Origin of the sequence: Microbacterium mangrovi (assembly GCF_000802305.1) — a bacterium.
GTDB lineage: Bacteria > Actinomycetota > Actinomycetes > Actinomycetales > Microbacteriaceae > Microbacterium > Microbacterium mangrovi.
In genome coordinates this window covers 284868-340844 of the sequence record NZ_JTDK01000001.1, presented here as the reverse complement: position 1 = coordinate 340844, position 55977 = coordinate 284868, and the positions used below count along the sequence as shown (strand labels likewise).

General features: G+C 69.4%; 55 protein-coding genes (2 of these 55 running past the window's edge). 20 read left to right on the top strand and 35 right to left on the bottom strand.

Annotated features, from left to right (window positions below):
• Positions 1-202, top strand: partial view of an ATP-dependent DNA ligase gene (locus LK09_RS01515; RefSeq protein ID WP_039395014.1) — the final stretch only. It extends 821 nt beyond the left edge of the window; only the last 202 of its 1023 coding nucleotides appear in the window; its start codon lies beyond the left edge, outside the window; the stop codon is at positions 200-202.
• 11 nt (positions 203-213) lie between these two features.
• Here the strand turns inward: LK09_RS01515 and LK09_RS01510 are convergent, their stop codons facing one another.
• From LK09_RS01510 to LK09_RS01460, 11 genes are all read right to left on the bottom strand, one after another.
• Complete coding sequence (locus LK09_RS01510) at positions 214-657, bottom strand: type II toxin-antitoxin system VapC family toxin (RefSeq protein WP_039394661.1); 444 nt, start codon at positions 655-657, stop codon at positions 214-216.
• A complete protein-coding gene (locus tag LK09_RS01505) occupies positions 645-914 on the bottom strand; it encodes a hypothetical protein (RefSeq protein ID WP_052226277.1) in 270 nt (89 codons plus the stop codon). Before LK09_RS01505 ends, LK09_RS01510 begins: the two co-directional genes overlap by 13 nt.
• A 59-nt stretch (positions 915-973) precedes the next feature.
• On the bottom strand, positions 974-2017 hold the full coding sequence (ligD, locus tag LK09_RS01500; protein WP_039394656.1) for a non-homologous end-joining DNA ligase: 1044 nt from the start codon (positions 2015-2017) through the stop codon (positions 974-976).
• Positions 2018-2026: 9 nt separating this feature from the next.
• On the bottom strand, positions 2027-2650 hold the full coding sequence (locus LK09_RS01495; RefSeq protein WP_039394653.1) for a dihydrofolate reductase family protein: 624 nt from the start codon (positions 2648-2650) through the stop codon (positions 2027-2029).
• Positions 2651-2663: 13 nt separating this feature from the next.
• Entirely contained in the window at positions 2664-3728 is a 1065-nt protein-coding gene (locus tag LK09_RS01490; protein ID WP_039394650.1) for an SseB family protein, read from the bottom strand.
• Between the two features lie 45 nt (positions 3729-3773).
• Complete coding sequence (locus tag LK09_RS21700; protein ID WP_052226276.1) at positions 3774-5090, bottom strand: peptidase associated/transthyretin-like domain-containing protein; 1317 nt, start codon at positions 5088-5090, stop codon at positions 3774-3776.
• 137 nt (positions 5091-5227) lie between these two features.
• The gene (locus tag LK09_RS21695) at positions 5228-6313 is read right to left on the bottom strand and encodes a hypothetical protein (protein ID WP_052226275.1); all 1086 of its coding nucleotides are present in this window, start codon (positions 6311-6313) and stop codon (positions 5228-5230) included.
• 74 nt (positions 6314-6387) lie between these two features.
• Positions 6388-8487 carry a carboxypeptidase regulatory-like domain-containing protein gene (locus tag LK09_RS20460; RefSeq protein ID WP_052226274.1) on the bottom strand — a complete coding sequence of 700 codons (2100 nt, stop codon included), beginning with the start codon at positions 8485-8487 and terminating at the stop codon, positions 6388-6390.
• A gap of 119 nt (positions 8488-8606) precedes the next feature.
• Positions 8607-11063 carry an ATP-dependent helicase gene (locus tag LK09_RS01470; RefSeq protein WP_039394648.1) on the bottom strand — a complete coding sequence of 819 codons (2457 nt, stop codon included), beginning with the start codon at positions 11061-11063 and terminating at the stop codon, positions 8607-8609.
• 51 nt (positions 11064-11114) lie between these two features.
• Positions 11115-11663 carry a glutaminase gene (locus LK09_RS01465; protein ID WP_231562921.1) on the bottom strand — a complete coding sequence of 183 codons (549 nt, stop codon included), beginning with the start codon at positions 11661-11663 and terminating at the stop codon, positions 11115-11117.
• Entirely contained in the window at positions 11660-12844 is a 1185-nt protein-coding gene (locus LK09_RS01460) for a cation:proton antiporter (protein WP_039394646.1), read from the bottom strand. Before LK09_RS01460 ends, LK09_RS01465 begins: the two co-directional genes overlap by 4 nt.
• A 104-nt stretch (positions 12845-12948) precedes the next feature.
• Here LK09_RS01460 and LK09_RS01455 point away from each other — a divergent pair, with 104 nt between their 5' ends.
• Genes LK09_RS01455 through LK09_RS01445 form a run of 3 tightly spaced genes read left to right on the top strand, consistent with a single transcriptional unit; the run spans position 12949 to position 14959 of the window.
• Entirely contained in the window at positions 12949-13308 is a 360-nt protein-coding gene (locus tag LK09_RS01455) for a GntR family transcriptional regulator (protein WP_039394644.1), read from the top strand.
• Positions 13305-14210, top strand: a complete 906-nt coding sequence (locus LK09_RS01450; RefSeq protein ID WP_039394643.1) for an ABC transporter ATP-binding protein — start codon at positions 13305-13307, stop codon at positions 14208-14210. Before LK09_RS01455 ends, LK09_RS01450 begins: the two co-directional genes overlap by 4 nt.
• Positions 14207-14959: a hypothetical protein gene (locus LK09_RS01445; protein ID WP_052226273.1), complete on the top strand. Its 753-nt coding sequence runs from the start codon at positions 14207-14209 to the stop codon at positions 14957-14959. Before LK09_RS01450 ends, LK09_RS01445 begins: the two co-directional genes overlap by 4 nt.
• 24 nt (positions 14960-14983) lie before the next feature.
• Here the strand turns inward: LK09_RS01445 and LK09_RS01440 are convergent, their stop codons facing one another.
• Positions 14984-15694, bottom strand: coding sequence for a GTP pyrophosphokinase (locus LK09_RS01440; protein WP_052226272.1), 711 nt, complete (start codon positions 15692-15694; stop codon positions 14984-14986).
• 170 nt (positions 15695-15864) lie between these two features.
• Here LK09_RS01440 and LK09_RS01435 point away from each other — a divergent pair, with 170 nt between their 5' ends.
• Complete coding sequence (locus tag LK09_RS01435; protein WP_039394642.1) at positions 15865-17265, top strand: aspartate aminotransferase family protein; 1401 nt, start codon at positions 15865-15867, stop codon at positions 17263-17265.
• Between the two features lie 65 nt (positions 17266-17330).
• On the opposite strand, the gene manA is transcribed toward LK09_RS01435, so the two are convergent.
• From manA to LK09_RS01405, 6 genes are read right to left on the bottom strand one after another with little or no spacing between them, the layout of a single operon-like run.
• Positions 17331-18467 carry a mannose-6-phosphate isomerase, class I gene (gene manA / locus LK09_RS01430; RefSeq protein ID WP_039394641.1) on the bottom strand — a complete coding sequence of 379 codons (1137 nt, stop codon included), beginning with the start codon at positions 18465-18467 and terminating at the stop codon, positions 17331-17333.
• Positions 18464-19435, bottom strand: coding sequence for an N-acetylglucosamine kinase (locus LK09_RS01425; protein ID WP_052226271.1), 972 nt, complete (start codon positions 19433-19435; stop codon positions 18464-18466). Before LK09_RS01425 ends, manA begins: the two co-directional genes overlap by 4 nt.
• Positions 19432-21912, bottom strand: a complete 2481-nt coding sequence (locus LK09_RS01420; RefSeq protein ID WP_039394640.1) for a glycosyl hydrolase 2 galactose-binding domain-containing protein — start codon at positions 21910-21912, stop codon at positions 19432-19434. Before LK09_RS01420 ends, LK09_RS01425 begins: the two co-directional genes overlap by 4 nt.
• Positions 21909-22727 carry a carbohydrate ABC transporter permease gene (locus LK09_RS01415; RefSeq protein ID WP_039394637.1) on the bottom strand — a complete coding sequence of 273 codons (819 nt, stop codon included), beginning with the start codon at positions 22725-22727 and terminating at the stop codon, positions 21909-21911. The genes LK09_RS01420 and LK09_RS01415 overlap by 4 nt, the downstream gene beginning before the upstream one ends.
• Complete coding sequence (locus LK09_RS01410; RefSeq protein ID WP_039394633.1) at positions 22724-23632, bottom strand: carbohydrate ABC transporter permease; 909 nt, start codon at positions 23630-23632, stop codon at positions 22724-22726. Before LK09_RS01410 ends, LK09_RS01415 begins: the two co-directional genes overlap by 4 nt.
• Complete coding sequence (locus LK09_RS01405) at positions 23629-24945, bottom strand: ABC transporter substrate-binding protein (protein ID WP_039394630.1); 1317 nt, start codon at positions 24943-24945, stop codon at positions 23629-23631. Before LK09_RS01405 ends, LK09_RS01410 begins: the two co-directional genes overlap by 4 nt.
• A 138-nt stretch (positions 24946-25083) precedes the next feature.
• Here LK09_RS01405 and LK09_RS01400 point away from each other — a divergent pair, with 138 nt between their 5' ends.
• Positions 25084-26139 carry a LacI family DNA-binding transcriptional regulator gene (locus tag LK09_RS01400; RefSeq protein WP_039394627.1) on the top strand — a complete coding sequence of 352 codons (1056 nt, stop codon included), beginning with the start codon at positions 25084-25086 and terminating at the stop codon, positions 26137-26139.
• Between the two features lie 686 nt (positions 26140-26825).
• Here LK09_RS01400 and LK09_RS21035 read toward each other — a convergent pair.
• The 10 genes from LK09_RS21035 to LK09_RS01345 all read right to left on the bottom strand — a co-directional run bounded on the left by LK09_RS21035 (position 26826) and on the right by LK09_RS01345 (position 37767).
• Complete coding sequence (locus LK09_RS21035; protein WP_082007975.1) at positions 26826-28643, bottom strand: M4 family metallopeptidase; 1818 nt, start codon at positions 28641-28643, stop codon at positions 26826-26828.
• A 132-nt stretch (positions 28644-28775) separates the two neighbouring features.
• A complete protein-coding gene (locus LK09_RS01385; protein ID WP_231562920.1) occupies positions 28776-29579 on the bottom strand; it encodes a Cof-type HAD-IIB family hydrolase in 804 nt (267 codons plus the stop codon).
• Between the two features lie 81 nt (positions 29580-29660).
• The gene (locus LK09_RS01380; RefSeq protein ID WP_039394617.1) at positions 29661-30353 is read right to left on the bottom strand and encodes a TetR/AcrR family transcriptional regulator; all 693 of its coding nucleotides are present in this window, start codon (positions 30351-30353) and stop codon (positions 29661-29663) included.
• Positions 30350-31990: an ABC transporter substrate-binding protein gene (locus tag LK09_RS01375; protein ID WP_039394614.1), complete on the bottom strand. Its 1641-nt coding sequence runs from the start codon at positions 31988-31990 to the stop codon at positions 30350-30352. Before LK09_RS01375 ends, LK09_RS01380 begins: the two co-directional genes overlap by 4 nt.
• Before the next feature lie 23 nt (positions 31991-32013).
• A complete protein-coding gene (locus LK09_RS01370) occupies positions 32014-32835 on the bottom strand; it encodes an ABC transporter ATP-binding protein (protein WP_082007974.1) in 822 nt (273 codons plus the stop codon).
• The gene (locus tag LK09_RS01365) at positions 32832-33863 is read right to left on the bottom strand and encodes an ABC transporter ATP-binding protein (protein ID WP_052226270.1); all 1032 of its coding nucleotides are present in this window, start codon (positions 33861-33863) and stop codon (positions 32832-32834) included. Before LK09_RS01365 ends, LK09_RS01370 begins: the two co-directional genes overlap by 4 nt.
• Complete coding sequence (locus LK09_RS01360; RefSeq protein WP_231562919.1) at positions 33860-34729, bottom strand: ABC transporter permease; 870 nt, start codon at positions 34727-34729, stop codon at positions 33860-33862. The genes LK09_RS01365 and LK09_RS01360 overlap by 4 nt, the downstream gene beginning before the upstream one ends.
• The gene (locus LK09_RS01355) at positions 34726-35730 is read right to left on the bottom strand and encodes an ABC transporter permease (protein WP_197060945.1); all 1005 of its coding nucleotides are present in this window, start codon (positions 35728-35730) and stop codon (positions 34726-34728) included. The genes LK09_RS01360 and LK09_RS01355 overlap by 4 nt, the downstream gene beginning before the upstream one ends.
• A gap of 47 nt (positions 35731-35777) precedes the next feature.
• Entirely contained in the window at positions 35778-37391 is a 1614-nt protein-coding gene (locus LK09_RS01350) for an amidohydrolase (RefSeq protein WP_039394611.1), read from the bottom strand.
• 94 nt (positions 37392-37485) lie between these two features.
• Entirely contained in the window at positions 37486-37767 is a 282-nt protein-coding gene (locus tag LK09_RS01345; RefSeq protein WP_156138600.1) for a hypothetical protein, read from the bottom strand.
• Between the two features lie 94 nt (positions 37768-37861).
• On the opposite strand from LK09_RS01345, the gene LK09_RS21690 reads away from it, so the two are divergent.
• Complete coding sequence (locus tag LK09_RS21690) at positions 37862-38032, top strand: hypothetical protein (RefSeq protein WP_197060944.1); 171 nt, start codon at positions 37862-37864, stop codon at positions 38030-38032.
• A gap of 21 nt (positions 38033-38053) precedes the next feature.
• On the opposite strand, the gene LK09_RS01340 is transcribed toward LK09_RS21690, so the two are convergent.
• Positions 38054-38410: a hypothetical protein gene (locus tag LK09_RS01340; RefSeq protein WP_039394605.1), complete on the bottom strand. Its 357-nt coding sequence runs from the start codon at positions 38408-38410 to the stop codon at positions 38054-38056.
• A 27-nt stretch (positions 38411-38437) separates the two neighbouring features.
• Positions 38438-38737, bottom strand: coding sequence for a hypothetical protein (locus tag LK09_RS01335; RefSeq protein WP_156138599.1), 300 nt, complete (start codon positions 38735-38737; stop codon positions 38438-38440).
• Between the two features lie 293 nt (positions 38738-39030).
• On the opposite strand from LK09_RS01335, the gene ppk2 reads away from it, so the two are divergent.
• On the top strand, positions 39031-39885 hold the full coding sequence (ppk2, locus tag LK09_RS01330) for a polyphosphate kinase 2 (protein WP_052226269.1): 855 nt from the start codon (positions 39031-39033) through the stop codon (positions 39883-39885).
• A 96-nt stretch (positions 39886-39981) separates the two neighbouring features.
• Here ppk2 and LK09_RS01325 read toward each other — a convergent pair whose 3' ends face one another.
• Together LK09_RS01325 and LK09_RS01320 are read right to left on the bottom strand one after the other, a co-directional pair.
• Entirely contained in the window at positions 39982-40425 is a 444-nt protein-coding gene (locus LK09_RS01325) for a rhodanese-like domain-containing protein (protein ID WP_039394599.1), read from the bottom strand.
• A 176-nt stretch (positions 40426-40601) separates the two neighbouring features.
• Entirely contained in the window at positions 40602-41291 is a 690-nt protein-coding gene (locus LK09_RS01320) for a FadR/GntR family transcriptional regulator (protein WP_039394596.1), read from the bottom strand.
• Between the two features lie 107 nt (positions 41292-41398).
• On the opposite strand from LK09_RS01320, the gene LK09_RS01315 reads away from it, so the two are divergent.
• The 10 genes from LK09_RS01315 (at position 41399) to LK09_RS01270 (ending at position 50594) form a co-directional block, all read left to right on the top strand.
• Complete coding sequence (locus LK09_RS01315; RefSeq protein ID WP_231562918.1) at positions 41399-42427, top strand: amidohydrolase family protein; 1029 nt, start codon at positions 41399-41401, stop codon at positions 42425-42427.
• 45 nt (positions 42428-42472) lie between these two features.
• Positions 42473-44110, top strand: coding sequence for an ABC transporter substrate-binding protein (locus LK09_RS01310; RefSeq protein ID WP_039394590.1), 1638 nt, complete (start codon positions 42473-42475; stop codon positions 44108-44110).
• A 6-nt stretch (positions 44111-44116) separates the two neighbouring features.
• Positions 44117-45067, top strand: a complete 951-nt coding sequence (locus tag LK09_RS01305) for an ABC transporter permease (RefSeq protein ID WP_039394585.1) — start codon at positions 44117-44119, stop codon at positions 45065-45067.
• Positions 45064-45948 (top strand): ABC transporter permease, encoded by an 885-nt coding sequence (locus LK09_RS01300; protein ID WP_197060943.1) that lies wholly within the window; start codon positions 45064-45066, stop codon positions 45946-45948. The genes LK09_RS01305 and LK09_RS01300 overlap by 4 nt, the downstream gene beginning before the upstream one ends.
• Complete coding sequence (locus tag LK09_RS01295) at positions 45948-46802, top strand: ABC transporter ATP-binding protein (RefSeq protein ID WP_082007972.1); 855 nt, start codon at positions 45948-45950, stop codon at positions 46800-46802. The genes LK09_RS01300 and LK09_RS01295 overlap by 1 nt, the downstream gene beginning before the upstream one ends.
• On the top strand, positions 46799-47644 hold the full coding sequence (locus tag LK09_RS01290) for an ATP-binding cassette domain-containing protein (protein ID WP_039394578.1): 846 nt from the start codon (positions 46799-46801) through the stop codon (positions 47642-47644). The genes LK09_RS01295 and LK09_RS01290 overlap by 4 nt, the downstream gene beginning before the upstream one ends.
• Complete coding sequence (locus LK09_RS01285; RefSeq protein WP_039394575.1) at positions 47641-49104, top strand: chlorohydrolase family protein; 1464 nt, start codon at positions 47641-47643, stop codon at positions 49102-49104. The genes LK09_RS01290 and LK09_RS01285 overlap by 4 nt, the downstream gene beginning before the upstream one ends.
• Before the next feature lie 13 nt (positions 49105-49117).
• Positions 49118-49426 (top strand): DUF2470 domain-containing protein, encoded by a 309-nt coding sequence (locus LK09_RS01280; RefSeq protein ID WP_039394572.1) that lies wholly within the window; start codon positions 49118-49120, stop codon positions 49424-49426.
• A 32-nt stretch (positions 49427-49458) separates the two neighbouring features.
• Positions 49459-50106: a biliverdin-producing heme oxygenase gene (locus LK09_RS01275; protein WP_039394570.1), complete on the top strand. Its 648-nt coding sequence runs from the start codon at positions 49459-49461 to the stop codon at positions 50104-50106.
• An 89-nt stretch (positions 50107-50195) separates the two neighbouring features.
• Positions 50196-50594, top strand: a complete 399-nt coding sequence (locus LK09_RS01270) for a PPOX class F420-dependent oxidoreductase (RefSeq protein WP_039394565.1) — start codon at positions 50196-50198, stop codon at positions 50592-50594.
• Between the two features lie 69 nt (positions 50595-50663).
• Here the strand turns inward: LK09_RS01270 and LK09_RS01265 are convergent, their stop codons facing one another.
• Genes LK09_RS01265 through LK09_RS01255 form a run of 3 tightly spaced genes read right to left on the bottom strand, consistent with a single transcriptional unit; the run spans position 50664 to position 54253 of the window.
• On the bottom strand, positions 50664-51404 hold the full coding sequence (locus tag LK09_RS01265; RefSeq protein WP_039394561.1) for a GntR family transcriptional regulator: 741 nt from the start codon (positions 51402-51404) through the stop codon (positions 50664-50666).
• A 21-nt stretch (positions 51405-51425) separates the two neighbouring features.
• The gene (locus tag LK09_RS01260) at positions 51426-52952 is read right to left on the bottom strand and encodes a sulfatase family protein (RefSeq protein WP_039394558.1); all 1527 of its coding nucleotides are present in this window, start codon (positions 52950-52952) and stop codon (positions 51426-51428) included.
• The gene (locus tag LK09_RS01255; protein WP_197060942.1) at positions 52949-54253 is read right to left on the bottom strand and encodes an MFS transporter; all 1305 of its coding nucleotides are present in this window, start codon (positions 54251-54253) and stop codon (positions 52949-52951) included. The genes LK09_RS01260 and LK09_RS01255 overlap by 4 nt, the downstream gene beginning before the upstream one ends.
• Positions 54254-54456: 203 nt before the next feature.
• On the opposite strand from LK09_RS01255, the gene LK09_RS01250 reads away from it, so the two are divergent.
• Positions 54457-55317 carry a histidine phosphatase family protein gene (locus LK09_RS01250; protein WP_039394551.1) on the top strand — a complete coding sequence of 287 codons (861 nt, stop codon included), beginning with the start codon at positions 54457-54459 and terminating at the stop codon, positions 55315-55317.
• Between the two features lie 184 nt (positions 55318-55501).
• Positions 55502-55977, top strand: partial view of an MFS transporter gene (locus tag LK09_RS01245; protein ID WP_039394548.1) — the beginning only. 865 nt of this gene lie beyond the right edge of the window; only the first 476 of its 1341 coding nucleotides appear in the window; the start codon lies at positions 55502-55504; its stop codon lies off the right edge, out of view.

The following is a 55977-nucleotide window of genomic DNA, read 5'->3' as shown; positions in this document are numbered from 1 at the left end:
GTTCCAGTCGGGCCGTGACAACGCGTTCGTGCCGCTGCGGCCGGAGCGGGTGCTCGAGGTGAAGTTCGACCAGATGGAGGGCTGGCGCTTCCGGCACACCGTGCAGCTGCTGCGCTGGCGGCCGGACCGCGAGCCGCGCTCGTGCACGTACGCGCAGCTCGAGGTCGTGAACGCGTACGACCTGGCGGACGTGCTGGAGTAGCGGCTCGGCGTTCAGCCGGGCGCGAGGACGCGGAACGGCGCATAGAGCGGCAGACCCGCACCCACGGCCGACCGGGCAAGCGAGCGGTCGGTCGTGGCGACCGCCGCCGACGCGCGTATCGCCGCATGGAGCACGACCGCGTCCGGCATCCGCAGCCGCGAGGATGCCCGCAGCCCGGCGAGCGGCAGCACGTCGTCGTCGGTGAGGGGGAGCACGTCGACCCCCAGGCTCCGGACACCGGCCCGCGCCTCCTCGGCCCTCCCCGCCATCGCCGGGTGCACCATCGCCTCGGCGAGGGTCAGGGCCGTGATCCGCGCCTGTCCCGGTCCGAGCGTCCGCACCACGCGCACGGCCCAGTCGTGATGCGCGTCGTCGGGGTCGAGGAATGCGATCAGGACACCCGCGTCGACGACCGCCGACCGGGGCACGACTCCCCCCACGCTCAGTCCGGCCATTCCTCGGTCAGGCTTCGTGCGGCATCATTCGGGTACACCCCGCGCATGCTCCCTGCCGCGTCGTCGACCGACGCGAGGAACGCGATCCGGCGCCGGGTCTCGGTCTCGAGCGCGCTGGGCGCGCCCTGCAGGAGGAGACGACGGACCAGCTCGGCACGGTTGCCCGCGGCGTCGGGCCAGAACGCCGCCGCCTCGTCGATCGCCGCCCGGATCTCGTCCGTTTCGGTGATCATGTGTCGGGCGCGGAGCGTGGGCATGGCGCGAGTGTAACACGTGAATCCAGGTGTTGCACTCGTGCGCGCAGACAGCCGGCGGTTCAGTCCTCGGACTTCGGCCAGTTCTCCGGGTTGATGCGGCTCGGCTGCACGCGCGGCGGCTCCCCCGGCATCTTCGGAAACTCCGGCGGGAACGGCAGTTCGCCGAGTCCGTCGTCGAGGTCGCGCTGCCACCACTCCAGCAGGGTGTCGATGCGGCCGGGCTTCGCGCCGAACTCCGCCCACGGGTCGCCCTGGTCGGCGAGGCGCTGCGGCACGGATCGGACGGTGAAGGATGCCGGGTCGACGCCAGCATCCAGCTCCTCCCAGGTGATCGGCGTCGACACCGTCGCGGTGGGCAGCGGACGGGCACTGTACGCCCCGGCCATCGTGCGGTCGCGGTTGGCCTGGTTGAAGTCGATGAAGATGCGCTCGCCGCGCTCCTCCTTCCACCAGTTCACCGTCACCTTGTCCGGCATCCGGCGGGCGAGCTCACGGCCCGCGGCGATCACCGCGTGCCGCACGTCGAGGAACTCGTGCGTCGGCTCGATCGGACAGAAGACGTGGATGCCGCGGTTGCCGCTCGTCTTGAGGAAGGCCGTGAGCCCCGCCTCGGCGAGGAGGTCGCGCAGGGCCGGGGCGACCGCGGCGGCCTCGGCGAACGCGGTGCCGGGCTGCGGGTCGAGGTCGATGCGCAGCTCGACCGGGTTGTCGGTGTTCGCGGTGAGCGACGCCCACGGGTGGAACACGATCGTGTTCATCTGCGCCGCCCACGCCACAGCGGCGGGCTCGGTGAGGACGAGCTGAGGATGCCGGCGCCCGCTGTTGTAGCGAACGCTGACGGCGTGCACGTAGTCGGGAGCGCCCTTGGGCGGGTTCTTGGAGAAGAAGCTGTCGCCGTCGATGCCTTCGCCGAACCGTTCGAGGGACACCGGGCGGTCGCCGTTCGCAGCGAGGAACGGACCGGACACCGCGAGCAGATACTCGACGAACTCGTGCTTCGTGATGCCGAGTTCCGGCCAGATGACCCGGTTCGGGCTGGAGAGTCCCAGCTCGCGGTCGCCGTCGGGGCCGGGAATGGTCAGAGTGATGCGCTCGGAGGCCATGCTCCGAGGCTAGCCGGGCAGGATGTCGTACGTCAGGTGCGTCGCCGTCGAGGTCGCGATGACGCTGCGCTGCCGCAGGGTGCGCGCCGGCTCGCCGCCGGTGAACAGCTTCGTGCCGTGGCCGAACAGCACCGGGGCGACGTGCAGGGTGAGCTCGTCGACGAGACCGGCCGCGATCGCCGAGCCGACGGTCGCGCCGCCGCCCATCAGCACGACGTGGCGCTCCTCGCCGGCCAGGGCCTCGGCGGCCTCGGCGCGCTCGCGCGCCCGGGCGACGGCATCCACCAGTCCGGTGGTGACGAACTCCCAGTCGAGGTGCGCGAGGCGCACCTCGGCGGGCGGCTCCCGCGTCAGCACGATGAACGCGGGGCGACCGACCTCGCGGGCACCGTAGCCCATCTCGTCGCTCCAGCCGTCGGGGCCGTCCACGACGTCGAACAGGCGACGGCCGAGGATGACCGCCCCGGTGCGCACGGTGCCTTCGGCGAGGAGGCGCTGGTCGTCGGGGTCACCGGACAATGCCCACGCGTGCAGGGCCTCTCCGCCGGTGCCCATGCCGTTGCTCGGGCCGGCATCCGGCCCGGTGACGAAGCCGTCGAGCGAGACGGAGATGTCGGCGATGACCCTCGTCATGAGCGTGCGTGGGTCAGTCGCTCGTCGCGAGTGCCAGGAGCGGGGCGATCTCGGCGCGGGTGAGGAGCATCCACGGCCCGGCCGGATCGACGACGACGCCGGCGAGGTCTTCGTCTCCGACGAGGATCTCGGCCAGCTGCGGGCCCGGGATCTGCGCGGGCTGGTCGCCGCGGCCGACCGCCACGACCTCCAGCGGGTGGGAGAACAGCTCGAGGATGCGCTCGCCCGAGGGGCTGTGCGACTGGGCGATGCCCCACTCGGCATCCTCCGACTCGCGGTTCGCGGCCACCCACAGCGGCGACGTGGCCAGCGCCTCGGCCACCGCCACCCGCACCTCGGCGGTGCGCGGGCCGCTGAGCAGCGTCTTGATCGTGCCGTTCGGGTCGCGCTCGGTGTACGCCTGTTCGAGCAGTGCTCGCGGCAGCACGACGGAGGCCGGCGCCGAACCGTGGTCGAGGATGATTCCGGCGAACTGGTTCGCGAGGACGTACTCGAGCACGGCGGGGCCGGTCTGGCCCATCGCCGAGGACTCCTGCTCGCCGTCCTGCTGCACGGCGGTGGCGATGCCCTTGCCGCCGGAGAAGACCAGCAGGAACTCGCCGTCGTCGCGGCTCGCGATCGCGAGCGGCAGGTTGTCGCCGCGGCCCATGATCTCTTCGGCGTTGCCCTGCACGCGCAGGTAGACCATGCCCTGGAACAGCTGGCGGGCCACGCCGATCAGCTCGTGCGGCTGGGGATCTTCGTCGAGGGCGCCGAGCGCGTCTTCGAGCAGCACGTTGTCGGGAAGGCCGGCGAGGGTCTCGCGCGGAGCCGGCGGTGCGCCGTCGAGCGGTGCCGCGGCGGTCGGGGCGGCGACCGCGGGTTCCTCGTCGCCGTGCGGGTCGCCCGCCGACGGCGCCGGGGCGGAGGAGCCGAAGCCGTCGAACGCCGACACCGAGATCCCGACCTCAGGCGTGGGTTCGGGTGCGGATGCCTGCGGTTCGGACGCCTGCGCGGCATCCGCCGCGGGTTCGGCGGCGTCGGCGGTGACGTCGCGGGGGTCTTCGGACGCGGACGAGCGCTTCGAGAAGAGAGCCATGTCACGAGCCTACGTCGGTCTCGGCCGTGTGCCGAACGTGCGCGGTCAGAGGATCGCGACGGTGGCCGCGCTGGTGCGCGTCAGCGTCGTGTAACCCGCCTTCTTGCCCGTCACCTTCACCGTGATCTTCTTTCCGCGCTGCGCCGACGTCAGGGTGAACGTGGAATGCGTCGGACCGGAGGTCCCCGAGATGTAGACCCCGTTCGCGTACCAGGCGTACGAGAACGACGTGCCCGCCGTCCAGGTGCCGTGGTTCGCGGTCAGCTTGTACCCGACCTTCTTGGTGCCAGAGATGGTGGGCACGGACGAGGTCAGCTTCTTGTACATCTTCAGGGTCGGGAAGGCTTTCGCCTGGCCCGAGCCGAGCGTGAAGGTCGCGCCGCCGAGATACTCGACGGTCGTGTATCCGGTCTTCGTGTATTCGAGGCCGTACGTTCCGGCCGGCAGTCCGAGCGCCTTGAACGTCCCGGTCGTGCCCGTGGTCGCCGCCCACGGCTCCCACTGCTGCGCTCCCCCGATGACCAGGCTCGTCTGGCGCCAGAAGGTGGCTTTGACGCCTGAGATCGCCGTGCCGGCGTAGTCGGTCACTTTGCCGGTGACCGTCGCGCCATGCGTGAACGTGACGTTGATGCCCGTCACGGCCTGCCCGGCCGTGAGCACCACAGAGGATGCCTGCCAGTCGTTCGGCGTCCCGTTCCCGGCGCCTCCCGACTTGTAGTACAGCGGAGCGAAGTCGCTCTGCGCCGCCTGATCACCGAAGTACAGGGAATAGGTGCCGGCCGGGATGCCGGCGATCGTGAAGTTCCCGCTGCCGTCCTCCGCCGGGTCCGCCCAGAGACCCGCGTACTTCCATCCGTTGTAGCCCTGACTCGTGTCCGGCTGGAGGAGGGAGATGTAGGGGTCGGCCGTGAACGTCGATGCCGGAACAGTGAGGTGACCCGAGATCGTCGCGCCGGTGGCGAGGCTCGCGTCCGCGGTGAGGTGGGTGACGCTGCCGATCGTGTTGCTGACCGCGATGGTCGTGGCCGTCGCCTGGCTGGGCTTGTTGTCCCACCACTCGCTGACGTAGTTGTCGCCGTGCTGTGCCGCGAAGACGAGGGTGTAGGTTCCGGTCGCGATGTTCTGGAAGTGGTACGTCCCGTTGGTGCCGCCGGAGGTCGAGTCGTAGAAGTTCCAGGTCGTTCCGGACTTCTTGTACAGCTCGACGTACGGGTACGTCAGCGTGCCGCCGCCGTCATCCGCCCTCACCGTTCCGGAGATGGTCGCGTAGTCCGCGGCGACCGCCGCCTGCGATCCGCCGATCGCGAGCAGCGAGACGGCGAGCGCTCCGACGGCGAGGACGCCGATCCCGGTCTTGCGCATGGCACGAATCCTCATGAAGACTCCCCGGTTGTTCGTGCCGTGCGCTCCCCAGCAGCGCGGCGTTCTGTTGATGTTGGGATATGTATAGACCCCTGCGACCCGTGGCCGCAAGGGGTAACGAGACGGAGCGGTCCGGTTCAGCCGATCGCGGCGGTGGATGCCGAGGCCCGCGAGATCGTCTGGTATCCGGGATCGGACCCGGTGACCACGACCTTGACCGTCTTGCCGCGTTGCAGGGAGGTCAGTGTCACGGTCGGCTGCGTCGCCCCGGAGATCGCGACCCCGCTCGCGTACCAGCGGTACGTGAAGACGGTGCCGGCCGTCCAGGTGCCGGGGTGCGCCGTCAGCGTCGACCCGACGGTCCGGATCCCGGTGATCGTCGGGACCGCGGTGAGCGCGATCTTCGCCGTGCGGGCGCTCGTACGCGACGCCGCCGCATAGCCGGACTTCTTTCCGGTGACCTTCACCGAGATCTGCTTGCCCTTCTGCGCGCCCGTCAGCGCGAGGGTGGGATGCGTGGAGGTCGAGCCGGTGATGTAGACGCCGTTCGCGAACCACTGGTACGTGAGCGCGGCCCCGGTCGTCCAGGCGCCGGCGTGCGCCGTCAGCGTCGAGCCGACCGACCGCGTACCGGTGATCGTCGGGGTGGGCGCCGTGAGCAGCCTGAGCAGGACACCGTTCACCCCGGTCTTGGAGGACCCCGCCGTGAGCACGAAGTTCGTCGCGGTGTCGAACGAATGGCCGCCGCCGTAGTAGCTGTCGGCGAAACCCACGTCTGCGGCGTACCCGACGGCGTACGTGCCCGCGGGCAGACCCTTCTCGGAGAATGTCCCCGTCGGGTCCGTCGGGATCGCACCCCACTGCCAGACGGTCTTGCCGTCGACGGTGAGCTTCAGTGCCACCCGAGCCGCCGAGTCGGGAACGAGCTTGCCGGATGAGTCGGTGATCTTCCCCGACACCGACGCGCCGCGCGCGAGCGTCGCGCTCACCGTGGTCGTCGCCGCCGAGCCGACGACGAAGGGCTTCGCGAGGCTGATGTTGGGCGTGCCTCCGTAGTACTGGGGCGCGACCGCGCCCGACCATGCGCTGTCGTCGAAGTAGGCGGTGTACGTGCCCGCCGGAACGCCGGCAATCGAATACGTGCCGTCGGACTTCGCGACCGCGGTCAGCTCGGGATCGGCATCCTTCCATCGGGAGTATCCCGTGGGCTGGTCCGCCACCATGAGGCGCACCTCGGGACGCGCGGCGGACGCGGATGCCGGAACCGAGATCTTGCCGGTGACGGTGAACGCAGGGGTTAGGTGATGCGCGCCGTGGGGGCCGAGGTGCGGGAGATCGTCGCGTACCCGGTCAGAAGGCCGGTCACGACCACCTTGATCGCCTTGCCCCGCTGCGCCGATGTGACCTTGAACGTGGAGACCGTGGCGCCCGGGATCACGACACCGTTCGCGTACCAGCGGTACGCGAATTTCGTGCCAGCGGTCCACACACCCGGGTGGGCGGTGAGCACGTCGTCGACGGCGCGGGTGCCGGTGATCGTCGGCGCCGCCGTCTGGGCCACCTTCGCCGTGCGGGCACTCGTCTTCGACACCGTCGCGTAACCGGGCTTCGACCCCGTCACTCGAACCGAGATCTGCCTGCCGCGCTGCGCCGTCGTCAGAGTCAGGGAGGCATGCGTCGCGCCGGAGCTTCCCGGGATGTAGGAGCCGTCGGCGTACCACGAGTAGGAGAACGTCGTCCCGCTTGTCCAGCTGCCGTGGACGGCGGTGACCCGGTAGCCGACCGCACGGATGCCGCTGATCGTCGGAACCGCGGCGGCGGCGACTCTCTTGGTGACCGCAGAGGTGCGAGAGACCGACGCAGTCCCGGGCAGCTTTCCGCGGGCCACGACCTTGATCCCCCTGCCGACCTGGGCGGAGGTCGGCGTGAAGGTACGGCCCGTCGCGCCCCTGATGGCGGTGGAGGTGGTGCCGGAAACCGAGTACCACTGATATGTGAAGGCGACGGCGTCCGGTTTCCAACTCGTCGTCCAGGCGGTCAGCTTCGCTCCGGCCGCGGGAACACCCGAGATGCCGACAGCGCCCGGTCCAATGGCCGGATTGGTGCACCTGAGGGTCAGGTACGCCGCGATATTGCTCACCGTATGGTGCGCGGTCACGGTGATCCGTTTCGCCGTAGCCTGGGTGAACGCGCCGTCCCAATACTTGCTGCAACGCTGCGTGTATTCGAACTTGACGATGTACTGCCCGGGCGGCAGCGCCCCGGTTCCATAGCCGTCACCGAGCGTGAAAGAGGGCGGAACAGCATCCGCCTCCTGTGTGAGCCAGCTCGATCCGACCAGCCGGAACGCGGTGACGCGCGCCCAATCGCCCGGAATCGTCGGGTACTCGATCGCGAACGATCCCGAAATATGGCCGCCCGACGCCAGCGGGATGTCCAAGGTGGATGCTTCCCCGGTGTCGACCGACACTGCACCGGAGCCTGGGAGCGCATCGTTTGCGACGCCCGTCGTGCGTCGGGGCCGCACAGTGACGGTGTACGGACCGGCCAGGAGCCCGCCGATGTCGTAGTGACCGTTCGCGTCGGTCGTGCCGCCGGATGCGCTGTCGGGCCCGGAGACAGTGAGATCGGCGTACGGGACCGGTGCACCTGTGTCCGCCTCCGAAACGGTTCCCTTGATGTGGGCCGCCGGCACCAGAACAGCATCGATGTCAGAACGCGTCTCGTCGGGAGCCAGAGTGAGCGGGGCGATCTTGACCGTCGAGTCCGTGCCGTGCCAGTACTGTCGCACGAGGTCTTGACCAGGCGGTGCTGAGTACCAGTCATCCTCGAACTCCACAGTGTATGTCCCGGGCGGGATGCCCGGAAGGCTGTAGCTGCCATCGGCTGCAGTGTCTCGTCCGGTGACGACGCCGTCAGAATCGGAAACGGTCACATACACGCCCTGCACCGGGGCCCCGGTATCCGATCGTGTGACGTGCCCCGCCACCGTCGCCGCCCGAGGCAGCGCGGCATCGATGCCGCCGACTGTGGCGCCCGAGGTGGTCTGAACCGGGGTCGCCGTGGTCCTGGCGACCTGGTTCTTCCAGTACTCGACCGCGTGTGTGGCATCCCCGGAGAACTTGACGGTGTACGACCCGGCATCCAACCCGGAGATCGTGTACCTTCCGTCGGCGTCGGTGACCGCGGAGCCGTTGCGGTAGTACGGCGAGGACGCCGACACCGTTTCACCGGCGATCGGGTCTCCTGTGACCTGGTCGGTGACGCGTCCGGACATGCTCGCTGTTCCCGTCGTCCCCGCGGCCTGCGCCGACCCGATCCCGGTCAGGAGCAGCACACCGACCATGACCGCCGAGACGGAGATCTTCCCCACCGTCGGCCGCACCGATGACCCCACGCTTCGCCTCCACGATCACGATCTGCGCCGAGGTCCGCCGAACCTGGGCCGCGGCACGAGAGATGGATCGTGCGCTGCGATCTTCCTATCAGCAAAAGGGAGGCTGGTCGAGCCGCGTCTCAGAGCTTTTCGATGGGGGCGATCTTGATCAGCAGCTTCTTGGCGCCGGCGGTGTCGAACCGCACGTGTGCGACGCGCTTGGCGCCCTCGCCGGTGACGGCATCCACCCTGCCCTCGCCGAAGTCCTCGTGGCGGATCCGGTCGCCGGCGGCGAGTACCATGTCGCCGTTGTCGCGGACCTTCGCGGGGATGCGGTTGGGGAACTTCTCCAGCGACGTCGAGCGCGGCTTGAGGGCGGGCGGGTCGTCGTGCCGCAGGCGCGAGTTCCAGTTGCCCGATCCGCTGCGTTGACCGCGGGCGTTCAGCGCGCGTGACTGGGTGCCGCCGCGCCCGTTGACGTCACCGGGCGACTGCCGCCAGTCGATGAGCTCGGCGGGGATCTCCTGCAGGAACCGGCTCGGCATCGCCACCGAGATCTCGCCGAACTGGGCGCGGGTCATCGCGAGCGACAGGTGCAGCCGCTTGCGGGCACGCGTGACCCCCACGTAGAACAGCCGGCGCTCTTCGGCGGGACCACCCGGCTCGTTCGCCGAGATCCGGTGCGGGATCAGGTCTTCTTCGACACCGGTGACGAACACGGCCTCGTACTCGAGACCCTTCGCCGTGTGCAGGGTCATGAGCGACACCTGGCCGGCTTCGTCATCGAGGTCGTCGCTGTCGGCGACCAGGGCCACCTCGGCGAGGAAGTCGACGACCGTGCCCTCGGGGTTGTTGCGCGCGAACTCGCGGGCGACCGCCACCATCTCGTCGAGGTTCTCGAGACGGGCCTCGTCTTGCGGGTCCTTGCTGGCACGCAGCGCCTGGCGGTACCCGCTCTTCTCCAGCAGCATCGCGAGGCCGTCGGCCACCGCGGTGGGCGAAGCCAGCTCTCCGGTGGCCGGCAGCATCACCTCGGACGCCTCCGCCAGCACCGCGTCGAGCTGCGCGATCGCGGCCTGCAGCTTCGGGCCGACGCCGAGCGCCGACGCATTGGCCAGCGCATCGCGGAACGAGATGCCCTCGCTGTCGGCATACCGGGCGATCGCGGACTCGGTGACATCCCCGATGCCGCGCCGCGGGCGATTGAGGATGCGACGCACCGCCATGTCGTCGAGGGGGTTCGCGACCGCAGTCAGATAGGCCAGGGCGTCCTTGATCTCGGCACGCTCGTAGAAGCGCGTCCCGCCCATGATGCGGTACGGCACGGCGGACCGGATGAAGATCTCTTCGAGCGCACGGGACTGCGAATTGGTGCGGTAGAACACCGCCATGTCGCTGTACGCGAGGCCGGCGCGATGGAGCGCTTCGACCTCCTCGGCGACGAACTGCGCCTCGTCGTGCTGCGAGTAGCCGGTGAACCCGACGATCTTCGCGCCGGCGCCCGCGTCGGTCCACAGCTTCTTGTCTTTGCGGTCGAAGTTGTTGCGGATGACGGCGTTCGCGGCATCCAGGATGTTCTGCGTCGACCGGTAGTTCTGCTCGAGCAGCACCACCTTGGCACCGGGGAAGTCGCGCTCGAACTCCGAGATGTTGCGGATGTCGGCGCCGCGGAACGCGTAGATCGACTGGTCGGAGTCGCCGACGACGGTGAGGGATGCCCCGGGCAGCTGCTCGCCGCCCTGCGGCTCCGGCTCGAAGATCATCATGCCGCCCTGCTCGAACGGCTCGGGCGCCTGGCCCTGCACCGGGCGGGTGAGCTCGTGGATGAGCGCGTACTGGGCCGCGTTGGTGTCCTGGTACTCGTCGACGAGGATGTGCCGGAAGCGACGGCGGTAGACGTCGGCGACATGCGGGAACGCCCGGAAGAGGTAGACCGTCTGGCCGATCAGGTCGTCGAAGTCGAAGGCGTTGGCCTTGCGCAGCGCCCGCTGGTAGTCGCCGAACACCTCGACGAACACCCGCTCGGCGGGGTCGGACATGTTCGCCTGCCGCGCGAACGACTCGGCGTCTTCGAGCTCGTTCTTGAGCTTGGAGATGCGGCTCTGCACGCTCGCCGGCGAATGACCGAAGGCATCCGCCTCGTGCTCTTTGACGAGCCGCTTGATGAGCGCACGCGAATCGCCCGAGTCGTAGATGGTGAACGACTTGGTGAAGCCGAACTGCTCGGCCTCGCGCCGGAGGATGCGCACGCACGCGGAGTGGAAGGTGGAGATCCACATGCCCTGCGACGCATTGCCGACCAGCTGCGCCACGCGTTCACGCATCTCGCCGGCTGCCTTGTTGGTGAACGTGATCGCGAGGATCTGGCTGGGCCACGCCTCGCGCCCGCGCAGCAGCGACGCGATCCGGTGCGTGAGGACGCGGGTCTTGCCGGATCCGGCGCCCGCGACGATCAGCAGCGCCGGGCCGCGGTAGACGACCGCCTCGCGCTGCTGGGGGTTGAGCCCCTCGAGGAGGTCGGCGTCGGGGCGCGCGGAATCGCCGCGCGCGGGCGGCACAGAACCGGAGGGACTCACGATGATCGGGGTGGATGCCATAGCCCTCCGAGTCTAATTCGGGCCGCCGACATCCGGCTGGGCGGCCCTGACTCACGCGCCCGGGGCGGGATGCTCCAGCAGGTCGATGCGCTCGGTCAGGTACGGCCGCAGCGGCACGGCCGCACCGGTGCGCCTCCACCGCACGGTCAGCGACCCGTCGGCGGCCACGCCCACCGGGCCGGATGCCCCCTCGGCGGCGAGCCGGGCCGCATCGATCGGCACGGCGTCGACGTGCACCGTCTCGCCCTCCGCGAACCCGCCCCTCCGCGCCGCCGCCGCGCGTGCGGCGCGGGCGCGCTGGGACTCGGCGGCGAAGCCGCGGCGCACCTCGGCCCGCGCCCGCAGGATCTCCCCCGTGGCGAGCAGCCCCTCCGCCGCCGGGCCGTCGCAGCGCACCAGGATCGCGCCCAGATGCCACACGTCGCCCGCTGGCACGATCCGCTCGGAACGCAGCACCCCGAGAATCCGGCGTGCCGGCCGCGTCGCGCCCAGCCGTTGCCTCGGGTACCCGGCCAGCTCCCGCCGCACGTCGTCGACGATCGCCGCGACCTGCGCGGACGGCCCCGGTGCGGCGGGCCCCTCCGACGCCGCCGGGCTCATACCTCGTCGTCCGCCGACAGCGTCGTCACACGCTCGCCGCGAAGCGCCATGGCGATGATGGGGAACAGCAGCACCGACAGCATTCCGGCCCCGACCAGCACCGAGGCCGCCGAGGCGGGGATCAGCTTGTGCTCGGTGCCGATGCTCGTGACCGCGACGATGATCGGCAGGCCGGTGGCCCCCATGAGCGCGACCGACAGCCGCTCGCGCGGCCGCGACCCGGCCGGTGCGGCGAGAATCGACGGAAGCCCGCGCACGACGAACAGCGCGAGAAGCGCGACCGGAACCATCGCGAGCAGCAGCGGGTTCTCCAGCAGCGACCGCAGGTCGAACGTGACGCCGGTGTAGACGAAGAAGATCGGCACCAGGAACCCGAAGGCGATCGCCTCGATCTTGCTCTCCACCGCCTCGTGGTCGGCGTGATCGGCATCCCGCATCATCATGCGCCAGACGAGGCCGGCGGTGAATGCGCCCAGCAGCATGTCGATCCCGAACACGACGCTGAGCGTGACGAGCGCGATGAGAATGAGCAGGACGACGCGCACCGCGAACTGGCCGGAGGTGTGCAGGGTCGCCGCGACGAACCGGTGCAGCCTCCCCTGCGGCGCCTTGAACGCCCACACCACCGCGCCGGCCGCGATCAGCAGGTAGACCAGCAGCACGATCGTCGCCGCACCGGGGCTGCGACTGCCGAGGAAGATCGAGATCGCGATCAGCGGCCCGAACTCGCCGACCGCGCCGAGCGCCCCGATCGTGCGGCCGAATGCGGTGTCGAGTTCGCCTGCGTCCCGCAGGATCGGCAGCAGGGTGCCGAGCGCGGTGGATGCCAGGGCGATGCCGATGATGATCGCGGCTTCGCCGGGCGCCACGATGAACCCGAGGGCGACGCCCGCGACGATGCTGATGATCCAGCCGACGATCGCCCGGCTGCCGGTACGCCCGCCGAGGGACTGGATCGACATCTCGGTGCCCGCGACGAAGAACAGCATGGCCAGACCGAACTGCGACAGCGTGTGCAGGAAGTCGTCCGGGTGCACCCAGCCGAGCACGGCGGGCCCGACGATGATGCCCAGCACCAGCTCGAAGACCACGACCGGGATGCGCACCCAGGGCGCCAGGATCCGGCCGAGGAGGGGTGCGAGCACCGCGACGAGGGCGATCAGCACGAAATCTGGCTGCATCCTCCGAGCGTACCGAGCCCGGTTCGCGAGCGCGGTTGACAAGCGTGGGCCCACATGGTTGGTTAGTTATTGAAGTAACTAACCAACCAACCGAACGAGGGTCGATGGACGAATCGCGGCCGATCTTCCTGCAGATCGCAGAGCAGATCGAGAACGACATCCTCGACGGGACGCTGCCCGAGGGCACGCAGATCCCGTCCACGAACGAGTTCGCCGCGTTCCACCGCATCAACCCCGCCACAGCTCTGAAGGGGGTGAGCCTGCTCGTGGACGACGGCATCCTCGTCAAGCGTCGCGGCATCGGCATGTTCGTGGCCGACGGCGCACGCGCCCGCCTCATCGCCCGCCGCCGGGCGGACTTCACCGCCGCCTACGTGCGGCCCCTCATCCACGAAGCCGACAAGCTCGGCATCTCCATCGACGACCTCGCGGGCCTCGTGCGCGCCGAAGGGATCCAGAAATGACCACGCCCATCGTCACCGCCCGCGGCCTGACCAAGCGCTACGGATCGTTCGCGGCCGTCGACGGCATCGACCTGACGCTGCACGAGAACCGCATCCACGGCCTCCTCGGTCGCAACGGCGCCGGCAAGACGACGCTCATGCAGCTGATGACCGGTCAGCTGTTCCCGAGCGCCGGCGACGTCCAGGTCTTCGGGCACCGGCCCGCCGAGCACGCCGACAGTCTGCGCCGGCTCTGCTTCATCGCCGAGTCGCAGCACTACCCCGACGACTTCGCACCCCTGCACGTGTTCCGATCGGCGCCCTGGTTCTTCGAGAACTGGGATGCCGAGTTCGCGGAGCGCCTCATCGACGACTTCCGTCTTCCGGTCAAGCGCCGCATCAAGAAGCTGTCGCGCGGGCAGCTCAGCGCGGTCGGGGTGATCGTGGGCCTCGCTTCCCGCGCACCGCTCACGTTCTTCGACGAGCCGTACCTCGGCCTGGATGCCGTCGCCCGCCACATCTTCTACGACCGGCTCCTCGAGGACTACGCCGAGCATCCGCGCACCGTCGTGCTCTCCACGCACCTGATCGACGAGGTCGCCAACCTCCTCGAGCACGTGATCCTCATCGATCGCGGTCGCGTTCTGCTCGATCGGGATGCCGAGGAGGTGCGCGGGCAGGCGAGCACCATCGCCGGACGCAGCGCCGTCGTCGAGGAGTTCGTCGCCGGACGCCCGGTGATCGCGCGCGAACGCCTCGGCGGACTGGCCTCGGTCACCGTCGACGGCCGCCTCGACCAGCAGGACCGGGTGCGCGCCGCCGAGCTCGGACTCGAACTGGCCCCGGTCTCGCTGCAGCAGCTCATCGTCCATCTCACCGGCACCGACATCGGCGCCCCGCAGGAAAGCGAGGTCGCGGCATGACCGCTGCAGCCCTCTCCCCCGTCGTCCGCCGTCCGGGCCCGGTGTGGCGCATCGTGCGCCTGCTCGCGGTCAAGCCGGCCGTCTTCTTCGGCATCCCCTGGCTCATCATGGGGGCCGCCTGGGCGGTCACCATGGTCATCGCCCTCCTGCTGCACGCCTCGGGCGTCCCGATGGGCGGGGCGCAGACCGGCTTCCGGTACAGCTGGGCGGTGCTCTCCCCGCAGTGGTATCTGGTCGTCGTGGGCGTCCAGGCCGTCGCCTACACGTTCTCGTTCGCTCTCGGCTTCGGCTCCACACGACGCGACTTCTGGCTCGGCATGAGCGCCATGTTCCTGTTCGTCTCCGCCGAGATGGCCGCCGCCATCGCCACCCTGGTGCAGATCGAGAAGGCCACCCACGGCTGGTTCATCGGCGCGGGCATGTTCGACGCGCTCTGGTACGGCCAGAACGGCTGGGCGTTCGACTTCTACACCACCTTCGCCCTGCAGCTGGCCGTGCTGTTCCTCGGCGCCGGGTCCACCGCGGTGTTCATGCGGTGGCGCATGTCCGGGATGCTGGTGTTCGCCGGGTCGGTCGTCGCGATCCTGCTGATCGCCGCGGCGATCCTCACCTGGACCTCGTCGTGGGTCGCCTTCGGGGCCTGGCTGGCCGCCATCGGGGTCGGGGGTCTGTTCACCGTCATCCTGGCGCTCGCGGCCGTGTTCGGCGTCGCCGGTTTCGTCGTCATCCGCGGCGCGACCCCGCGCTGAGCGTCCGCGGTCAGCGCTCCCTCGTCAGACGGCGATGGAGCGCGGACCGTGGATTTGCCCGGCGTCCTCCGGACTGCCATGGATAGCACCGTGGAGGCTCTGCATCCGCTCGTCCAGCTGCGCCGCGGACTCCGCGGCATCCTTCAGTTCGAGGAGCAGCCCGTCCGGCACCTGACGGTCGTATTTGTAATAGATCTTGTGCTCGAGGCTGGCCCAGAAGTCCATGGCGATGGTGCGGAACTGCACCTCCACCGGCACCGTGACCGGGCCCGTCGACAGGAACACCGGCACTTCGATGATCGCGTGCAGGCTCTTGTAGCCGTTGGACTTCGGCGAGGCGATGTAGTCCTTGACGGTGCGCACGCGGATGTCGTCCTGCGCGGTGAGCAGGTCGAACAGGCGGTAGGCGTCGGCGATGAAGCTGCACGTGACGCGCAGTCCCGCGATGTCGGTGATGTGCTCGGCGATCGAGGCGAAGTCGGGCTCGACGCCCTTGCGGGCCACCTTCTCGACGAGGCTGTCCGGCGACTTCACGCGACTGGACACGTGCTCGATCGGGTTGTAGTCGTGCAGATGCAGGAACTCGTCGCGGAGGATGCCGATCTTCGTCTCGACCTCCCGCAGTCCGAACTGGTAAGCCAGCAGGAACCGCTGGAACTCGTCGCGCATCGCGCGCAGAGACTCGGGGGTGACTTCCAGGCGTTCCTCGTCGACGACGGGGGTCGGGGCGTCCATGGCATCGACCCTACGTCGCGGGTCTCTGCATGACCTTTGAGGATGCCGGGTGCACGGCCAGGATGACGAGGTGTCCGGCATCCCGCGCCTGTCGCACGAAGCGTCCGTCGCCGCCCATATCGCGATCCGAAGGGGGCGGGGTAGCCTCGGATCAGGAGGATCGATAACCAATGTCGACGACGACCGAACTGACCACCTCATACGACGTGAAGGCACTGCAGGCCAAGGCCAAAGAGCACCTGTGGATGCACTTCTCGCGCCAGTCCACCATGGAGGACGGCGTGCCCATCATCGTGCGGGGTGACGGACACCACATCTACGACGCACAGGGCAAGGAGTACATCGACGGGCTCGCCGGGCTCTTCGTCGTCAACGCCGGCCACGGCCGTCGCCGCCTCGCCGAAGCCGGCGCCAAGCAGGCATCCGAACTCGCCTTCTTCCCGCTCTGGTCGTACGCGCATCCCGCGGCGATCGAACTGGCCGACCGCCTGGCGTCCTACGCACCGGGCGACCTCAACCACGTCTTCTTCTCCACGGGCGGCGGCGAAGCCGTCGAGACCGCGTTCAAGCTCGCGAAGAACTACTGGAAGCTTCAGGGCCAGCCCATGAAGACCAAGGTGATCTCACGCGCGATCGCCTACCACGGCACCACGCAGGGTGCGCTCGCGATCACGGGTCTGCCGGGCATCAAGGGCCAGTTCGAGCCGGTCACCCCGGGCGGATTCCGCGTGCCGAACACCAACTTCTACCGCGCCGCCGAGATGGGCGCGCCCACCAGCGACCCGGAGACCTTCGGGATCTGGGCGGCCGACCGCATCGAGGAGATGATCCAGTTCGAGGGCCCTGAGACCGTCGCCGCGGTCTTCCTCGAACCGGTGCAGAACTCCGGCGGATGCTTCCCGCCGCCGCCCGGATACTTCCAGCGCGTGCGCGAGATCTGCGACAAGTACGACGTGCTGCTGGTCAGCGACGAGGTCATCTGCGCCTTCGGCCGCATCGGCAACTTCTTCGCGTGCGACACGTTCGGCTACCAGCCCGACATGATCACGTTCGCGAAGGCGGTCACCAGCGGCTACGCGCCCCTGGGCGGCACCGTCGTCAGCGACAAGGTCTACGAGCCGTTCAAGCACGGCACGACGTCGTTCGCGCACGGCTACACGTTCGGCGGCCACCCCGTCTCGGCGGCCGTCGCGCTCGAGAACCTCGACATCTTCGAAGAAGAGGGCCTCAACCAGCACGTGCGCGAGAACTCGCCGATCTTCCGGTCGACGCTCGAGCAGCTGAAGGACATCCCGATCGTCGGCGACGTGCGCGGCGAGGGGTACTTCTTCGGCATCGAGCTGGTCAAGGACCAGAAGACGCGCGAGACGTTCAACGACGACGAGGCCGAGCGCCTGCTGCGCGGCTTCCTGTCGAAGGCGCTGTTCGACGCCGGCCTCTACTGCCGCGCCGACGACCGTGGCGACCCCGTCATCCAGCTGTCGCCGCCGCTGACCATCGGCCCGAGTGAGTTCACCGAGATCGAGCAGATCCTGCGCAGCGTCCTCACCGAGGCGGGCAACCTGCTGTAAGCGGCACGAAGCGGCCGTCCGGAGCATCGCGCATGCTCCGACGGCCGCTTTCGTCTGCGCGCGGCTTACAGGCCCGTCGCGACGAAAAGGCGACCGGAGCCGCTGACGGTCAGCACGCCGGGCTCGGGCAGGAAGAGGATGCCGCCGCGGGCGAGGTCGGCAGTCTCGGAGTCGGTCTCGAGGGTGAACGCGCCGTCGATACCCACGGCGATCGCCGGCGTCGCCAGCGGGATGCTCGCGTCGGCGGTGATCAGCAGCAGCTCGAAGTCGACGCCGGCCCCGGTCGGCACCGAGGCGGGGCGATACGCGGAGACCCCGGGCGCCACCGGCACCGGCACGAGCCGGGGCGGCGGGCCGGGCGTGAAATCGAGCACGGCTGTGAGCTCGTCCCGGTCGACGTGCTTGGGCGTGAGTCCGCCGCGCAGCACGTTGTCGCTCGGGCCCATGAGCTCCATGCCGGTGCCGCGCAGGTACGCGTGGATGTTGCCCGCCGGCAGCCACAGCGATTCGCCGGCCGCGAGAATGACGTGGTTGAGCATGAGTGCGGTGAGGATGCCGGGGTCGCCCGGGTACAGGGCGGCGAGCCGCGTGACGAGCTCGGCGGAGGGTGAGACGACCTCCCCGGCGCGCGCGACGACGGATGCCACGAGCTCCCCGACCGCGGGGTCGCCGGACAGCAGCCACGTGAACGCGGGCTCGACTCCGGCATCCAGCTGGGCGATCCACTGCTCGATGCCGGGGACGCCGGCGAACGCGGCGAGCGCCGCGATCGTCTCGGCCGGGTCGCGGAACCCGCACAGGGCCTCGAAGCCGTCTTCGGTCGCGACGATGAGCTCGGGCTTCGCGTTCGGGTCCTTGTAGTTGCGCTCGCGGGCGGTCAGTTCGATCCCGGCCGCCTCTTCGCGGGCGAACCCGGCCTGCGCCTGCAGGGGCGTCGGGTGCGCCTGCAGCGACAGCGGCGACGCGGCCGAGAGCACCTTCAGCAGGTACGGCAGGCGGGTCTCGGACTCGCGTTCCCACTCGCGAAGGTCGTCCCACGGGGCGGCGTCGTCGAACCGCGCGGGCGACAGCGGGTGCGCCCCCAGCCACAGCTCCGCCTCGGGTGCGCCGGTGGGCTCCCAGCCGAGGGCGTCCGCGACGCCGTCGATCCGCCCCCACGCGTTCGGGATGGGCGTGTTGGTCAACGGCAGGAATGCGGTCATGACTCCACTCTTACAGGGTCGTTCTGTCCGTTCGGTGTCTGCGCCGTGTCCGAGACCAGTGTGCGCAGCGGGTGGGATGCCGAAAGCCCCGGCAGCGCGGCGGCACCGTCCAATCCCGTGCCTCGTGCGGCGACGAAGCGCACGTGCGCGACGGCCTCGTGCACGAGCGCTTCGAAACGGCGGCGCACGAGCGGTGAGCGGAAGATGCCGCCGAGGGAGGCGACCTCGAGGTCTTCGCCGGGATCGGCCACCCGCGCCAGGGCGGTCGCGACCGAGTGGGAGAGTTCCGCCGCGGCGCGCAGGCAGATCGCGGCGGCGACGGGATCGTGCACGGCCACGGCCGCGGCCGGCTCGGCGAAGGATGCCACGATCCGCACGTGGTCGGGGTCCTGCTGCAGGTCGATGTAGGCGCGTTCGAGGTCCGGCCAGCGTTCGCGCACCAGTGCGGTGAGGGCGGTCGCCGGGCCGCGGCCGTCGTGGTCGCGCATGGCGGCGTCGAGCGCTTCGCGGCCGATCCAGTACCCGCTGCCGGCATCCCCCATGATGTTGCCCCACCCGTCGACCCGGGCCACGCGCGCGGCGCCGACGCCGAGGGTGACGACCCCGGTGCCGGCTGCGATCACGGCACCGTGCGCGTCGCCGAGCGCGCCGAGGAACGACGTGACCGAGTCGTGCGCGAGCAGGGTGCGCGGCGGGGTGCCTGCGTCGCCGATCCCGGTCAGCAGCCGTTGCAGCGCCGGGGCGTCGCGCGTGTCGTCGGTGAGGCCGGAGACCCCGGCGGCGACGACCGTGATCGGCCCGTGCGCGAGGCGCGCGGCCTCCTCGGCGAGGCGGGCGAGCTGCGGGAACAGCTCGTCGTTGGTGCGGACGCCATCGAGCACCTGCTCGACAGGCGTCTCCCCCGGCGTGCCGACGCGCACTTTCGTGCCGGTCTGCCCGGCGTCCATGGCCAGAGTCGTGCCCGTCATGGGACCACCAGTTCGTTGAGGGTGCGCAGGATGCCGGGCGCGCGCACGGCCGCGGCATCCAGCCGGTCGATGCCGCGCACCCGGAACGTGTGCGTCGCGCCCGGGAGCAGCGTGACCATCCCGCTGTCGACGGAGGCGTCGGGATGCAGCTGGTCGACGGTGAGGGTGAGGTCGCGCACCAGGCCCGCGGCCGTGACGGTGACGGCGAACCCGTCGCCTTCGGGGGCGACCTCGACCGCGAGCTCGGCGGAGGCGAGCGCACTGGCCCGCGGCTCGGCGAAGAACCAGTGCGCTCGCACCCGGTCGAGTTGCGCGACGAGCAGTTCGGAGCCGGCATGCTCCGGTGCGGCGACGGCCTGCTCGGTCGCGACGGTCACGGCCGACCACGGCGGCACCGCCACCGGCAGCTCTTCGGCGGCGAGCCCCCGCCCGTCGAACGCGCGACGCGTCACTGCGAGCGCGCCCTCCCAGGGCCGGTCGGTCTCGTTCACCACCGTCACGGCCACCCCGTCGCCGTGCGGATTGACGAGCAGGGCGCGCGGGGCGAACGCCTGCGCCATGGCGAACAGCTGCGGCTTCTCGCGCCCGTCGCCGTCGATCGCCGCCCACGAGGTCACCGGCCAGCAGTCGTTCAGCTGCCAGACGACCGCTCCCGCCGTCCGCGGTGCGTGGGCGCGGAACCACTCCAGGGCGGTGCGCACCGCGGTCGCCTGGTTCCACTGGGTCGCCCAGACCCAGGCATCCAGCTCGTCCGGCACGCGCACGTGCGCCACCAGCCCGGCCGCGAGCTTCGCGTTGCCGTCGATCGCCTTCTGGTGCACGATCATGCCCGGCGAATCGGGCGTGAGCGGGTCGTCGCCGATCGCCCGGCGCAGGGTCGTGCGGGTGGGCGGGGCCTGCCAGCCGAACTCGGCCACGAACCGGGGCACCTGGTCGCGGTAGGTGGGCCAGTCCAGCCGGTTCCACTGCTCCCACAGGTGCATCGACCCGTGGCGCTCGTCGTTCGGATGCTGCCCGCCGGGACTGAACGGGCTGCCGGGGGTGTACGTCACGTGCGGGGCGAGTTCGGCCACCAGCGCGGGAAGCAGCTCGTGGTAGTAGCCGGCGCCCCACGACCGGCCGTCGAGCACCGGCTTCCAGCCCCAGTCCTCGTAGCCCCACAGGTTCTCGTTGTTGCCGTTGAGCAAGGCGAGGCTCGCGTGGTGGCCAAGCCGGACGATGTTGTCGCGGGCCTCCGCTTCCACTTCGCTGTGCACGGGCTCGTCCTCGGAGTACGCGGCACAGGCGAACAGGAAGTCCTGCCAGGTGAGCAGCCCCAGCTCGTCGCACACGTCGTAGAACGCATCGTCCTCGTAGATGCCCCCGCCCCAGACCCGGACCAGGTTGACGTTCGCGGCCTTCGCCTGTCCCAGGCGCCGGGCATAGCGGTCGCGGTCCACCCGCGGGAAGAACGCGTCGTCGGGGATCCAGTTGACCCCCTTCACGAAGACGGGGCGGTCGTTGACGACCAGCTGGAACGGGGTGCCGTCGGTGTCGGGCTCCGTGTTCCAGCGGACGGTGCGGAACCCGACGCGGCGCGTCGCGGCATCCTGCACGTCGTCGCCCGCGACGAGTGTCACGGCGACGTCCGACAGCGGCTGGGCTCCGTGGCCGGCGGGCCACCACAGGTCGACGGCGGCGAGGTCGACGGATGCCGTCGCCTCGGATGCATCGGCGGGCACCAGGACGGACGCCGACGCGCCCTCGACCTCGACCTCGACGCCGAGCCGCACCGCGGCGTGCACACCCGGCGCGCGCACGATGCGCACGGTCGCGTCCACCCGGCCGCCGTCCGCCACCGGGGTCGCGACGACCCGCACGTCGGCGAGCCGGGCGAGCGACCAGGACTCCAGGCGCACCGGGCGCCAGATCCCGCTGGTGCGGGTCGCGATCCCCCAGTCCCAGCCGAAGCTGCACGCCGACTTGCGGATCGCGTTGAACGGCTCGGCGTACGGCCGCGGGCGGGCCCCGAGCGCCACGCTCTGCCGGTCGGCATACGCCACCGGGCTGCCAAACGCGACAGTCAGCCGGTTCTCGCCGGCCACGAGCACCGCCGAGGCATCCAGCCGGTAGGTGCGGTGCTGGTTGGCGACCTCCGCGAGCAGGGTCCCGTTCAGGATCACGGCGGCCACCGTGTCGAGCCCGTCGAACACGAGCTCGTGCACCGCGCGGGAGGCGAGCTCCTCCGCGGTCACCGAGAAGGCGGTCTCGTACGTCCAGTCGCAGCGCCCGATCCACGCGAGCGCCGACTCGTTGTCGTCCAGATACGGGTCGGGGATGAGTCCGGCCGCGAGCAGGTCGAGGTGCACGACGCCGGGGACGGATGCCGCGACCCGGCGACCGGCGAACGCCTCCGGAACGGGACCGCCCGCGGCGCGGACGGTCCAGCCGTCGTGCAGTTCGCGACGGAGGACGGATGTGTCGGTGGTGGTGGTCATTTCACAGCTCCGGCGGCCATGCCGCGATAGATCCAGCGCTGCAGCAGCAGGAACACGATGAGCGTCGGGATGATGACGACGATCGTACCTGCGGTGATGATCTCCCAGTGCGCTCCGAACGGTCCTTTGAACCGATAGAGCGATGTGGAGATCAGCCCCTGCGAGGGCAGGTACAGCGCGGGAAGGTAGTACTCGTTGTAGATGGCGATGCCCTTGATGATGATCACGGTGGCGATCGCCGGACGCAGCAGCGGCAGGATCACGCGCCAGTAGATCGTCCAGCGGTTCGCGCCGTCGATCATCGCCGCCTCGTCGAGGGCGACCGGGATCGACTGCATGAACTGGATGAAGATGTAGATCGAGACGATGTCGGTGCCCGAGAACAGCAGCACGAGGGCGGCCTTGGTGTCGAACAGCCCGAGGCCGTTGATGATCTGGAACGTGGCGACCTGGCTCGTCACGCTCGGGATGAGCGTCGCCAGCAGGAACATCCCCGTCACCAGGCGGCGTCCGCGGAAGCGGAACCGGTCGATCGCGTAGGCGGCCATCGTGCCGACCGCGATCGTGATCGCGAGCGAGATGACGAGCACGATGGTCGTGTTGACGAAGCCCTCCAGCATCCCGCCCTGCTGCCAGGCGATCGCGAAGTTCTGCAGGTTGAACCAGTCCGACGGCGGGGCCAGAGGGCCCGTGCCGGCGTACTCCTGCGGCGTCTTGAAGCTCGCGAACAGAACCACCGACAGCGGAACCAGCACCACCAGCGAGGCGAGGACGAGCGATCCGTACTTGACGGTGCCCCACACGGCGCGCCTCACGACAGCTCCACCTTCTCGTCGGGGAACACGCGGCGCTGGATCCAGGTGATCACCAGCACGATCGCGAGCAGCACCACCGCCATCGCCGAGGCCAGCCCGACGGAGCGGAACTGGAAGGCCGTCTGCAGGGTCTGGATGACGAACGTCGCGGTGCCGTTGGCGCCGCCCGTCATGATCAGCGGGATCTCGTACACCGAGAGCGCGCCGGCGACCGCGAGGATGAACGACAGCCCGATGATGCGCCGGATGCCGGGGAAGATCAGTGCCCAGAACTGCTGCCAGCGGTTCGCGCCGTCGAGGTCGGCGGCCTCGTAGATGTCGTGCGGGATCGACTGGATCGCGCCGAGGAAGAGCACGAAGTTCAGGCCGGTGTACCGCCAGACCGATGTCGCCGCGAGTGACACGTTGGCGATGGAGGCATCCCCGAGCCACTGCGGCGGATCAGTCACGCCGAACCAGCCCAGCACCGCGTCGAGGGTGCCGCCCGGCTGGAACAGGTACAGGAACACGAACCCGATCGCGACGCCGTTGATGAGGTACGGGAAGAAGAGGATGCCACGGAACAGCGCAGAGAACCGCGTGCTGAAGCTGAGCAGTGCCGCGAAGTACAGCGCGATGGCCATCTGCACGAACGACCCCACGAAGTAGTAGAGGCTCACGAGGAAGACACCGAAGATGGTCGGATCGGTGAACACGTCAACGTAGTTCTGGGCGCCCACGACCGTCTTGTCAGGACTGAGGCCGTCCCAGTCGGTGACGCTGTACCAGAGCATGTTCACCGCCGGAAGGTAGGTCAGCAGGACGAGCAGGCCCACCGCCCCGACGACGAAGAGGTACGGGGTGAGCTTGGCGACGAGTCCCCGGCCGGCGGGACCGGGGACCGTCGCGACGGATGTCGTCGTCATTTCGCCGACTCGGTGACGGCGTGCCCCCACTGCGCCTTCAGCTGGGCGAAGGCGGACTCCTTCGTGCCGGGAGCCTGACCCCGGGCGATGTCGACCAGCTTCTGCCGGTAGATGTTGCCCTGCAGGTCGATCTTCGAAGCCGCGGCGAGGTCGTCGAGCAGGCCCTCCTCGCCCTTCGGCGCGGGGGCCACCTCGAGCAGCTTGACCTTGTGCTCGGCGAGCGCGGCGAGATTGCCGGGCAGGGGCTGCGCCTTGATGGCCGAGATCATGCCCTGGTCCGCGGTGAACCCCGACTTCTGCAGCAGCCAGTCAAGCCACGCCCTGCCGGCCGCCTGGTTCTGCGAGTTCTTGTTGATCGCGAGCTTGTAGTCGCCGCCGATGACGGCGCTCTGCACGCCGTCCACGCTGGCCGGGAAGGGCATGAAGCCGACGGTGTCCGCCGATGCGCCGGCCGTCTTCGCGGCGGCCTGGAACTGCGAGATCGCCCAGGAGCCGAGCACCATCGCGCCGATCTTCCCCGTGGCGAAGTCGCTCTTGGACTGCTCCCAGTTGGTGGTGAGGGGGTCGGACTCGCTGAGCTTCTGATGCACCACATCGAACAGCAGCGAGTCGATCGCGTAGATGTCGGTGCCGTCCTTCCACGGCGCCTTGTCATGGGTCATCGCGTTCTGGGCATTCGCATCTGCGGTGACGGCGCCGATGTTGTTGGTCCACTGACTGCCGAGGGGCCAGCCGTCCTTGTAGTTCGTGTAGTACGGCGTGGCATCCGTCTTCTGCTTGATCTGCTGCAGGTCGGCGAGGAACTGGTCGCTGCTCGTCGGCCAGGCGGCGATGCCCGCCTTCTTCCAGACCTCGGTGTTGTAGAGGATGCCGTTCGCGTTGCCGCCGAGGGCGATGCCGTACTGCTTCCCGTCGTACGACCCCGGGCCGAGGAAGCGGTCGGTGGCGGCGAGGTCGGCGGTCTTGCCCAGCGGCTCGAAGAAGTCCGGGAACTGGTTCGCGGGCACGCCGTTGGGGATCATCAGCACGTCGCCGTAGCCGTGGGGGCTGGACAGCAGCGTCTTGACGTCGTCCTCGTAGTTCGTGTGCCCCTGCACCTTCACATGGACGTCCGGATACACCTTGTTGAACTCCGCGATGTACTTCGCCCAGGTGCCGTCGGTCTGCAGGTCGGTGCGGTTGGTGAGGAACGTGATGTCTCCGCTCGGCTTGCCGTCGCCCGAGGCGGTGCCGGCGCTCGAGCATCCGGCGAGGGCCAGCGCGGTGACGGCGGCCATCGCGGCGAAGGCGAGCGTCGCCCTGTGTTCTGCCATGTCGTACTCCTTTGTCGATCCCGGTCGGGTGCGTAGCGCGTTCCGGGTTGGGAGACACTGTATAGATAAAGCGCTTAAGTTGTAAAGCGCTTTAGTGAGGTTGTGGATGACTGTGATTGCGCGCGCTAGGGTTCAGAGGTGACCGAGCAGCAACGCCCCTCCCCCGCCGTCCGTGTCACGATCAACGACATCGCTGCACGGGCGGGGGTGTCGATCGGCGCGGTCTCGTTCGCGCTGAACGGCCGCAAGGGGGTGTCCGAGAAAACGCGGGCGCGGGTGCTGAAGGTCGCCGACGAGCTCGGCTGGGCACCCTCGACGGCGGCCCGGTCTCTGGCGGAGGCTCGCACCGAGACGATCGGGCTCGTGCTGCGTCGCGACCTGCGCACGCTCGGGCTGGAGTCGTTCTTCATGCGCTTCATCGCCGGAATGGAGTCGGAGATGTCCAGCCGGGGCTACGGTCTCCTCCTTCAGGTCGCCGCCTCCATGGACGACGAGATCGCCACGCTCACGAAGTGGCGCAGCACGCGGCGGGTGGACGGCATCCTGCTCGTCGATCTGCTCGTCGACGATCCGCGTCTCGATCTCATCGCAGGCGACCGGGCTCTGCCGGCGGTCGTCGTCGGGGACCCGAGCGTCGCCGGCGCAGCGACGAGCGTGTGGACGGATGACGCCGCCTCCATGCGCGCCGCGGTGGCCCGGCTGGCCGAACTCGGACACCGGCGCATCACCCGCGTCGCCGGCGTCGCCGAGTTCGCGCACACCCGCATCCGTGATGAGGCGTTCTCCGACGAGATGACCCGGCGCGGACTGACGCCCCGCATCCTGCGCACCGACTACACGCTGGAATCCGGCACCGGAGCGACCCGCTCCATCCTGCAGGAGGACGGGCGCCCCACCGCGCTGATCTACGACAACGACCTGATGGCCGTCGCCGGCCTCGGCGTCGCCCACGAGCTCGGGCTGGACGTGCCCGGGGACGTGTCGATCATCGCGTGGGACGACTCGGTGCTGTGCGAGCACACCTTCCCCCCGCTCACGGCACTCAGCCACGACGTCGCCGCCACCGGCGCGCACGCGATCCGGCGACTGTTCGCCGTGCTCGACGGGGCCGAGCCGGATGCCTTCCTCGACTCGACCGCGACCCTCACCGAGCGCGGCTCGACGGGCGTGCCGGCTCAAGAGGGAACCGCGTAGATCCGGTCTTGCCCGGAGGCGTTGCGGCCCGCGAACAGGAACTAGAACGCCTGCCAGCCGCCGGGGACGGATGCCGCGACCCGGCGACCGGCGATCGCCTCCGGAGCGGGACCGCCCGCGGCGCGGACGGTCCAGCCATCGTGCAGCTCACCACGGAGGACGGATGTGTCGGTGGTGTTGGTCGGGATGATGACGACGATCGTACCTGCGGTGATGATCTCCCTGTGCGATCAAACACAAAGTGCAGGATACTTCCCCACCGGCAGTAAGCGCAGAATACTTCCCAAACGGCGACCCTTGCGCACGCAGCCGATGTCCTCGGTATGTCCAGAGGTGCCTTCTCCGTATTCCTCCGGGAGATGGCCGAGCAGCTACCTGACGCATTCACGGCGGCGATCGCCGAGGTGCCCGAGGGAATGGTGACCGACCTGCTCCGCGCTATGCCTGCCCGACTCGAGCGATTCGCTGATGAGTTCATGAAGCGCTGGGACAGCGAGCATCTCGGCCTCCGCGCACTCCCTCGATTCCAGGGTCGCACCTCCGTCGTGCGGCCGGACACCGGACGGATCTGGGAGCCAGGTCGCTGGCGCGGTGGCCGGTGGACCACCGGCCGGTACCGGAGCCGTCCCGCGCGCTGAGCGCACGCGCCGTCCGACCCCCGAGCGCGGCTCGACCGGCGTGGGGGCTCAGGAGGGAACCGCGTAGATCCGGTCTTGCCCGGAGGCGTTGCGGCCCGCGAACAGGAACTGGAACGCCTGCCAGCCGCCGAACCCGACGACATCCGGGTTCGACACATTGCCCGGCGTCCCGGAGTCGCCGTACGAAAGCAGCTGACCCTGACCGTCGACGGCGTAGATCCGGTCCTGACCGGCCGCATTCCGGCCGGCGAACAGGAACCGGAAGTCCTGCCAGCCGCCGAACCCGACGACGACCGGATCCGAGACATTGCCTGGCGTCCCGGAGTCGCCGTACGAAAGCAGCTGACCCTGACCGTCGACGGCGTAGATCCGATCCTGACCCGCCGCGTTCCGGCCGGCGAACAGGAACCGGAAGTCCTGCCAGCCGCCGAACCCGACCACATCCGGGGAGGACACGTTTCCCGGCGTCCCGGAGTCGCCGTACGAGAGAAGCCGGCCCTGACCGTCAACGGCGTAGATCCGGTCCTGACCGGCCGCATTGCGGCCCGAGAACAGGAACCGGAAGTCCTGCCAGCCCCCGAACCCCACCACATCGGGGGCCGACACGTTGCCCGGTGTCCCCGCATCTCCGTACGAGAGCAGACGACCTTGACCGTCGACGGCGTAGATCCGATCCCGACCGGCCGCATTGCGGCCGCCGAACAGGAATGTGAACGCCTGCCAGCCGCCGAACCCGACCACATCCGGATCCGACACGTTGCCCGGAGTCCCCGCATCGCCGTACGAGAGCAGCTGGCCCTTGACGAACTGCGGGCTCACCGTGATTCCGACCTGTGCCCACGCGTCCACGACCTTCTTCGCCTCTTCCGCCTGATACATCGCGAACGCCGTGTTCACCGTGCGCTGGGCGAAGTCCTGGAAGTTCAGGTTCGAGGGGCGGCCGGGGTCGGTCAGCACGTTGTACCAGATCTGCCCGGCACGCTCCCAGGCGTGACCTCCGAGCGCGACGGCGGCGAGGTAGAAGGCATGGTTCGGGATGCCGGAATTGGTGTGCACCCCGCCGTTGTCGTCGGACGTGTTGACGTAACCGCTCATGTTCGCGGGCTGCGGGTCCTTTCCGAGCAGAGGGTCGTCGTACGCCGTCCCGGGCGCCTTCATCGACCGCAGCGCGACGCCGTTGATCCCGGGCGCAAGCAGGCCCGCCCCGATCAGCCAGTCGGCATCCGCCGCCGTCTGCGGCGGAGAGGCGTGGTACTGCTTGACCATCGATCCGAAGACGTCCGACATCGACTCGTTCAGCGCACCGCTCTGACCGTTGTAGTCCATCCCACCGCTGGCCTGGGTCACCCCGTGGGTGAGCTCGTGGCCCATCACGTCGATGGCGATCGTGAATCGCACGAAGATCCGCCCGTCGCCGTCGCCGAACAGCATCTGCGTACCGTTCCACTGCGCGTTGTCGTAGTTGCGGCCGTAGTGGACGCTGCCGATCAGCCCCTCGCCGTTCCCGTCCACCGAGTCCCGGTTGAACTGATCGCCGTACAGGACGAGTGTCGCTCTCAGGCCGTCGAAGGCCTCGTTCACGGAGACGTCGCCGCTGGCCTGGTCGCCGTCGCTCCGCACGAGCGTCCCAGGAAGATTCGTCCCGTTGCGCGCATCGAAGATCCTCGTCGTCGCAGTCGAAGCCAGGCCCTCCCCCGGGGTCGCCTCGACCTGCTTGGCCGGTGCCGCAGCGCGCTCGGCGCGGATGCGCTCGCTGAGCTGCGCCGTCGACTCGACGAAGGCTCGCTGCTCCTCCGTGCCGTTCTGCTGGATGGAGTCCACCATGTACGGCGGGATGATGCATTGGATCGCTTCGTGCTCGGACATCGTCTTCTCCCTATTCGGTTGATGTCTCATCGCGGCGTCGTCGGCGCGTCGATGTCCGCCCCCTCGGATGCCTACTTGTGGGGAGCGGCTCCCCGCGTCGGTGATACGAGCGGGGCAGGCGTTCGCTCGGTCTCAGACCTCCACGCCGAGGAGCTCGCCGAGCACCTCGATGACGCCCTCGTCGTGGTGGTGCGGGGCGAGGCTGCGGGCGACGGCCTTCACGTCGGGGTGCGCGTTGTCCATGGCGTACGACCACTCCACTGCCTGCAGCATCTCGAGGTCGTTGAGGTAGTCGCCGAACGCGGCGCTGTGCTCGGGGCCGATGCCGAGGGCATCCTGCAGGGCGCGCAGAGCCTCGCCCTTGTTCACCCGGGCATCCATCACGTCCACCCAGGCCGCGCCCGACACCACGACCTGGTGGGTGGCGCGGAAGCCGGCGAGAGCCGGGGCGATCTCGGTCTCGGCATCCCCGAAGCAGAACACCGCGATCTTGATCGCCTGGTCCGCGACGGCGTCGAGGTCGGCGATGACCTCGTGCACGACGTAGTACTTGTCGACCTCGCCGAGGAACGCGTCGTCGGTGCGCGACACCCACGCGCGATCGCGTCCGCAGATCACGATCCCGTAGTCGGCGGGCGTGCCGGCGAGAGCCGCGATCACCGCGCGCACCGTGTCCGCGTCGAGCGGTGCGGAGCTGATCTCGACGTCGTCGCGCACCACGTAGGTGCCGTTCTCGGCGATGAAAGGCATCCCGGCGGCGGCTCGGGCGAACAGGGTCCGAAGCGTCGCGTACTGGCGGCCGCTGGCCGGCACGAACAGGATGCCGCGCTCGCGCATGATCTCCAGCAGCGGCCACAGGCGGTCGGGCACACGGCCCTCGGCATCCAGCAGGGTGCCGTCCATGTCGGCGGCCACCAGCCGCAGGTCGGGGTTCACCGTTCCACGGTACCCGGCATCCACCGGCTGCCATCCGTACGGGTCGACGCGTTTCGACTCGGTCGCCTGCGGCGTCCTCGCTCAACGACCGGGTGCGGTCGCCCTCGCGTGGTAGGCCCGGAGGCCCTCGAGCACCAGGTCGAGGGCGAAGGCGAAGTTCGCCGGGTCGTCCAGGGCCGGAAGCGCGTGCGCCACGGCGGCGGCGTTCGGATACTCCGCCCCGAGCGTGCGGTATTCGTGGTCCCAGGCGGCCAGGTCTCCGGCCAGGGTCTCCGGGTTCAGCGCGAGCAACGCGGCATCCTGAGCGGAGTACGCCAGCACGAAGTCGCTGTACACGCGGTAGCAGCGGGCAGCATCCTGCTCGCTCAGTCCCGCCCGGCGGAACACCCCGATGGTCTCGTCGATGATGCGGAACTCGTTCGGCAGGCGAGCCGAGCGGACGCTCGCCTCCTGCGCGATCTGGGGATGCCGCATGAAGACGCGGTGGGTGGCCATGGCCCGCACTCGCAGCTGCTCGATCCAGTCGTCGGGGTGCTCGTCGGGGGCCTCGGCGAGCACCTCGCCCTGCAGGGCGTCCACGAGGGAGCGCATCAGGTCGTCACGGTCGCGGAAGTGCCGGTAGACCGCGGTGGGGTGGGCGTTCAGCTCCCGCCCGAGCGCGGTGAACGTGAGGGCCGAGACGCCGCCGCGCTCGGTCACCCGGAACGCCGCCTGCACGATGAGCTCGGAGCTCAGGCGCGGCTTCGGTCCCGGGCGACCGGCGCGATCGGTCATTTCTCGCCCGTTCCCCCCAGATGTGCCGCCCACGGGTAGTAAACGTAGTCGAATGTCGCCGGGGCGCCGGAGATCCGCTTGTTCATCCACACGTCGTTGGTCAGTTCCACCCCGCCGATCATCGGGTTCATCTCGTCGTAGAGCTGCTTCTCCATCTGCGCTGCGAGTTCGGCACGGCGGGTCGGATCCTTCGTCGACACCGCCTGGTAGTACGTGTCGTCGATGGCGGAGTAGTTGCCCTGGTTGAACGAGCCGTACGTGACGGCCGTGGTCTGCAACCAGTCGAGCGGGTTCGGGATGCCGCCCCAGAACTGCGTGTACAGCAGGTCGATGTTTCCGCGGGTCTTCGGGTCGTACAGGTAGTTCGAGTACCCGGTCGCGGGCGCGATGATCAGCTTGAAGTTCAGGCCGATCTTCTCCGCCGCGGACTGCACGGCAAGGCCCAGCTGCTGGGTCTCGGACTGGTTCGGCACGACGAGGCTGATCTGCTTGCCCCGTTCGGCGGCCGGGACGCCCTTGAGGAGCGCCTTCGCCTTCGCGATCTGCGGGCTGCCGTCGGTCGTGTTCACCTGTTTGTACAGGGCTTCCAGCTGCTGCTTCGCGAACCCGAAGTTGGCGGAGGCCATCTGCAGGTTCGTGGGCGTGCCCTCGCCGCCGTACACGACGGCGCCGATGCCCTTCCAGTCGATCGCGAGCTGCAGCGCCTTGCGGATGTCGGGATTGCGCAGCGCGCCCTTCTGGTTCGCGACGACGAACTCGACCTCGAGGCCCGCCTTGCCCCGGTAGAGCTTGCCGGCATCCGACACCTTCAGGGTCGGGATGCCGGACACGGGCACGTTGTAGGTGCCGTCGATCTCTCCCGACAGCAGCCCCGACGTGATCGAGGAGTCGTCGGTGAGGAACGTGAACGTGATCTTCTTCACCTTGGGCTGCAGCGCCTTGTTCCAGTAGTGCGCGTTGGCGATCGCCGTGATCGACTGCCCCTGCTTCCAGCCGCCGTACTCGTACGGCCCGGTGCACATGAGCCCGCCCGAGGGGGACCCGAAGTTCTTGCCCGCCTTCTCGGTGAACTCCTTCTCGACGACGACGCCCACCGTCGAGGCGAGCTCTTCGTTGAAGAGGTAGTCGGGCTGCTTCATCTTCACGGTCACCTGGTACGGCCCCGTCTTGGTGATCGAGGCGACGTTCGCGTAGAGGAAGCTGTAGAACCCGGTCTGGTCCTTCCAGTTCTTCGTCATCGAATAGACGACATCGTCGGCCGTCATCGGGTGTCCGTCCCAGAAGGTGACGTCCTTGCGGAGGTCGTACACCCACGTCAGCGGGTTCGGGTTGGCGTACGAGGAGGCCAGGTTCGGCTTGATCTTGAAGTCGGGCGTCTGCGAGAGAAGGTTCTCGCACATGTTCGACACGATCATGTTGGGCGTGTAGTCGGCGGAGTGGTACGGGTCGACGGTCTGCGGCTCGCCCTCGAACACGTTCCAGGTGATGGCGTCGACGGGCTTGCTCGCCTCCGGGGTCATCACCACGAGGGGCGTTCCCTCGCCGATGCCGATCTGCGGGTGGCATCCGGTGAGCGCGAGCGCCGCCGTGGCGAGCACCGCGACCGCGGCCAGCCGGATGCGGGTGGTCTTCTTCATGGGGTGGTCCTTGTTCGGGTGGCTCAGCGGGCCGCGGTCACGGATGCCGGATCCCAGCCTTCGCGCGGAACGCTGTCGCGCAGTTGGCGGGTGTAGGGATGCTGCGGGTCATCGAGCAGGTCGGCGGTGAGACCCTGCTCGACCACCTCGCCGTGCCGCATCACGATGGAGTGCTCGGTGACCTGCCGGATGACGGCGAGGTCGTGGCTGATGAACAGGTAGCTGACGCCCTGGGACTCGCGGATGTCGCTGAGCAGGTTCAGGATCTGCGCCTGCACGGAGACGTCCAGCGCCGAGACCGCCTCGTCGAGGATGAGCACTTCGGGTTCGGCGGCGAGCGCCCGGGCGATCGCGACGCGCTGCCGCTGCCCGCCCGAGAGGCTCTTGGGCAGGGCGTTAAGCTGGCGCTCGTCGAGCCCGACCAGGTCGGCGAGCTCACGGACGCGGGCCTTCGTGGCATCCCGGTCCATCCGGAAGTGCACCCCGATCACCTCGGCCAGGCAGTCGCCGATGCGCTGCCGGCGGTCGAGCGACGTGTACGGGTCCTGGAACACGATCTGGATGCTGCGCCCCCGTTCGCGGAGGGTCTTCACCCCGCGGGCCGGCCGGGTGCGGTCCTCTCCGCGGAACCGGATGCTGCCCGAGGTCGGGGTCTCCAGTCCGATGATCATGCGCGCCGTCGTCGTCTTGCCCGACCCGGATTCGCCGACGATGCCCATCGCACCGCCCTGCTCCAGGTCGAACGAGACCCCGTCGACCGCGGTGGCCTGGTTGCGTCCGCGCCCGAAGACCTTCGTGAGGTCCCGCACGCTCAGCAGCGTGGTGTCGGATGCCATCTCGTTCATGCCTGGGCCTCCTCGACGATCTCGACGGTCTCGAACAGCCTTCCGCGCAGCTCCGGCATCCGCCGGCACCGGCTGAGCCCTTGCACCCCGGCGCCGGTCAGCGCCTCGATCGGGATCAGCGGCGGGGTCTCGGCGCGGCACTCGTCCTGCACGAACCGGCAGCGGGGCGCGAACGGGCATCCGACCGGCGCCTCGTACGCCGTGGTGGGATGCCCCGGGATCGCGGGGAGCCGGTCGACGCGGCGGTCGATCTCCGGGCGCGCCTGCATGAGGGCGGCCGTGTACGGGTGCAGCGGATCGTGCGCGAGCGAGGCGGATGCCTGATGCTCGAGGACCTGCCCCGCGTAGAGCACCATGGTGTCGTCGCAGACCGCGCCGGCCAGTTCCAGGTCGTGCGTGATGAAGACCATCGCCAGCCCGTACTCGTGCTGCATCCGCCGCAGGATCGACATGACCTCGGCCTGGGTGGTGACATCCAGCGCCGTGGTGGGCTCGTCGGCGAGGATGAGGCGCGGGCGCACGGCGACGGCGGCAGCGATCATGACCCGCTGCAGAAGACCTCCGGACAGCTCGTGCGGGTACTGCCGCAGGCGTCGCTCGGGATCGCGGATGCCGACCTCGGCGAGCAGGCCCGTGGCCTTCTTCACGGCGGTCTGCTTCGTCATCCGGTCGTTGGTGCGAAGAGCTTCGGTGAGGAAGTCGCCGATCCGGCGCACCGGGTTGGTGTAGGCGCGGGCATCCTGGAAGATCATCGCGACGTCTTTGGCCCGGTACTGCCGCAGCGCCTCACCGGTGAGCCCGGCGACCTCGGTGCCGTCGAAGCGGATGGAGCCGGTGACGTGGGCGCCGTCGGGCAGCAGCCGGTCGATCGTGCGCACGGTCATCGACTTGCCCGATCCCGACTCGCCGACGATGCCGAGCGTGCGGCCCGCCTCCACCTCCAGCGAGACGTCCTGCAGCACGGTACGGTACTCGCCCTGCACGGGGAGCTTGACGGTGAGGTCCTGGACCTCCAGCAGCGCGGTCATGAGCGAGCCTCCGCTCGTTCGGTGAGCCGGTCGCCGAGCACGTTGACCGCGGCGACGACGAGCACGATCATGATCGAGGCCTCGAGGGCCTCCAGCGGTGCGCCCTGCAGCACGCCGGACATGCCGGTGCCGACCATGGCGCCCCAGTCGGCGGTCGGCGGCTGAACGCCCAGGCCGATGAAGGACAGTCCCGCGAGATCCATCAGCGCGAACCCGAACGAGATCGTGGCGTTCGCGACGATGAGCCCCGACACGTTCGGCAGGATGTGCCGGGTCGAGATCACGAAGCCGCGCACGCCCTGCACGCGCAGCGCGGCGACGTAGGGCAGGTTGCGCTCCCGCAGCGCCGCGGACCGGACGATGCGCGCGATGTAGGGGATGTATGCGATCGACAGGGCCGCGACCGCGGCGGTGAGCCCGGGGCCGAACAGCGACGTGGCGAGGATCGCCAGCAGCAGGCCCGGGAACGCGAAGATCGCGTCGACCACCCGGACGTTGAGCTGGTCGAACCATCCGCCGAACCACACGGCCGCGAGCGCCAGGACGACGCCGAGGATCGTCGAGGCGAGCACCACGAGGGCGGGCCCTGTGAGGGCCGGCCGGGAGCCCCAGATGATGCGGGCGAGCAGGTCTCGTCCGGTGCCGTCGGTGCCGAGCGGATGCGCCGCGCTCGGGCCCTCGTACGCGGCGGACAGGTCGACCGCGTTGGGGTCGACGGGGTACAGCAGGGGCCCGATGAGGGCCATCAGGACGACGAACACGAGGATGCCGATGGAGACCCAGCTCCCGACACTCAGTCGTGCGGCGCGGCGCATCCTCTTGGCGCTCGCCTCGAGCAGGCGCGCGTCGGCGGCGGCGACGGTCATGACGCGCTCCTTCCGGTGGACACGCGCGGATCCAGCAGCGTGTAGGCGAGGTCGATGAGGGTGTTGAGGACGATGAAGGTCGCCACGTACAGCAGACAGATCGCCTGCACGACGGGGAAGTCCTTCTGCTGCACACTCGCGATCAGCAGCTGACCGAGGCCGCCGAGCTGGAAGACCTGCTCGACGACGACCGATCCGGCGATGAGGCCCGCGATCGTGAGGCCGGCGACGGTGAGCACCGGCATGGCGGCGTTGCGGATCACATGGCGGCGCACGATGACGCTGCCGGGCAGGCCGCGGCTCTTCGCGGTCTGCACGTGGTCGCTGCCGAGCTCGGCCCGGATCGCGCCCTGGGCGAGGCGCGCGACGAACGCGACCGACGCGATCGCGAGCGCGATCGCCGGGAGGATCATGTGGTACACGGCATCCCACCCGTCCTTGCCGGACCCGAACACCGGGAACCAGCCGAGCGACACCGCGAACACCGAGATGAGCACGACGGCGGCCACGAAGGTGGGCACCGCCATCACGGCCGTGGCGCCGGCGATCGTGGACCGCGACAGCCAGCCGGGGCGCAGGCCCGCGTACAGGCCGATCGCGAGACCGACGACGAGCACGATGACGGCCGACATCACGACGAGCAGGATCGTGATGGGCGCCCGGTTCGCGATCATCTGCGAGACGGGCACGTTGTAGATGATCGAGGTGCCGAAGTCGCCGTGGATCGCGCCGCCGAGCCAGCGCAGGTACTGCTGCCAGATCGGCTCGTCCAGGTGGTACTCGGCGGCGATCTGCGCCTTCGCCTCGGGCGTCATGGTGCGCCCGTGGGTGAGGAAGGTCAGCGGCGAGCCGGGCGCCGCGTACAGGGCGCCGAACACGACGACGCTCGCGATGAGCAGCGTCACGATCAGGCCGATGAGACGCCCGCCGATGAATCTCACCATCGGCCAGGCGCCCGCGCCCCGCGCTTTGCGGGTCGCGATGACGGTGGTTGTGGTCACGCGTCAGCCTCCTTGCTGTTGCGTTGATGCCGAGGGTCGGGTGTCCCTCAGCGGGTGTGGATGGTCTCGCCTCCCAGCACGGTGCGGACGACGGATGCCTGCAGCAGCTCTTCGGGGTCGAGCTGCGTGACATCGCGATCCAGCACGATGAAGTCGGCGCACAGACCGGCGGCGATGCGCCCGTACCGGTCTTCCGCGCGACTGGCGCGGGCGGCATCCCGGGTGGCGTGCTCGATGGACTGGATTAGCGGTACCGCGAAGCGCGGCGTGTTGGCCGGCAGCGACGGGTCGAGGGCCGAGCGCCGGGTCGCGGCGACGAACATGTTGGGCAGGGGGTCGTAGTCGGACGTCGGCGAATCGGTGCCGAATGCCAGCGGAGCGCCGGCATCGGTCATCTCGGTCCACGGGAATCCGTAGTCGATGCGGGCCGGGTCGCCGAGCTTCTCGCGCCAGTTGTCCTGGATGGCCGGATCGGCGTGGACGGGCTGCATGCTGGCGGTGATGCCGAGGGCGGCGAGCCGGTCGATGTCGGCCCGGTCGACGACCTCGAGATGCTCGATGCGGTGCCGGCGCGAGATCGGGCCGTTCGCGGCGACGGCCGCCTCGACCGCGGCGATGCCGATGCGCACGGCCTCGTCGCCGATCGCGTGCATCGCGACCTGCAGGCCGGCGGCATCCGCGGCGATCACGACGGGGGCGAGTTCGTCGAGGCTCCAGATCGGGTCGGCGCTCGTGCCGTCGGCGTAGGGGAAGCCGATCGCCGCGGTGCAGCCGTCGACGGTCCCGTCGATCATGACCTTGATGCCGATGACCCGCAGCAGGTCGCTGCCCTGCGCGGCGGCGAGGGTCTTCACGTTCTCGACCTGGGCGAGGTTGTCGGCCTCGTTCCCGGTGGGCTGCACGCGCCAGTGCGCGGCGACGCGCACGGTCAGGGTGCCGTTCTGCTCCGCGCGGCGGAGGGCGGCGAGGTCGTCGGCGTTCATCGCCATGTCGGTCGCGGCGGTGACGCCCCGCTCGCGGTAGCCGGCGAGCACGGCCTGCAGGTCGGCATCCCGGGAGGCATCCGTCGTCGTGCCGTCGAGGAACGGCCACACGTACCGGTGCATCGCGGTCTCGTCGATGTAGCCCGTCGCGGTGCCGTCGGCGTCGCGGTGGATCGTGCCGCCGGGAGGATTCGGGGTCTCGTCGGTGATGCCGCACTCGGCGAGCGCGGCGGTGTTCAGCCAGATCGAGTGGAAGTCGTACGCCTGCACGTAGACGGGGCGGTCGGGCACGATCGTGTCGAGCTGCGCCCGGTGCGGGATGCCGCCCGGCACGGCGCCGTGCTGGAAGCCGTGCGCACGGACGCGCGGTGCCTCGGGGTCGGCCGCGGAGCCGGCGGCGATCCGGCGCTGCACCTCGGCGAGGTCGTCCGCTCCCCACAGGTCCACGAAGGATGCCACCTCGCCGGTGCCCACGACGTGCGCGTGCGCATCGACGAAGCCGGGGAGCACGAGCGCGCCGCCCAGGTCTTCGGTCGAGGCATCCGGCCCGGCCACCCGCCGTGCCGTGTCGGCGTCGCCGACGTACAGGAACCGGTCGCCGTCGACGACGAGCGCGTCGGCGTACCTGCGCTGGTCGGCGGTGAAGATCCGTGCGCCCGTGATGATGTGCCTCGACATGCGTTTCCTTCCGGTCTCGGCGGTGAGCCCAGACCAGTGTGCAGGATCCGCAGAGGATCTGTCAATGGCACTGACTATTCGATTTCGAGCGAGGTCAGTCGGCGGTCGGGCTCTTCGCGAACAGGCCGACGACACCGGCGACCGCGGCGGTCGCGATCGGCCACGCACCGTTGGCGAAGTCCGAGTGGCCGGTGAGGATCAGCGTGACCGCAGCGGCGATGCTCGCGAGCGCCACCACGAGCACACCAATGATGAGGGCCAGCCAGATCATGGCCCGGTCGCTGCTCTTGCGCGGCAGGGCCGCGGGATCGGCGGGATGCACGGACGCGGATGCCTTGGCATCGTGCACGGCTCCCGCCTCGATTGCTGTGGTCATGATGCACCTCCCGATGTGCTCGCTGGGAAGAGGGATGCCCGCCGTCCGGTGATACACACGTCGCCGGGCGGGTTCACCTCGTCCCGTCGCGGTGTTGCGGATCGCGGAGGATGTCTCCCCGAAGGGCAGCGATCACCGACAGATCGCCGCGGCACGACACCTGCGCAGCGTTGCCGTCGCCACCAGGAGGGGGATCGTCGGATGGGTTCAGGCGGAGCTGCTCGGAGAGATCGACGAGGCTCTGCGGCTGCACCTGGCCCTGTGACCTTTCGAGCCGAGGGCCAGGCTACGACTTGGGAGCGAATGCTTTCGGCATCGACGGAAGCCAGTCCGTGGCCGGGTCATACTCCCTGACGCCCTCTGGAAGTACGGGGCCGGGCTCACCGAACGCGGCGCGATAGTCGTTCGGGCAGCCTTCGGTGCCCGAGCAGGTGAGCCCTTTCGGGTAGACGATCCACACCGTGTCCCGTGCCCACTCCGGAAGTTCGGTCAGCGGCGACGGCGACGGCAGCGAGAACGAGTCCTGAGCGGCGGCAGACGCGGTGGATGCCGCCCGCGGGGCTTGCGCAGCGCACCCGGCGAGTGCGCCGAGTACGAGCGTGGAGCCCGCGAGGGCTGCTACGAGTTTCACGGTGAAATTCATGGGAACACTTTCTCCGAGGATGGCCGGTCAGGACGCGTTCGAGTTGTCCCAGCGGATATCTCCCGCCCATGTCCCAGACACTTCCATGCTGCCGAGGCTGTCGTCAAAGATGTTCAGACGCGTGCGGAGCCTTACGGATCTGCCGTTCGGCACGAAGCCAACTGTCTTGTACGCGGTCGCGACACCCCACCGTTTACTGAGCACGGCCGAGCCGTAGCTGGCACCAGTGCTGGCGTCGATTAGCCACACCTCGAAGGAGATGTGATTCCATCGCCTCCCCGAGGAGCCGGACACGTCGGTCAGGCGAAACTGCACCGCGCCCTTCATGACCCTCGTCCTACTCCACGTTTGAGTGTCGCGTTGCGTCCCGAACGTTTCAGTTGCCTGCCACGTCGGCTGAATGTGGTTCGTCGTCCATGCCATTGGCCATTCCTTTCATCGGACGGGACTGGCGATGTAGCGAGTTCCACTCTCCCCAGGCGGCGCGCGCAATTCTCCGAGTTCCTAGGCATTGAGTGCGGATCGGGCGAAATTGAGTAGTGATCGTCGAAAACCGTGCACCGCGCCGCGAAGATGGCAGGGCACCCCAAGTGGCCCCTCTCCTGTGACATCCTGACCCCATGGGCAAGCGTCTGGACAAGCACCTCTACGAGCACGAACTGAAGCGCCTGCAAAGCGGCCTGGTCGACATGCAGGCCTGGGTCCAGGCATCCGGAGCCCGCGTCGTGGTGATCTTCGAGGGGCGGGATGCCGCGGGCAAGGGATCCACGATCAAGCGCGTCACGGAGTACCTGAATCCGCGCGTCACGCGCATCGTCGCGCTGCCGTCGCCCACCGAGCGCGAGCGCACCCAGTGGTACTTCCAGCGCTACGTGCCGCACCTGCCGGCGGCGGGCGAGATCGTGCTGATGGACCGCTCCTGGTACAACCGCGCCGGGGTCGAGCGCGTCATGGGGTACTGCACCGACGCGCAGTACGAGCGGTTCCTGCACCAGGTGCCCACCTTCGAGCGGATGCTCGTGGAAGACGGCATCCTCCTGCTGAAGTACTGGTTCAGCGTGTCGGACATCGAGCAGGAGAACCGCTTCCGGTCCCGCGCCGACGACCACATGCGCCGGTGGAAGCTGAGCCCCAACGACCTGCTGTCGATCACCAAGTGGGAGGACTACTCCCGCGCCAAGGACGCCATGATCGCGCGCACCGACATCCCCGAGGCGCCGTGGTTCGAGGTCGACAACGAAGACAAGCGCCGCGGGCGGATCAACATGATCGCGCACCTGCTCTCGCAGGTCCCGTACACGCTGCTCGACCGCCCGGCCGTGGACATCCCGCCGCGCCCGGCCGCGGGCGGATACCTGCGGCCGCCGATGGAGGAGTCGAACTACGTGCCCGATGTCGCCGCGGACCTGGAGGCGGCCGCCGCGGCCGAAGCCGCGGCGACCGATCACGGGCCCATCCCGATCCGGCGCAGCTGACCCGGCGGGGACTGCCCTTCGACAGGCTCAGGGCGCGGGAGCGCGGCTCAGGGCGCGGGAGTGCGCTGAGCCTGTCGAAGCGCACGGGCTCCGGGGTCAGCAGTCGCAGGTGATGCCGTCGACCGGGGCGGTCAGGGGGTCGGTGGCGCGCACGACGGGTCCTGCGGCATCCTCGACCGGGTATCCCTCGCGGGCCCAGTACTCGAACCCGCCGATCATCTCCTTGACCTGGTAACCGAGCTTCGCGAACTCCAGGGCGGCACGCGTCGAGCCGTTGCACCCCGGGCCCCAGCAGTACGTCACGACCGGCACGTCCAGCGGGATCTCCTCCGGTGCCCGGGCGGCGATCTGCGCGGTCGGCAGATGCCGCGCGCCGACGATGCGGCCCTGCGCCCACGGCGCGTCGCCGCGCGAGTCGATCAGCACGAAGCGCTCCCCCGCCTGCTGGGCGGCGAAGACGTCCGAGGCATCCGTCTCGAACTCGAGCTTGGCGGCGAAGTGGGCGATCAGGCGGTCGGTGGAGACGGCGGCGATTGTCATGCTCGAACACTATTGGCGGCAGACGGCGAACTGAAGGGCAGATCCACGGAGTCCCCGGATCGGCACGCTCGGCAGCGTCACGACGAGCGTCGTCTACTCGTCCCCGCTGCCCGCACGGCCTCTGCTCCCGCCCGCCTGAGCGGCCCTTCGACGGGCTCAGGGCGCGGGAGCGCGGATCAGTGGAGGCCGCCGCCCTCCATGAGCTGCTCGCTGCGCACCACGACCGCGAGGGCCGCGGCGCCGGCGGCATCCGGCTCGCCGTCCGCGATCGCCCGCAGGAGCGCCTCGTGCTCGTCGGCGGGCGTGCCGTCGATCGCCATCGAGGGTGCCGCGTTGCTGAGCACCGCGGCGTGCAGCGAGGCGTCGAAGCTGGCGTAGATCCCGGCGAGGAGCGCGTTGTGGGATGCCGCGACCACGCCGATGTGGAAGGCGACGTCGTGGCGGGTGAACGCCACCTCGTCCCCCCGCTTGGCGGCGGCGGTGCGGGCACGCAGCTGCGCGGTCAGGTGGGCCACGTCGTCCTCGGTGCGATTGAAGGCGGCCTCGCGGGCGGCGAGCGCGTCGAGGGCCTGGCGCACGCGCATGACCTCGCGCGAGTCCGCCCCGGTGAGGGCGCGGCGCAGCGCCACCTGGGTGGGATCCTTCGCGACGACGTACGTGCCGTCGCCCTGTCTGGTCTCGAGCAGTCCGAGCTGCACGAGTGAGCGGACGCCCTCTCGCACGGACGAACGGCTGACGCCGAGCTGGGCGACGAGTTCGGCCTCGGTGGGGATGCGGTCGTCCACATCCCACTCGCCCGAGGCGATCTGCGCCTGCAGCGCGCTGACGACTGTGTCTACGAGCGATCTCCGCTCGATGGGTTTCATGGTTGCCATTCTCGTCCTTGAGTGATGTATGGTGATCATACGTCAGACATCTGATGTTCAGCGACGAACACACAGAAATCGGCACCGAAGCCGAGAAAGGGTCTCCCATGCTCCTCACCGCCGGGCTCGTCGATGCGCACATCCACCCCGACAAGTCGAGCTGGTCCGACCCGTGGATGTCCCGCCGCCCCGCCGAGACCCTCGCAGACCTCATCGGCAACAACATCAAGGCGCTGAGCGAGTACACCCACTCCGTCGAGGAGCGCGCCTTCGCACTGCTCAGCCACGCGCACCGCAACGGCACCCTCGCCATGCGCGCCCACGTCGACGTCGGCACCGAGGTCGGACTCGCGAACGTGGAGGGCGTGCGCGCCGCGGCCGAGCGCATCCCCACCCTGGACGTGCAGATCGTCAGCTTCCCCCAGTTCGGCATGCTCACCAACCCCGGCACCGTCGACCTCATGGCGGCATCCCTCACCGCGGGCGCCGACATCGTCGGCGGCATCGACCCGATCGGACTCGAGCACGACCTGCACGGCCACCTCGACGCGGTGTTCGGCATGGCGCAGGCCGCCTCCCGCGACGTCGACATCCACCTGCACGACGGCGGCGAGGAGGGCCTCGCCGAGATCCGCGAGATCGCGGCGCGCACCGTCGCGGCCGGGATGCAGGGACACGTCACCATCCCGCACGCCTTCGCCCTGTGCGACAGCTCCCTGCCGAGCCTGCGCGAGACGCTGGATGCCGTCGCCGACGCGCGGATCTGGATCGCCACCTGCGCGCTCGGCCCCGACCCGGTGCCCGACCTCGCCCTGCTCGAATCGCACGGCGTCCAGATCGCGGCCGGCTCCGACGGCGTGCGCGACAGCTGGAGCCCCTTCGGCACCGGCTCCATGGTCGATCGGGCCCACCTGCTCGGCTACCGCACCGGCGCCATCACCGACGCCGACCTCGAGCGCTGCTGGCGCATCGCCACCGCCTCGGGTGCCCGGATGCTCGGCATCCCCGACATCTCCTCGGACGTGACGGCCACGAGCCCGACGCGTCTCGAGTTCGACGTCCCGACGATCGCACAGCTCGTCGTCGACCGACCCGCCCCCACCCGCGTCGTGCGCCACGGCCACGACATCCACTGACCCATCCCCCACCCCCGCACATCGCCACAGCACAGAGGAGTTCTCGTGGTCAACAAGCTCACCCAGGCAGGCATCGCCGTCATCGCGATCGCCGGCCTCGCCCTCACCGGATGCTCCGGCAAGTCCCCGACCTCCGCCGCGACGGCCAAGACGGTCGACATGTCGAACCTGGCATCCACGACGCCGGCCGGCACGACCGAGATCGCGAACGTCAACTGGAACCTGCCGTACGAACCGTCCAACATCGACCCGCAGTTCACCTGGAACTATGCGGAGAACACGGCCACCGCGAACCTGTGCGAAAGCCTGCTGCGGATGAACCCGGACCTCAGTACCTCGCCGGGGCTGGCGACCAAGGTCACCACCAGCGGCGACGACAAGACGATCGTCTACACGATCCGCCCGAACGTGAAGTTCTGGGACGGCACGACGATGACCGCCGAGGATGTCGCGTACTCCCTCGCGCGCCAGGTCGGCCCGAACGCCAAGACGTACTGGTCGGACTACTTCCAGAACGTGGCCTCGGTGAAGGCCACCGGCCCGCTGCAGGTCACCGTCACCATGAAGCAGCCCGACATCCTGTTCACCCAGGCGATGGCCTCGGCCGCGGGCGCGATCGTCGAGAAGGCCGGCGCCGTCAAGGCCGGCCAGGCGTTCGGCACGCCGTCCGCCGGCGTCATGTGCACGGGGCCCTTCAAGTTCGGCTCGTGGAGTTCGGGCAAGAACCTCGTGATCGAGCGCAACGACGCCTACTGGGACCAGAACGTCAAGCCCAAGGCGAAGCAGATCACCTTCAGCTTCATCGCCGACGAGTCCACGGCGGTCAATGCGCTGCGCTCCGGCGACGTCGACGGTCAGTTCTTCTACCTGCCGCCGGCCGGCCTCCCCCAGCTGGAGAAGTCGAGCAACGTGACCACCACGTTCGGCAAGTCGTTCGTGTTCTGGACGCTCGCCGCGATCAACCCGGGAGGACCCCTGGGCGACCAGAAGATCCGCCAGGCCCTCTCGCTCGCGATCGACCGCGCAGCCCTCACCAAGGTCGTCTTCCAGGGCGCCGGCATCCCGGCCCCGACCCTCGCCGGTCCCGCCACGTGGGGGTACGAGAAGCAGACGTTCGCCGACGCGTACAAGAAGTTCAGCGTCTCGCCCGACATCGCCAAGGCCAAGCAGCTGGTGCAGGATGCCGGGTCTCCGACCACGCCGATCGTGCTCGCGGTGCAGGGCAGCTCCGCGGTGCACGAGCAGACGGCATCCCTCATCCAGGCCGCCGGTCAGGCGATCGGGCTGAACGTGCAGACCAAGGTGATCCCGGTGGAGCAGTTCGGCAACCTGTACTTCGACAAGACGGCGCGCAAGGGCCTCGACGGCTTCTTCACGACCAACTACTCGGACTTCGCCGACCCGATGGGCGTGTACAACTTCTTCGAGTCCGGCAACAGCCACGACTACATCGGCTGGAACGGCGCGGATGCCGACATCGCGAAGGCCCTGCAGACCACCGACGAGGCCCAGCGCGCCCAGCTGGCCGTCGACATCCAGACGAAGGTGACCGAGGGCCTGCCCTGGATCCCCCTCGCCTACGAGCCCACCACGATGATCCAGAACAAGCGGATCTCGGGCGCCGTGCCGTCGTTCGCGTACCTGTACGCGCCGTGGGCGGCCACGCTCGGCGGCACCAAGTAACGACCGATGTCTCTCGGCTCTTACATCGTTCGCCGCTTCGGGGGGCTGCTCCTGGTACTGCTGGTGACCTCGTTCCTCGTGTTCGGGTTGCTGTACCTGGCGCCGGGCAGCCCCCTGGCGTACATCCTCGGGCCCCGCGGCGGCAGCCCCGCACAGGTTGCCGCCGCGATCCGGGAGTACCACCTGAACGACCCGTTCTTCCTCCGGTACTTCACGTGGATCAGCGACGTGCTGCACGGGAACCTGGGCTTCTCGATCGTGTACCGGATGCCCGTGTCGACCCTGATCGGATCCCGCCTGGGCACGACCGTCGCCCTCGTGGCCATGTCGGCCGTGATCATCGCGATCGTCGGAATCGTGTTCGGCACCCTCGCCGCCCTCCGCGGCGGGTGGAGCGACCAGCTGATCTCGTCGCTCGCGGCGATCGGGCTGTCCACTCCGGTGTTCGTCATCGGCGTGGCGCTCATCAGCCTGTTCGCCGTCAACCTCGGCTGGTTCCCCACCTTCGGGGTCGGCTCGGGCGGCGTCGACACGATGTGGCACCTGACACTTCCCGCGATCGCCCTGAGCGTCGCCTCGGCCGCGTACCTCGTGCGCATCACCAAGGCCGCCGTCGGCGAGGAGCAGGTGCGCGAGCACGTGCAGACCGCCACGGTGCGCGGCCTGTCGTCGGGGGTCATCACCCGCCGGCACGTGCTGCGCAACGCGCTCATCCCGATCACCACCGTGATGGGCCTGACCATCGCGACCCTCATCGCCGGAGCCGTCGTCGTCGAGAACGTGTTCGCGCTCGACGGCATCGGCTCCCTGCTGGTGAAGGCCATCCTGCAGCGCGACTTCGCCGTCGTGCAGGCGTGCGTGCTGGTGCTGGTGGTCGCCTTCGTCGTGATCAACGCGATCGTGGACGTGCTCTACACCTTCATCGACCCGCGCATCTCGCTGGGGAGCAAGAAATGACCATGAAGACGACGACCCTCGCCGTGGCGAGGGATGCCTCCCAGAGGCGCACCTCCGTCTGGTGGCAGCGCTACATCGACCGGTTCGGCGTGCTCGGCACCGTGGCGTGCGTGATCCTCGCGATCATCATCATCGGTGCGGTGTTCGCCCCCTGGCTGGCCCCGTACGACCCGGACTACCCGGACCTCACCTCCGCCCTGTCGGGCCCGAGCGCCCAGCACCTGCTCGGCGCCGACGCACTGGGCCGCGACATCCTGTCCCGGCTCATGTACGGCGCCCGCGTCACACTCGTCGGTCCCGCCGCCGTGATCGTGCTGTCGACCATCATCGGCACCTTCCTCGCGCTGGTCGCCGCCTGGCGCGGCCGCCGCACGGACGCGGTCATCGTGTGGGTGCTCGACATCCTGTTCGCGGTCCCCGGCATCGTGTTCGGTCTCATCGCCGTGGCCCTCTGGGGCCCGAGCCTGGTGACCGTCGTCGGCGGCCTCGCGATCGCGTACATCCCGTACGTGGCCCGCGTGGTGCGCGGTGCCGCCCTGCGCGAGCGCAACATGCCGTACGTCTCGGCCGCGTGGCTGCAGGGCCACTCCGGCGTCTCGATCACGTCCAAGCAGATCCTGCCGAACGTGCAGCCGATCGTCATCGCCCAGGCGGTGTCCTCGCTCGGATTCGCGGTGATCGACCTGGCCGCCCTGTCGTTCCTGGGCCTCGGCGTCCAGCCGCCCGCCGCCGATCTCGGCCTCATGGTCAAGAGCGGATTCGACTCGGCCCTGCGCGGCTACCCCGGGGAGGCCATCTACGCCGGCATCCTCATCGTGCTGATCGTCTGGTGCGTCACCATCATCGGCGACCGCCTCCTCTCGAATGCGAGGGCCATGTGATGACTCCCCTGCTGAAACTGGACAACGTCACCGCGACGCTGCGGCTCAAGCGCAGCTCGCAGGTGCTGCTGAACGGGGTCTCGTTCGAGATCGCGCCCGGCGAGGCCCTGGGGCTCGTGGGCGAGTCCGGCTCGGGCAAGTCCCTGACCACCCGTGCCGTGACCCGGATGCTCGACAGGGCCTTCGAGGTCGGGGGCACCATCGAGTTCGACGGCACCTCGGTGCTCGACATGAATCAGCGGGCGCTGCGCCGGTACCGGCAGAACGACGTGGGCATGATCTTCCAGGACCCGCGGGCGCACATCAACCCGGTGCACCGGGTGGGCGACTTCCTCACCGAGGCACTCGTGCGCGACCGCGGGGTGTCGCAGAAGGATGCCGACGGCCGCGCCGCGCAGCTGCTCGACGAGGTCGGGGTGCGAAACGCCCGGGCCCGCCTGCAGCAGTACCCGCACGAGCTGTCCGGCGGCCTCCTGCAGCGCGTCATGATCGCCAGCGTGCTGCTGGCCGAGCCCCGCCTGATCCTCGCCGACGAGCCGACCACGGCCCTGGACGTCACCGCCCAGTCCGACGTGATGGCCATCATCGAGGAGCAGCGCAAGGCCCGCGGCATGTCGCTGCTGTTCATCACGCACGACCTGGAGCTCGCCGCGGCGTGCACCGACCGGCTCGCGGTGATGTACGCCGGCGAGATCGTCGAACAGGGAGCGCACGTGTACACCGCGCCCCGGCATCCCTACACGATCGAACTGCTCGGGGCGCGCCCGAGCATCGACGAGAAGGTGGATCGCCTGCCGGTGCTCACCTACAACCGCGAACTGCACGACCAGCTGAAGGCGGAGGCCCTGGCATGAACACCGTCACGAGTGATGCGCCCCTCATCGTCGCGAACAACCTGCGCAAGATCTTCCCGGCCCCGCGCGGCGTGAAGGGCGGCGAACCGATCATCGCGGTCGACGACGTCTCGTTCGAGCTGTGGCCCGACGAGTGCCTCGCCATCGTCGGCGAGTCCGGCTCCGGCAAGACGACCGTGGCCCGGATGCTGGTGGGCCTGGAGACCCTGACCGGCGGCGAGCTCACGGTGAACGGCGAGTCGCGGGCGACGGGCGTCAAGCGCCTCGCCGACCGCCGCCGGTGGGCGCGCGAGGTGCAGTACGTCTTCCAGGACCCGTACTCGTCGCTGAACGGCCGGCAGCGGATCGTCGACACGATCGCCGATTCGGTCGCCCTGCACGCCGGTGCGGGCGCGGGCGGATCGGGCGCGAAGAAGTCGGCGCAGGAGATCCTGTCGAGCGTCGGGCTCGGCTCGACGTTCTGGCAGAAGTTCCCGCACCAGCTCTCCGGCGGCCAACGTCAGCGCGTCGCGATCGCGCGCGCCCTGGCGGCGAACCCGTCGGTCATCGTGCTCGACGAGGCGGTGGCGGCGCTGGATGTCTCCATCCAGGCGCAGATCCTGAACCTGCTCGCCGACATCAAGCGCGAGCGGCGGGTCAGCTACCTGTTCATCTCGCACGACCTCGCGGTGGTCAACCAGATCTCCGACCGGATGATCGTGATGGAGAACGGCAGGGTGGTCGATGCCGGTGTCACCTCCGACATCCTCGCCGATCCGGTCCAGCCGTACACCCGCGCGCTGCGCGCCGCCGTGCCCCGGCAGGGCTGGAAGCCGGTGCGACGCGAACGGCTCGCTTCATGACGACCCTGCTGACCGCGGACCACGTCCTGGTCGCGCAGGACGGCGCCTTCTCGCTGCGGCGGGCGGGCGCCGTCCTGGTGTACGGCGGCACGATCGCCTGGGTGGGCGCGGCCGCCGACGCCCCGGACGCCGACGAGCGGATCGACCTCGGCGAGGCGCTGCTGATGCCCGGCCTCATCGACCTGGAGGGGCTCGCCGACGTCGACCACCTGCAGCTGGACTCGTGGAGCGATGAGGATGCCTCCCCGCACCTGCGCTGGTCGCGGGCGTGGGCATCCCATCCGGCGAGCGCGCTGAGCGACGAAGACCGGGCGGTCATGCGACGGTACGCGGTCGCGCAGCTCGCGCTGCACGGGGTGACGAGCTTCCTGCCGATCGCGTCGGAGATCCACACCGACTGGGCGGAGACGCACGACGACCTGGTCGACGTCGCGCGCGCCGCGCAGGAGTTCGGCATCCGGGCCTTCCTCGGCCCGTCGTACCGGTCGGGGGTGCACGTCACCGACGACGACGGGTCCGGGGGCATCTTCTGGGACGACGCGCGCGGCCAGGCCGGGTTCGCGGAGGCGGTGCGGTTCCTCGACACGGTCGCCGCGTGGGACGATCCGCTGATCACCGGCGTGCTGGCGCCGTGCCGCATCGAGACGCTGCGGGAAGAGCTGCTCGCCGAGACCGGACGGGTGGCGACCGAGCGCGGCGCCCTCGTCCGGGTGCACGCGTTCCAGTGGGCGGGCGAGCGGTCGCACTTCCGGCGGGAGTCGGATGCCACCCAGCTCGAGGTGCTCGAACGCTGCGGGCTGCTGAACGACCGCCTGATCATCGCGCACGGCGCCTACCTCGACCTGCACTCCGAGGTCGACGGCGTCGACGGGGGCGAGCTCGCCGCCGTCGCGGCATCCGGGGCATCCATCGTGCACTGCCCGCTCACCAACGCGCGGTACGCGATGTGGCTGGAGGACTTCGCCCGATATCGGGATGCCGGGGTGAACCTGGCGCTCGGGTCGGACTCGTTCCCGCCCGACATGATCCGCTCCATCGACCAGGGCGTCTCGCTGGCCAAGGCGCAGCGTCCCGACCGTCCGTCCGGTTCGCTCGCGGAGTACATCGAGGCGGCGACGCTCGGCGGCGCGGCCGCGCTGCACCGGCCGGACCTCGGCCGGGTGGAGGCCGGAGCCGCCGCGGATCTCGTGGCGTTCTCGCTCGCCGACGTGCGTCTCGGGGCCGTCGAGGATCCGATCCGCACGCTGGTGCTCGCCGGCACGGCGCGCGACGCCGTCTTCTCGATGGTGGCGGGCCGCGTCGTGATGCGGGACGGCCTGCTTCCGGGCGTGGACCTGGAGCAGCTGCGCCGCGACGGGCAGCGGATCTTCGACCGGCTGCGGGCCTCGTATGCGGAACGCGACTACGCCGGCAGCGACGTGGACGAGCTGTTCCCGCCGGTGTTCCCGCAGGCGCGCTGACTATCCTGGCCGCATGCCCCACACCTTCGACGACGCGGCGCTGCACGGCGTGCTCACCCACATGAACGGCGACCACTCCGACGACAACCTGCTGATCGTCCGGGCGTTCGCGCATCCGGATGCCGTCTCGGCCACCATGACGGGGTTCGACGGCGACGGCGGGGATTGGGAGGCGGTGCTCGCAGACGGTTCGGCATCCGCCGTGCGCGTTCCGTGGCGGGGCGGGCCGATCAGCGAGCGCCCCCAGGTACGCCGCGCGGTGGTCGAGGTCTACGCCGCCGCTTGTGAGACGCTCGGCATTCCCGCACGCAACCATCAGTAATACAGAGGGTTAGGTTCAGCTAATATGAACCCATGGCCGACCTGCTCCCCTTCTCGACCGTCCTCCGCGAGCGCTCCGGCAACGCCCACGCGGGCAGCGAGCACGCCGGATTCATGGCCGACCTCATTCAGGGGCGCGGCACGCGCGACGACTACATCGCCCTGACCGCCCAGCACTGGTTCATCTACCAGGCCATCGAGCACGCGGCCGAGACCATGAAGGACGACCCGGTGGCATCCGTGTTCGTCACCGACCGCCTCACGCGCCTGCCCGCGATCGAAGCCGACCTGGAGTTCCTCGTCGGGCCGGGCTGGCGCGACCGGATCGCTCCCCTGCCGACGACGATCGAGTACGGGGAACGCATCCGCGAGGTCGGCCGGGACTGGCCGGGCGGATTCATCGCCCACCACTACACCCGCTATCTCGGCGACCTGTCCGGCGGGCAGTTCATCAGCCGCCTCATGCAGCGCCGGTTCGGGTTCGAGACCAACGGCGTCTCGTTCTACCTCTTCGCCGAGATCGCCGACCCGCGCGCCTTCAAGGAGACCTACCGCGCCCAGCTGGATGCCGCCCCGTGGGATGCCGACGAGCAGGCCCGCGTGATCGACGAGGTGCTGCGGGCCTACCGGTTCAACACCGCGCTCTTCGAGGACCTCAGCGCCGCCAAGCTCGCGGCGTAGGGCGTTTCGTCTCGGTCGCTGCGCTCCCTCGCGGGGCGATCGGGGGCAGGACCGGGAATACTCCACCCCGCGCCCGGCTTGCCCCTGACATGACCGCTCACGATGTCGTCCCCGAGAAGTACCGCCGTCTGCTCGAGGAGCCCCTGTACGGGCACCTCGGCACGATCCGTCCGAACGACACCGTCCAGGTGACCCCGATGTGGTTCGAGTTCGACGGCGAACACCTCCGGTTCACCCACACCGACAAGCGGCAGAAGTACCGCAACCTGCAGCACAACCCGTCGATGGCGCTGTCGATCATCGACCCGGAGAACCCGTTCCACTACCTGGAGGTCGCCGGGCATCTCGTCGAGGTCGAGCCCGACCCCGAGGGCGCGTTCTACGTGCGGCTGCAGAACCGGTACGGCATCGAGAGCCAGACTCCCCCTCACGACAAGGCCGACCGCGTCGTGCTGGTGATGTCGGTGGAGCGCGCCACCAAGCAGTAGCACCGATCCCGTCGGGGCCCGACCGGCGACAACGCGCCCTTCCGGGCATCCCGCGACGCTGGTCGTCGGTCATTCGGCGAGGGTGCGCACGAGCACCTGACCGAACACGTCGCTGCGGTAGATCACGTCGCTGCATCCGATCACGTCGCCGTGCTCGGAGATGCTGCGCTGCCGTGCGGCCAGCACAGGCGTCCCCTCCGGCAGCCCCAAATTGCGCGCAGTCACATCGTCCGCGACGTCGGCCACCATCGTGGACTCCTGCTTCACGACGCGCTGCCCGTAACGGGCGAGAAAGAGCTGGAAGTCGATGCCGAGGTCCCTCAGTTCAGAAGGATCGACAGGTATCCCGCCGATCTCCGTCGGCACGTAATCAATCATCAGGATGCCGGGCCGCCCGGATATCGCGAGCGTGCGCTCGATTCGCCACAGCGGCAGGTCGAATCCCGGCTCCACGCGGACCCAGTCACTCACCGGCCCGTCAGCGTACGCGAAGCCGCGCAGCTCGACGCTGAGCCCTCGTTCGGCGATGCGCGACGGGAGGGATCCGATGCTGCTCGCGTCGATGTAGAGGTTGCGGTAGACCGCGGCATCGGCCGGCCGGCGCTCGGCGATGTACGTGCCTGCTCCCCAGCGTCGCACAATCGCTCCCTCGTGCCACAGCCTCATCAGGGCGTCGCGCACCGTGACCCGGCTCACCCCGAGCGTCGCGGCGAGCTCCTTCTCGGACGGCAGCCGGTCGCCCGCGGCGCCGTCCGAGATCAGCCGGCTGATCCGGTCGAACGCGTACGCGGCGCGAGAGGGGGCTGGCATCCTTCGATTATCCCGTCGACATCACCATGTCCCGAGCTGGAACACCCCACGCGGACTGGTCGGGTAGGCGTCCAGGACCGAGCGCTCGGCGAGGCGCTCGCGCAGATCGTCTCGGATGCCGGCGAGCTCTTGGTCGTTGATGAGGTTGTGCTGTTCGTCCGGATCGGCCTCCAGATCGAAGAACTGCTCGCCGCCGCCGGCCAGATGGCGGGTGAACCGGTAGCGCTCCGTACGCAGGGACCGCGCCCAGCTGCGCGGGGATGCCTCGAAGTGGCTGTTGTTGGATTGGATGAGCACTCCGTCACGCCAGCCCGCGGGGTTCGTGTCGCCGCATGCGAGCGGCAGGAGCGAGTCACCGTGCAGCAGCGTCTGGGTGGTCACCGAGTCGTCGACATGTCGCACCGCCACGGTGGGACCTCGCACCCCGGTCCAGTCGTAGATCGTCGCGGCGATGTCTTCGTGCTGCACCAGCTCGGTGCGTCGCCCGGCGCGGACCCCGGGCGCGGCGAGGATCATCGGCACCCGGATGCACGGGTCGTAGTGCCGCTCCCACTTGCCGGTGAGGCCCTGGTCGTGGAGCATCTCGCCGTGGTCGGAAGTGAAGATGAACAGACAATCCGCAAGGCGCCCCCGATCGGCCAGCGTCTGGCGCACCACCCCCAGCTCGTGGTCGAGGTGGGCGATGTCGGCGAAGTACAGCCGACGCTCACGCCTCCAGTCGGTGACGTCGTAGGACGCGTGCGCGTACCGCTCCTGGTCGTAGTACGGGATCGGCGTGTCCTGCCAGGCCGCGGCAGCCGGATCCGGAATCGCGGTGACCTCGACCCGGTCCACGTACTCGGCCGGCGGAGCGAACGGGTTGTGCGGCTGCACATAGCTGATGTGCGCGAAGACGTCCCCGGTGGCATCCCGCAGGAACTCGCACGCCCGTTCCGTGATCCACGCGGTCTGCGAGACTTCTGCCGGAAAGGGCAGCTCGTAGGCGTTGCCGACCGACTCGGGGAATCGCCGCTGCGCATCGAGGATCCGCGCCCGGAGGTCTTCTCGATCCGGGCCGTAGTCGAGGAGATCCGGAGCCATCGTCATCCAGACCGTCGACAACGCCGCCTCATAGTGCTCCGGATGCCGCTCCCGCACCCAATCCGTCCACGCGCCGGCGCGAGCATCCTCGGTGTTGTGCACGACGTCGAATCCGTACGGACGGTAGTCGGGGCTGAGCGTTTCCAGCTGCGTGACGAAATGCACCTTGCCGAATGCGCCGGTGCGCCACCCGTCGGCCTGCAACGCCCGCATGAACGTCGGCACGGCCGGGTCGAGGTCGTATCCGCACTCCGTGACGCCGTGGCTCGACGGCGACATACCCGTCGCGATGCTGGCCCGCGACGGACTGCACACCGGGTTGGTGGTGAAGGCGTTCGCGAACGTCACCCCCTCCGCCTGCAGCGCATCGAAGTTCGGCAGGTCGACGATCCCCTGTCGGGCGACCTCGAGCCACTTGGCGGCGAGCTGATCGACCATGAACAGGATCACGGTGCGCGGCGCGGTCATGCGCGGTTTCCCTCCTTGCGGATGATGGACGGCGCGGCGAGCGTGCACAGGACGAGCACGACGCACAGCACCGCGATGTAGAGCGAGATCGAGACGGTGGACCCCGTCGCCTGAGTGAGGGCGGCGCCCAGCAGCGGCGTGAGACCGCCACCGATGACGGCTGCGATCTGGAAGCCGAGCGAGATGCCGGTGTATCGCACCCGCGCCGGGAAGAGCTCGAAGAACAGTGATGCCTGGGCCCCGTACCCGGTGCCGGTGATGAGGCCGATCAGCACCATGGTGGCGTAGATGAGCGCGACCGAGCCCGTCGCCCCCGCGCCGAACATCAGGAACGGTGCGGGGATGAGCACAAGCCCGCCGATGACGTACGTGCGGATGCGTCCGATGCGGTCGGACAGGTATCCGCCGAGGAACGTCGCTGCCAGGTAGAAGATCGCGGCGATCAGGTTCGCCGTCGTCGCCACGGACTGCGGCAGCTGCACGGTGTTGACGAGGTAGCTCGTGAAGAACACGCCCTGGGTGAACCCGAACGCGGCGATGGCGATGTACATGCCGATCGCGAGCAGCACCATCCGCCAGTGGCGGCGCAGGGTCTCCGCGAGGGGCGCGCGCGCCACCTTCGACCTCGACTGCATCGCGGTGAACTCAGGCGACTCCTCGATGCGGGATCGGACGATCAGGCCCACGACGACGAGGGCGACGCTCAGCAGCAGCGGGATGCGCCACCCCCAGGCATCCATCTGCTCGGGGGTCAGCGTGGTCAACAGCACCGTGACCGTCGCGGTGGAGAGGATGATGCCCAGACCGGCGCCGGACTGGACGACGGATCCGAAGATGCCGCGCCGGCGCTCCGGGGCGGACTCGAGCATGAGCGTGACGGCGCCGCCCCACTCCCCGCCGATGCCGAGCCCCTGAACGAAGCGGAGGGCGACGAGCAGCACCGGCGCGAGCCAGCCCACCGCCGCGAAGGTGGGGAGCAGCCCCATGAGAGCGGTCGCGCCGCCCATGGTGAGCAGGCTGGCGACGAGCATCGGCTTGCGGCCGAACCGGTCGCCGAAGTGGCCGAACACGATCCCGCCGAGCGGGCGGGCGAGGAAGCCGACGGCGAAGGTCGCCAGCGACATGAAGGTCGCCGTCACCGGGTCGAGGTTCGCGAAGAAGATGCGGCCGAAAACGATCGCGCTGAGCGTTCCGTAGATGTTGAAGTCATAGAACTCGATGAGGTTGCCGACCATGGTGGCGACGGCGGTCTTTCTCAGCACACGTGGGGGCAGCGCAGTGGCGGTGATCGTCTGGGACACGGGTTTCTCCTCGGGCATCGGCGGTGATGACAAGAACAGGTCTAGTCCTCTAGTTCTCTCTCGTCAACCCCGAATCGAGGCTTCTCGGCGAGCGTGCGCGCGCCTTCAAGACGAGCGATCGCTCAAACAGAGTTGCGGCAAGAAAACTAATCCGAGTAGGTTTTCTGTCACGCTCTTCGATCGACCCGCCAAAGGAGGCAGGTATGAACCGTCATCTCTCGCGCATCGCGATCGCGGCCACCGCGATCCTCGCCGTCACCGCACTCGGGGGCTGGGCCTCTCCGGTCCAGCCCGCCGGCAAGGGCAGCGACAAGACCGTCACGATCTACCTCACGCGGCACGGGCAGACGATCCTCAACACGCTCGAGCGGGTGCAGGGCTGGACCGACTCGCCCCTGATCCAGGCCGGCCGCGCGCTGCCGGTGACCGTCGGCCAGAACATCCGCGCCCGGGAGGGCGCGTTCGATGCGGCGTACTCGGCCGACATGAAGCGGCACCTCGAGTCCGCGCAGCTGATCCTGCAGGGCGCCGGGCAGAGCAGCCTGCCCGTGACGCAGCTCGCCGGGCTCCGGGAGATCGACTTCGGCCGCTACGAGGGCGCCGAGAACAAGGAGATGTGGACGGCGATCGTCGAGCACCTCGGCTACACGGTCGACCACGCGGCCCCCGCCCAGGCACCGGCCGATGCGACCGGGCAGAACGGCGGATGGCAGACGATGCAGGCGATCGCCGCGACGCAACGGGGACTGGACGCCCTGATGTCCGCGATGAAGGCCGTCGCGTCGGAGCCCGCCGAGAACGGCGCGGTGCTGCCCGCCGAAGACTGCACGGACGTGGATGCCCGCATGTCGGCCGACCTGAATGAGATCGCGCAGGATGCCGCGAAGCGCAACGACAAGCGCATCCTCGTCGTCTCCAGCGGCCTGTCGATCTCGTGCTTCCTCACCGACTCGCTGCATACCACGGTCGCGGGCGGCATCTCGAACGTCGCCGTCAGCAAGCTGTCGTACACGAACGGCACCTGGAAGGTGCTCACCGTGAACGACAAGAGCTACCAGAAGTAGCTCCCCCCTTCGTCGCGTCGGGGGATGACGGACCTCTCCCCCGGCGCGGCTCCCACGTTCGATTCCGCACGGCGTCCGGAAAACCTCTTGCGCCTCGAAACCGAATCGGAATAGGTTTCATTCACCCCAGGCGTTCGCAGTCCCCCTTGTCTACGAGCCCCTCACCCCGCCAAAGGAGGCAGGTATGAGTTCCGTCAGCGGATCCGCCGCAGGTAACCCGTCAGGTATGACGACGGCGACCAGGACCCACGAGCACCACTGGTTCAGCGAGCCGACCGAGCCGCCGAAGAAGAGCTACGTTTGGTGGCTGCTCATCGCGCAGCTGGTCTTCTTCATCGCCCTGCTCGGCCCCGCGATCGTCGGCATCGGCATGAAGATCCAGGCGCTGCAGGCGTCCGGAGCGCTTCCCGCGGGCGCCGAGTCGTTCAACAGCGCCGCGGCCATCCTCGGCGGGGTCGGCGCCTTCTTCGCCACCGTCGCGAACGTCGTGTTCGGACGCGTCTCGGACCGCACGACCTCCCGCTGGGGCCGCCGCCGCATCTGGATCGTGCTCGGCGTCGTGATCATGACCGTCGCGTTCGCCATCATGGCTCTCGCCCCGAACCTGATGACGGCCACCATCGGCTGGGCGCTCGCGCAGACCGGCGCCAACATGGCGTT

Excerpts from the sequence above, each read along its gene's own strand:
- LK09_RS01510 (WP_039394661.1), bottom strand. The coding sequence starts at position 657 with ATGGCCGGACTGAGCGTGGGGGGAGTCGTGCCCCGGTCGGCGGTCGTC.
- LK09_RS01505 (WP_052226277.1), bottom strand. The coding sequence starts at position 914 with ATGCCCACGCTCCGCGCCCGACACATGATCACCGAAACGGACGAGATC.
- ligD (WP_039394656.1), bottom strand. The coding sequence starts at position 2,017 with ATGGCCTCCGAGCGCATCACTCTGACCATTCCCGGCCCCGACGGCGAC.
- LK09_RS01495 (WP_039394653.1), bottom strand. The coding sequence starts at position 2,650 with ATGACGAGGGTCATCGCCGACATCTCCGTCTCGCTCGACGGCTTCGTC.
- LK09_RS01490 (WP_039394650.1), bottom strand. The coding sequence starts at position 3,728 with ATGGCTCTCTTCTCGAAGCGCTCGTCCGCGTCCGAAGACCCCCGCGAC.
- LK09_RS21700 (WP_052226276.1), bottom strand. The coding sequence starts at position 5,090 with ATGCGCAAGACCGGGATCGGCGTCCTCGCCGTCGGAGCGCTCGCCGTC.
- LK09_RS21695 (WP_052226275.1), bottom strand. The coding sequence starts at position 6,313 with ATGGTGGCGGACCAGCCCACGGGATACTCCCGATGGAAGGATGCCGAT.
- LK09_RS01470 (WP_039394648.1), bottom strand. The coding sequence starts at position 11,063 with ATGGCATCCACCCCGATCATCGTGAGTCCCTCCGGTTCTGTGCCGCCC.
- LK09_RS01465 (WP_231562921.1), bottom strand. The coding sequence starts at position 11,663 with ATGAGCCCGGCGGCGTCGGAGGGGCCCGCCGCACCGGGGCCGTCCGCG.
- LK09_RS01460 (WP_039394646.1), bottom strand. The coding sequence starts at position 12,844 with ATGCAGCCAGATTTCGTGCTGATCGCCCTCGTCGCGGTGCTCGCACCC.
- LK09_RS01455 (WP_039394644.1), top strand. The coding sequence starts at position 12,949 with ATGGACGAATCGCGGCCGATCTTCCTGCAGATCGCAGAGCAGATCGAG.
- LK09_RS01450 (WP_039394643.1), top strand. The coding sequence starts at position 13,305 with ATGACCACGCCCATCGTCACCGCCCGCGGCCTGACCAAGCGCTACGGA.
- LK09_RS01445 (WP_052226273.1), top strand. The coding sequence starts at position 14,207 with ATGACCGCTGCAGCCCTCTCCCCCGTCGTCCGCCGTCCGGGCCCGGTG.
- LK09_RS01440 (WP_052226272.1), bottom strand. The coding sequence starts at position 15,694 with ATGGACGCCCCGACCCCCGTCGTCGACGAGGAACGCCTGGAAGTCACC.
- LK09_RS01435 (WP_039394642.1), top strand. The coding sequence starts at position 15,865 with ATGTCGACGACGACCGAACTGACCACCTCATACGACGTGAAGGCACTG.
- manA (WP_039394641.1), bottom strand. The coding sequence starts at position 18,467 with ATGACCGCATTCCTGCCGTTGACCAACACGCCCATCCCGAACGCGTGG.
- LK09_RS01425 (WP_052226271.1), bottom strand. The coding sequence starts at position 19,435 with ATGACGGGCACGACTCTGGCCATGGACGCCGGGCAGACCGGCACGAAA.
- LK09_RS01420 (WP_039394640.1), bottom strand. The coding sequence starts at position 21,912 with ATGACCACCACCACCGACACATCCGTCCTCCGTCGCGAACTGCACGAC.
- LK09_RS01410 (WP_039394633.1), bottom strand. The coding sequence starts at position 23,632 with ATGACGACGACATCCGTCGCGACGGTCCCCGGTCCCGCCGGCCGGGGA.
- LK09_RS01405 (WP_039394630.1), bottom strand. The coding sequence starts at position 24,945 with ATGGCAGAACACAGGGCGACGCTCGCCTTCGCCGCGATGGCCGCCGTC.
- LK09_RS21035 (WP_082007975.1), bottom strand. The coding sequence starts at position 28,643 with ATGTCCGAGCACGAAGCGATCCAATGCATCATCCCGCCGTACATGGTG.
- LK09_RS01380 (WP_039394617.1), bottom strand. The coding sequence starts at position 30,353 with ATGACCGATCGCGCCGGTCGCCCGGGACCGAAGCCGCGCCTGAGCTCC.
- LK09_RS01375 (WP_039394614.1), bottom strand. The coding sequence starts at position 31,990 with ATGAAGAAGACCACCCGCATCCGGCTGGCCGCGGTCGCGGTGCTCGCC.
- LK09_RS01370 (WP_082007974.1), bottom strand. The coding sequence starts at position 32,835 with ATGAACGAGATGGCATCCGACACCACGCTGCTGAGCGTGCGGGACCTC.
- LK09_RS01365 (WP_052226270.1), bottom strand. The coding sequence starts at position 33,863 with ATGACCGCGCTGCTGGAGGTCCAGGACCTCACCGTCAAGCTCCCCGTG.
- LK09_RS01360 (WP_231562919.1), bottom strand. The coding sequence starts at position 34,729 with ATGACCGTCGCCGCCGCCGACGCGCGCCTGCTCGAGGCGAGCGCCAAG.
- LK09_RS01350 (WP_039394611.1), bottom strand. The coding sequence starts at position 37,391 with ATGTCGAGGCACATCATCACGGGCGCACGGATCTTCACCGCCGACCAG.
- LK09_RS01345 (WP_156138600.1), bottom strand. The coding sequence starts at position 37,767 with ATGACCACAGCAATCGAGGCGGGAGCCGTGCACGATGCCAAGGCATCC.
- LK09_RS01340 (WP_039394605.1), bottom strand. The coding sequence starts at position 38,410 with ATGAATTTCACCGTGAAACTCGTAGCAGCCCTCGCGGGCTCCACGCTC.
- LK09_RS01335 (WP_156138599.1), bottom strand. The coding sequence starts at position 38,737 with ATGAAGGGCGCGGTGCAGTTTCGCCTGACCGACGTGTCCGGCTCCTCG.
- ppk2 (WP_052226269.1), top strand. The coding sequence starts at position 39,031 with ATGGGCAAGCGTCTGGACAAGCACCTCTACGAGCACGAACTGAAGCGC.
- LK09_RS01325 (WP_039394599.1), bottom strand. The coding sequence starts at position 40,425 with ATGACAATCGCCGCCGTCTCCACCGACCGCCTGATCGCCCACTTCGCC.
- LK09_RS01320 (WP_039394596.1), bottom strand. The coding sequence starts at position 41,291 with ATGAAACCCATCGAGCGGAGATCGCTCGTAGACACAGTCGTCAGCGCG.
- LK09_RS01315 (WP_231562918.1), top strand. The coding sequence starts at position 41,399 with ATGCTCCTCACCGCCGGGCTCGTCGATGCGCACATCCACCCCGACAAG.
- LK09_RS01305 (WP_039394585.1), top strand. The coding sequence starts at position 44,117 with ATGTCTCTCGGCTCTTACATCGTTCGCCGCTTCGGGGGGCTGCTCCTG.
- LK09_RS01300 (WP_197060943.1), top strand. The coding sequence starts at position 45,064 with ATGACCATGAAGACGACGACCCTCGCCGTGGCGAGGGATGCCTCCCAG.
- LK09_RS01295 (WP_082007972.1), top strand. The coding sequence starts at position 45,948 with ATGACTCCCCTGCTGAAACTGGACAACGTCACCGCGACGCTGCGGCTC.
- LK09_RS01290 (WP_039394578.1), top strand. The coding sequence starts at position 46,799 with ATGAACACCGTCACGAGTGATGCGCCCCTCATCGTCGCGAACAACCTG.
- LK09_RS01285 (WP_039394575.1), top strand. The coding sequence starts at position 47,641 with ATGACGACCCTGCTGACCGCGGACCACGTCCTGGTCGCGCAGGACGGC.
- LK09_RS01280 (WP_039394572.1), top strand. The coding sequence starts at position 49,118 with ATGCCCCACACCTTCGACGACGCGGCGCTGCACGGCGTGCTCACCCAC.
- LK09_RS01275 (WP_039394570.1), top strand. The coding sequence starts at position 49,459 with ATGGCCGACCTGCTCCCCTTCTCGACCGTCCTCCGCGAGCGCTCCGGC.
- LK09_RS01270 (WP_039394565.1), top strand. The coding sequence starts at position 50,196 with ATGACCGCTCACGATGTCGTCCCCGAGAAGTACCGCCGTCTGCTCGAG.
- LK09_RS01265 (WP_039394561.1), bottom strand. The coding sequence starts at position 51,404 with ATGCCAGCCCCCTCTCGCGCCGCGTACGCGTTCGACCGGATCAGCCGG.
- LK09_RS01260 (WP_039394558.1), bottom strand. The coding sequence starts at position 52,952 with ATGACCGCGCCGCGCACCGTGATCCTGTTCATGGTCGATCAGCTCGCC.
- LK09_RS01250 (WP_039394551.1), top strand. The coding sequence starts at position 54,457 with ATGAACCGTCATCTCTCGCGCATCGCGATCGCGGCCACCGCGATCCTC.